Genomic DNA, 57671 nt, shown 5'->3' with positions numbered 1-57671 from the left:
TTTGCCTAAACTGTATGAAGGTTGATTTGGAATAAGGTCTTTAGAAAGCTCTACAGTGCACAAGGTTTTTCGTTTAAACTCAAAACCTAGTCTTCTAAATTCTGTACGTAAAATACGATAATCAAATTTGGCATTATGCGCAACAAGAATTGTGTCTTCTGTAATTTCTACTATGCGTTTTGCTACTTCATAAAATTTAGGAGCATTGCGTAGCATGTTGCTGTTTATTCCTGTAAGGTTAACTACAAATGGCTGTATTTCTCTTTCTGGATTTACAAGACTTATAAATTGGTCTACTATTTCATGACCATCATATTTATAAATAGCAATTTCTGTGATGCCTTCTTCATTATACTTTCCTCCAGTGGTTTCTATGTCTACTATTGTGTAAATAAGTTCTAATTTTTTATATACTTGTCATAACAATGCACGTTGTGACGTGGTAATCTTTTTCTATTAGTAAGATTGCTTCTTTTTGTTAGCAATGACAATTTAATTAATAATTTCTATTTCCAAATATACTACTTCCAACACGAACCATGGTACTACCACATTGTATTGCTAATTTAAAATCGCCACTCATTCCCATAGATATAGTAGTGAGTTTATTGTTTTCTTTTTTTAAGTTATTGAATATAGATTTTAATAGATTAAATTCATTTCGAATTTGTTCTTGGTCATCTGTAAAAGTAGCCATTCCCATAACACCTACAACATTTACATTTTTTAATTCTGAAAATGCTTCCGATTGTAAAATCTCGGAAGCTTCGTTTGCAGACATTCCAAATTTAGTGTCTTCTGAAGCTATTTTTATTTGTAACAAACAATCTATAATACGATTGTGTTTTGCTGCTTGTTTGTTTATTTCTTTTAGTGTTTTAAAGTTTTCAACACCATGAATTAAACTTACAAAAGACGCCATGTATTTTACCTTATTGCGTTGTACATGACCTATCATATGCCATTGAATGTCTTTTGGCATTTCTTCATACTTGTCTACCATGTCCTGAATTTTGTTTTCACCAAAAATGCGTTGTCCTGTTTGGTAGGCTTGCATAATATCGCTAACAGGTTTGGTTTTAGAAACAGCAACAAGGGTTACGTTTTCTGGGATTTGCGATTGTATGTCTTGTAAATTTTTTGTTATGCTCATTGCTAATGTTTCCTTTTTAATAGATTGCTAGACTGTGCTTGAAAAGACAACTAAAGTGTTATTTTTTTGCCTTTTACCTTAAAACTAAAACTCATAAATAGTTACACCACTTCGCAGTTTAGGTTCAATGTACGTACTTTTTGGAGGCATTTTTAATCCTTCGTCTGCAATTTTTTTCATCTCCTGTATAGTAACTGGTACCATCCCGAAACCTACAGCAAAGTCACCACTATCTATCATGCTTTTTAAATTTATAATATCTTTCTTTCCGTTAAGATATTTAATTCGGTTATCATTTCTTAAATCTTTAATTCCTAAAATAGGTTGTAAAATAGTAGTATACAATAACTGAGCATCTAGTGCATCTAATGCGTTTTTAAATGTATAATTGGTTTTTCGTAAATATAAGGAATAAAACTCGCCATCTAAATACATACTAAAATGATGTTTTTTGCTTGGCTTGTATGGTATTTCGCCTCTGTTTTCTATTCTAAAAACAGTGTCTAATTTAATTAAAAAAGCCTCTTTACTTAAACCATTTAAATCTTTAATTAAGCGATTAAATTCATGAATACGCAATTCGGATTCTGGAATTAAAAAACTCATAAAATAATTATAAGGTTCTGTACCTGTATGGTTGGGATTACTTTTTTTTAAGTCTTTATATAGTAAGTAGGAAGAAGAAGAACGATGATGCCCATCTGCTATATAAATGGTTTTCATTTTTTTAAATTCTTCGTCAATGGTTTTTATGGTTGCTAAGTCTTGTATTTGCCAAAGATAATGGGTGTCTCTATACGTTGTTGTGAATTCAAATTCTGCTCGTTCTTTTTCTGTATTCTTTAAAATAGAAGCAATAATTTTATTATCAGGATAGGTGAGTAGTACAGGTTCTGCATTAAAACCAACGGTTTTTAAGTACTCTTTAAAAACGGTTTCTCGAACTTCTAGAGTGTCTTCGTGTTTTTTTAGGATGTCTTTTTCATAATCTTCTGCACTGGCAGCAGCAACAATACCATGAAAAACTTGATTTTCTCTGTCTACAATTTTATAAATGTAATAACATGGTTTTTTGTCTTGAACAAAAATAGTGTCTTCTTTAAATTCTAAATACCTGTTTTTTACTAGAGTATAACGCTCTTCACCTGTAATTTCATGTGCATATTTATAACCAGGATTTACAATGTGTAAAAAAGAAAACGGGTTGTAATCTAATCTTGCTTCACGTTCTGCTTGTGTGTAGGTTTGGTAGGAGCGTGATGCTACCAAACTTACCTTGTCTCTTGTTGGACGAACTGCTTTAAACGGAATTATTTTAGCCATGTTTTTTGTTTTGTCATTGTGAAGACGAAAGATGTGGCAATCTTTTTAAAATCAAGTTACAAAGATAAAGATTGCCACGTCGCTCTTTTATTGCTTTTCGCAATGACATTTCCATTTTATTTCAAAAACTGCTTTGCTACATGCTCTGCTTTTCTGCTCTCTGAATAATCATAAAAACCTTCACCAGATTTTACACCTAGTTTGCCTGCTTGTACCATATTTACTAATAAAGGGCAAGGTGCGTATTTAGGGTTTTTAAATCCGTCATACATTACATGTAATATAGAAAGACAAATATCTAAGCCAATAAAATCTGCTAATTGTAATGGTCCCATTGGGTGTGCCATACCTAATTTCATAACCGTATCAATTTCTTCTACGCCAGCAACGCCATTGTATAAGGTTTCAATAGCCTCATTAAGCATTGGCATTAATATACGGTTGGCAACAAAACCAGGATAATCATTAACTTCTGTTGGTGTTTTTCCTAATTTTTTAGAAAGTTCCATGATGGTATTAGTAACGGCATCACTTGTATTGTAGCCTCTAATAATTTCTACCAATTTCATGATTGGCACAGGATTCATAAAATGCATACCAATTACCTTGTCTGGTCTATTGGTTGCAGCTGCAATTTGTGTAATAGATATAGAAGATGTATTAGATGCTAAAATAGTATCTGTAGCACAAGCTTTATCTAATTGCTTAAAAATATTAAGTTTTAAATCTACATTTTCTGTAGCAGCCTCAACAACTAGTGCTACATTTTTAACCCCTTGTTCTATATTAGTAAATGTGGTAATGTTTCCTAAAGTGTTTGCTTTATCTGCTTCTGTTATTTTTTCTTTAGCAACCATTCTATCTAAGTTTTTAGAAATGGTGGCTATTCCTTTTTCTAAAGAAGCTTCGCTAATATCTATTAGTTGTACATGAAATCCAGATTGCGCAAAGGTATGTGCAATACCATTTCCCATGGTTCCAGCTCCAATTACTGCTACGTTTTTCATAAAAAATATTTTTTCTTTTTCCGCGAAAGCGAAAACCTGTTATTTTGTTTAATCATTGCAAGACTTTTTTAAGTCGTGGCAATTGGTTTGTATAATAATTTAAAAGTAAAAATGGAATTTTAATTAGAAAGATTACTTGAATCGTTCCTGCTTTGTAATGGCATTTTACTTCTAAAATTGATCAATAATCATGTTTGCTACACGTAAGGCTTCGGTACCATCATGAAGGGTAACAATAGGTTTTGTATTGTTGTTAATGGCATCTGCAAAAGATTCTAACTCGTCAAGAATAGCATTGTTACCTGCTATTTCAGGATTATCAAAATAGATTTGTTTTTTAACGCCTTCTGCGTTTTGTAAAATCATATCAAAATCTCCTGGATTTTTAGGAGCGTCTTTCATTTTTACTACCTCACATTTCTTTTCTAAAAAATCTACAGATACATAAGCATCACGTTGAAAGAAACGCGTTTTTCGCATGTTTTTTAAAGAAATTCTACTTGCTGTTAAATTAGCCACACAACCGTTTACAAATTCTATTCTTGCATTGGCAATGTCTGGCGTATCACTAATTACAGAAACACCACTAGCACTAACATGTTTTACTTTAGATTGTACAACACTTAATATAATATCTATATCGTGAATCATTAAGTCTAAAACTACAGGAACATCTGTACCACGAGGGTTAAATTCAGCCAGTCTATGTGTTTCTATAAACATAGGCTTGTCTAACATATCTTTAACTGCTATAAAAGCAGGGTTAAAACGTTCTACATGACCAACTTGCCCTTTAACACCATATTCTGCAACTAAAGTTCTTATGGTTTCGGCTTCTTCAACAGTATTGGTTATTGGTTTTTCAATAAAAATATGTTTGCCTTTAGCTATGGCTTGTCTGGCACAGTCGTAGTGAGAAAGTGTAGGCGTTACAATGTCAACAACATCTACAGCTTCAATAAGTTTTTCAATAGAATTAAAATAAGTATAGCCAAATTCGGCAGCTACTTTTTTTGCGTTTTCTTCGTTAGCATCATAGAAACCAACGAGGTTATATTTTTCGGATTGATTAAGTAATCTTAAATGAATTTTTCCAAGATGACCAGCACCAAGAACACCAGCTTTTAGCATTGTTTTACGTTTTTAACAAAAATAAGATTTTTAATTTTTTTATTGTTATTTATTACAGAACTTTTTAAAGGAATTCCTTTTAAGATTCTCTTAACGCGGTTTTAACGCAAGTTTATGAATTGTACGAAATCTATTGTTAATGTGCACTGCGTAAATATAATGTACTACTTATAAGAGCACGTTATTGTTTCACTTTAATTCTATACTATCATGAAAAAATTAATTATAACATTAAGCGCAGTATTTTTTATTACAACTACTATTACTGCAAGTAACGGAAATCATAAAATAAAAGAAAAAGACTTACAAGAAAAGTTGCATTCTTATAAGAATAGCTATAAAAAAGATATGTATTTATGGGAAGTAGAAAGTAACTACGGAAAAGCTTCTGGTTACGCTGCATCTCTTGAAAAAGCAAAAGAAATGATTGTATTGGTTGGTACAAAAGATGTTACTACATTTAAAATAATTGTATCTAATTAAACCCTCATTTAATAAAATACAAAGCATCAAGTGGTTATCATTTGGTGCTTTTTTTTGATGTTTTTTCTCTTGTCTTAAAAATGTTTGTTTAATTTTAGCATTCTAAAACTAACTCATTTTTGAAAGATACTTTTAAACACCAAGGATTAAGACAAAAGCTAGTAGATGTTCTAGTGGTCAAGGGAATACAAGATAAACAAGTTCTAGCAGCGATTAGAAAAATACCAAGACATTTGTTCATGGATTCAAGCTTTTTAGACCATGCGTATCAAGATAAAGCATTTCCTATTGCTGCAGATCAAACTATTTCGCAACCTTATACTGTTGCTTTTCAATCTGAATTATTACAAGTAAAACCTTCAGATAAAGTTTTAGAAATTGGTACAGGAAGTGGCTACCAAACAGCTGTTTTATGTGAGTTAGGTGCAAAAGTATATAGTATTGAAAGACAACAAGAACTCTTTAAAAAGACAAGTAAGTTTTTACCTAAATTAGGATATAGACCTAAAAAACTCATTTTTGGCGATGGTTATAAAGGGTGGAAAGAAGAAGCGCCTTTTGCTAGTATTATTGTAACAGCTGGTGCTCCTTTTGTGCCAAAACCTTTATTAAGTCAGTTAGCAATAGGAGGACGTTTAGTGATTCCTGTTGGTGATGATGTACAAACAATGACTTTATTTATAAGAAAAGGAGAAAAAGAGTTTGAAAAATACGAGTTTGGCGAGTTTCGTTTTGTGCCTTTATTAGAGGATAAGAATTAACTTGTAGTAATCCGTTTTAGCAAGCTGGTAAAAACTGAAGTTTATTCGTGTTTTTAAGGTAAATAAAATAAAGGTATAAGAGGTTTTTTTCTGTAAAAAGCAGTTATAGATTAAAAATTCTTTTTAATTCTATCTAAATCACGCTTGTTATCTCTGTCTTTCATGGTTTCTCTTTTGTCGTAAAGTTTTTTCCCTTTAGCAAGAGCAATAACTAGCTTGGCTAATCCTCTCTCATTTATAAATAAACGTAACGGAACAATAGTTAAGCCTTTAGTATTAACATCTTTTGCTAGTTTTTTTAATTCTCGTTTGTTTAATAATAACTTGCGTTCTGCTTTTGGTCTGTGGTTGTAATAATTACCATAAACGTATTCTTGAATGGTCATGTTTATTACAAACAATTCGTTTTGCTCATTAAACTCACAAAAACTTTCAGCAATAGAAGCTTTACTATCTCTAATAGATTTTATTTCGGTTCCAGTTAAAACAATGCCAGCAGTATATTTATCCAGTATCTCATACTCGAATTTGGCTTTTTTGTTTTTTATGTTTACAGTCTTTTGCATGTGTGCCAAAATTACACAATTAAATTAAGTACTAAAATGTTATTAATTGATTAATTTTCCGACAACCTAAATAAAATTGTATTTCATGAAAAAGTTAATACCTCTACTTGTAATTAGTTTTCTGTTTATAGCTTGTAATTCAGAAAAAAAGGAAACAGCAGATACTATTATAAATAAGGCTATTGATGTTGCTGGCGGAAAAAAATATACAAATGCAGAAATACATTTTAATTTTAGAGGAACTAAATATACTTCTATTCGTAAAAACGAAACATATCAATACCAACGAGAGTTTAAAGACTCTATTCATGTTATTCATGATGTTTTAAATAATGATGGTTTTACTAGATTTATAGATGATAAAGCTGTTACTCTAGCAGATAGTATGGCTGTAAAGTATGAAGCATCTGTAAATTCGGTACATTATTTTGCTTTATTGCCTTACGGATTAAACGATAAAGCGGTTTTGAAATCAAAACTAGGAGCGGTTGTTATTAACGGAAAAAACTACCATAAAATTAAAGTGACTTTTCAAGAAGAAGGAGGAGGAGAAGATTTTGATGATGTCTTTGTGTATTGGGTAAATAAAGAAAGCTATACTGTAGATTTTTTAGCCTATTCTTACCAGGAAGACTCCGGTATAGGCATGCGTTTTCGCGAAGCTTATAATGCACGTATTGTAAACGGATTGCGTTTTGTAGATTATAATAATTTTAAACCAGCAGACAAAAACCTTAGCCTTTTAGAAATGGATAAGGCTTTTGAAAACGGTAAATTAAAACTACTCTCTACAATAGAATTAAAAGATATACGTGTAAAATAAAAGTAGTTGCGTTTTAAGAAAAAAGATTAAGCAAGTTCTAATGCAATCTCTATCATGTCTTTAAAAGTAGTTTCTCTTTCTTTGCTAGTTGTTTTTTCTCCTGTTACTAAGGAGTCTGAAATAGTAAGAATGGTAAGGGCGTTTACATTGTGTTTTGCAGCAACAGTATATAAACCTGCGGTTTCCATTTCTACACAAAGTACACCAAATTTACTCCACTTTTTATACGATTCAAAATCGTCTGCATAAAACTCATCACTGGTAAAAATATTTCCTGCTTTAATAGGAATGTTTTTTTCTTTTGCTGCTTCAATTGCTTTATTAAAAAGCTCATAATTTGCAGTAGGAGCATAATCCGCACCGCCAAAACGCAATTCGTTTAAACCAGAGTTAGAAGAGGCAGCCATTGCTAATACTACATCTCTAATTTTTACATGCTCTTGATAAGATCCTGCGCTACCAACCCGAATAAGGTTTTTTACATCAAATTGTGTAATTAATTCATGTGCATAAATAGAAATACTTGGTACTCCCATTCCTGTTCCCATTACAGAAATGCGTTTACCTTGATAGGTTCCTGTGTAGCCAAGCATGCCTCTAACTTCATTAAAGCAAACAGGGTTTTCAAAAAACGTTTCTGCAATCCATTTTGCGCGTAAAGGATCTCCTGGTAATAAAATAGTTTCTGCAATATCGCCTTTATTGGCTCCTATATGTGTGCTCATTTGTTTTGGTATAAGTACTTAATATTAAAATGTATATTTCTTGTGGTTAATAGTTGTCTCCTTCTGTGGTGTTTCCGGTAACAATTGCAATTCCGTTAGAGGTACCAATTCTAGCTACACCAAGATTAATGTATGCTAAAGCTGTTTTTGTATCTCTAATTCCTCCAGAAGCTTTTATTTTTGTTTTCCCGTTTGCTATAACAGATTTCATGAGTTGCACAGCTTCAATAGTTGCTCCTCCTGTACCAAAACCTGTTGAGGTTTTAATAAAATCTGCTCCAGCTTGTATGGCTAGCGTACTTGCTTTTTTAATTTCATCAGCATCTAAATAACAAGTTTCTAAGATTACTTTTAAAGTGTGATTAGGCATTGCTTTTTTTACTAATTCAATATCTTTAGAAACCAATGCAAAAGCATTACTTTTTAAATAACCAATATTTAAAACCATATCAATTTCATCAGCTCCATCTTGCAATGCTTGTTGGGTTTCTGCAACTTTAGCTTTGGTACTCATGGCTCCTAAAGGAAAACCAATAACGCTACATACTTTAACATCTGAATTTTTTAATTGTTCTTTTACTAATGCAACATGGCAGGAGTTTACACAAACCGAAAAGAAATCATGAGAGATGGCTTCTTTACATGTTTTAATGATATCTATATTGGTTGCAGTAGCTTTTAAAAGAGTGTGATCTATGTATTTGTTTAATTTCATTTTAATTCAAAAATTATCAATAAAATTACTTTATTTTTTTTAAACGAAGATGGGTTTTTAGGTATTATTCTAAAATAATATAAGCCTAAAAAATAAAATTTCAACCTATGATTTTTATCATCTTTTATGGCTTTTTTCACTGTTAATTTTGTTTAAAATTTAAACCCAATTAATTATGAAAAAATTATTTATAACAGCTTTATTAGCAAGTTTTGCTTTTAATGCTGCCAACGCACAAGAAAGTACCACTGTTGATGATACTAGTTTTACTAAATTTCAACTTAGGGTAAGAGCTTTAGCTGTAGTACCTAATGAGTCTGCAACTATAGACGCTATTGGTGGAGATGTAACTATTGCTAATGATTATGTGCCAGAATTAGATTTAACCTATTTTTTTACTAAAAACATAGCGGCAGAATTAATTTTAGCAACTACGCAACACGATGTAAAAGCAATATCTACTGCAGCAGGAGATATTCCGTTAGGAGATGTAAGATTATTGCCTCCAACTTTAACACTACAATATCACTTTAATAGCGAAATGGTGCATCCATATGTTGGAGCAGGTGTTAATTACACACTGTTTTATGATGCAAATTCTGGCCCTGTAGCAGATGAAGTAGAATATGATAACGCTTTTGGTTTAGCTTTTCAATTAGGATTTGATTTTGATATTACAGACAAGTGGTTTGTTAATATAGATGCCAAATATGTATTGTTAAACACAGATGTTACTGTTGACGCTACTACTGCATTGGGTGCTACTGTTGGTGCAGATGTAGATATTGATCCTTTTATTGCAGGTATTGGTATTGGTTATAGATTATTTTAGTAACAAATAAATTTAAACAAAAAAAAGGCCGCTTTAAGCGGCCTTTTTTTGTTTAAACGCGACTTCTTGTGTTAGAGATCTGTTAGTCAGATGGTTGTTTAAGGGGAGATATTGTGCTTTTAAACGATTCGCCTTTTGTTTTTTTGTTGCTTATGCCTTTTTGAGCTACATTGAAATTGCTAATCAATATATTTAAATTATGAAAAAACTAAAAAATTATTTAATTCCGCTATGCCTAGTACTTAGCGTAACAACTTTATTTGCACAACAAGATGTAGACACAGAAAGCAGCCAAAGAGATAATGTAGTTATTGATGATTCCATTATAATTGGAAGTCAATGTGTAGGTTTAGACTGTGTAGATGGTGAAAACTTTGGGTTTGACACGATTAGGTTAAAAGAGAATAACCTAATGATTCATTTTGATGATACTTCTAATAGTGGGAGTTTTCCTAGTAATGACTGGAGGATTGCTATTAATGATAGCTCTAATGGAGGTCTTAATTATTTTGGAATAGATGATGCTACTGCGGGAACAAATCCTTTTAGAATATTAGCAGGAGCAGGAAACAATGCATTTTACTTAAATGCTTCAGGGAATTTAGGGTTAGGTACAGCAACACCTGCGTTAGAGTTACAAATTACAGATGGAGATACACCAGCCATGCGTTTAGAACAAGATAATACTATTGGATGGGGTGCGCAAACGTGGGACGTAGCCGGTAATGAAGCTAATTTCTTTATTAGAGATGTTACCAATGGTAGTTTGTTACCTTTTAGAATTCAACCAGGTGCCGCAACAAGTTCTTTGTATATTGCAAGTACTGGTTATGTAAGTTTAGGAGATACCACTCCCTCAGAAAAACTAGAAGTAAATGGTAATGCTGCAATTACAGGAAACTCTTATATTGCTGGACAAGCAGGAATTGCTACCATAACTCCAGATGCAAACGCATCTTTAGATTTAGCAGCAACAGACAAGGCTTTGTTGTTAAACCGATTAACAACTGCTGGTCGTGCAGACTTAACAACAGCAGGAGCGGTTGCAGGTATGTTGGTGTATGATACCGATGATAATAAAACCTATTATTTTAATGGTACAGAATGGGTAGATCCTTCTAGTGATAATCAAAATTTAGCTTCTGCATCTTTAGCAGATACTACCTTAACTATAGCTATTGAAAATGGAACGTCTGTAGATGTAGATTTAGCGCCAATTTTAACGCCTTTACAGGAAGCAATTACAGATTTAGAAAATGAAAATGCAGCACAACAAGCGCAAATAGATGCTTTAATGGCTAGAATGGATGCGGTTGAGGCTTGTGCTTGTGGAGGTACTTTAAGTATTCATGATAATTCGGATTCTTTAAATGAAAGTGAGAGTATTAGATTAAATCAAAATACTCCTAATCCGTTTAACGCTGTTACAACTATAGATTATTTTATACCAGTTCAATATACTTCAGCAAATATTCAAGTGGTTTCTTCTTTAGGGCAGGTAGTTTATGATATTCCTATTACTCAGTTTGGTGAAGGTTCTGTTACATTAACAAAAAACAATTTACAGTCTGCCGTTTATTTTTATACACTTTATGTAGATGGTAAAAAAATTGCCTCTAAACGTTTGGTGGTAGATTAATTGTTTCCTTTAATTAAATACAATAAAAAAACAGCGTGCATCTTAAATTTTAAGACTTACGCTGTTTTTTAACTAACTAACCAACTTAATATAAAAACGTATAAACTTTTAAGTTATTTTACGTTAACAATACTTTATGATTTATGTTATATAGAAGTGGTTCTATGTAAACATATTTCATTTTATACTTCTTCGCTAACCAGACTATTTTGGTTTCTAAAAACTAATTCACCATCAAAAGCATCTAACAGAATAATGCTATCTGTAGTTACAGTTCCTGCAAGTATTTCTTTACTTAAAGCATTTAATACTTTTTTCTGTATAACACGCTTTACAGGTCTTGCTCCATATTCTGGATTGTAACCTTTGTCTGCTAAATATTGTACAGCTTCTGGTGTTGCATCAAAAGTAATGCCTTGTTGAGCAACCATTTTAGTAATAGATTTTAGCTGTAAACCAACAATGTCTACAATGTTTTCTTTACTTAAAGGTGTAAACATAATCGTGTCGTCTATTCGGTTTAAAAACTCTGGTCTCACGTTTTGTTTTAATAAGGCTAAAACATCTACTTTAGCTGCTTCAATTGCAGAATCTATGTCTTTTGTAGCTTCAAAACGTTGTTGTATAATATCGCTTCCCATGTTTGAGGTCATGATAATTATAGCGTTTTTAAAATCTGCAACACGACCTTTGTTGTCTGTTAACCTACCTTCATCTAGTACTTGTAATAAAATATTAAAGGTATCTGGATGCGCTTTTTCAATTTCATCTAAAAGTACAACAGAGTATGGTTTTCTACGTACAGCTTCTGTAAGTTGTCCTCCTTCGTCATACCCAACATATCCAGGAGGTGCACCTACTAGTCTGCTTACCGCATGACGCTCTTGGTACTCACTCATGTCTATTCTGGTCATGGCATTTTCATCATCAAAAAGATATTCTGCTAATGCTTTAGCAAGTTCTGTTTTACCAACTCCAGTAGTACCAAGAAACAAAAAGGTTCCTATTGGTTTTTGTGGGTTTTGTAAACCAGCTCTACTACGTCTAACCGCATCACTAACAGCAACAATAGCTTCTTCTTGACCAACCACGCGTTTGTGTAACTCGTCTTCTAGTTTTAAAAGTTTTTCTCTGTCGCTTTGTAGCATTTTTGAAACAGGAATTCCTGTCCATTTAGCTACAACATCTGCAATATCCTCATAAGTAACTTCTTCTTTTATTAAAGAGCTTTCGCTTTGGTTTTCTTGCAATTCTTTTTGCAGTTTTTCTAAGCGTTCTTGTGCATCTTTAATTTTTCCGTAGCGTATTTCTGCTACTTTACCATAATCGCCATCCCGTTCTGCACGTTCTGCTTCTAGTTTAAATTCTTCAATATTAGATTTTGCAGTTTGTATGTTGTCAACAACTTCTTTTTCACTTTTCCATTTGGCAAAAATTTCATTGCGTTCTTCTTTAAGGTTTGCTAAGTCTGCACGTAAAGATTTTAGTTTTACTTCGTCTTTTTCACGTTTTATCGCTTCAATTTCAATTTCTAACTGCATGATTTTTCTGTCTAAAACATCTAATTCTTCAGGTTTAGAATTGATTTCCATACGTAATTTAGATGCAGCCTCATCCATTAAATCTATGGCTTTGTCTGGTAAAAAACGATTGGTAATATATCTTTCAGAAAGCTCTACAGCACCAATAATTGCTTCGTCTTTAATACGCACTTTATGGTGTGTTTCGTATTTTTCTTTTATTCCTCTTAAAATAGAAATGGCACTTTCTGTATCTGGTTCGTTAACCATTACCTTTTGAAAACGACGCTCTAAAGCTTTGTCTTTTTCAAAGTATTTTTGGTACTCATCTAAAGTGGTTGCACCAATAGCGCGTAATTCACCACGAGCCAATGCTGGTTTTAAAATATTGGCAGCATCCATGGCTCCTTGACCTCCTCCAGCGCCTACAAGTGTGTGAATTTCGTCTATGAATAGTACAATATCTCCATCACTTTCAGTTACTTCTTTAATAACAGCTTTTAGTCTTTCTTCAAATTCTCCTTTAAATTTAGCTCCAGCAATTAAAGCTCCCATATCTAGGGCAAAAATTTGCTTATCGACTAAGTTTTCAGGTACATCTCCATCTACAATTCTGTGTGCTAAACCTTCGGCAATTGCTGTTTTACCAGTTCCTGGTTCACCAACTAAAATGGGATTGTTTTTGGTTCTACGAGATAAAATTTGAAGAATTCTACGTATTTCTTCATCACGACCAATAACAGGATCTAATTTTCCGTCTTTGGCTAGTTGATTTAAGTTTTTAGCGTATTTATTTAAAGAGTTATAGGTTTCTTCTTGACTCTGTGAAGTTACTCGGTCTCCTTTTCTTAGTTCCTCAATAGCTGCTTGTAACCCTTTTTCGGTTACACTTTGATCTTTTAAAATCTGAGCAATTTTGCTTTTCGATTTAAAAATAGCAAGTATTAAATGTTCTAAAGAAACATAATCATCATTCATTTTTTTTGCAATGATAGATGCGTCGTTTAGCATTTTTCCTGCTTCACGTGACGCTATAATATCACCACCAGACACTTTAGGAAAACTTTCTAGTTCTTTATCTAATATTTGTTGTAAAATACTAACGTTTACATTTAATTTTTTTAAAAGAAAAGGTAAAACGTTTTCATCTACTTCAAAAATAGCTTTAAAAATATGTTCGTTTTCAATTTGTTGGTGTCCATAACTTTGCGCAATTTGTTGCGCATGTTGTATGGCTTCTTGTGATTTAATTGTATAATTGTTAAAATTCATAGGTTTGTTGTGTTTTATAGTTTCTATAAACTCTGATATTTATCTTGAATTATATAGTTTTATTTTTGTTTTCTGAATAGCTTAAGACAACAATCTTACCAATAGTAATTAGAAGACAAAATGTCTGAAACAGCCTGTAAATGAATGACTTTTAGTCAGTATGTAAGTTTTAGTTATTACATCGACTTAATTAAAAAGATACAAAAAATGAGTTTATTAAACAAAATATTTGGAGGTTCAAAAGAGCCTAAAGAAGAAAAAGTTTTGCCTTGGATACCTTTAACAGATAGTAGCCAGTTAGAAACTATAGCACAAAAATCGAATACCAAAACACAGGTGATTTTTAAACATTCTACACGTTGTGGAATTAGTAGAATGGTAATGAATCAATTTGTTGCTATGTATGATTTAACCGAAGCAGACTTAGACTTATATTACCTTGATTTATTAAATTATAGATCTGTTTCTGATGCTGTAGGAGTTGCCTTTATGGTGATGCATGAGTCTCCACAATTACTGGTTATAAAAAATGGTAATGTAGTTACTCATGCTTCACATGGTAGTATTAATGAAATAGATTTACAGGATTTTGTAAATTAAAGCATTACCACATAGCCAAAACTACATAAAGTAATAGCTAGTATAGATAATGCTAATCTGCTTTTGTTTTGCAAGTCTTTAAAAGAAATAAGCAAGGCAATAGTTATAACTAATAAGCAGCCTACAAAATTTAGCCATAAAAACGGAAGGTTTATAAATTGATATTGATTTAATAAAAATAAGCCTATTACAAGTATTTGTGTAATTAAAGCAGCTACAAATACAGCATTTGCTTTCACTGTTTTAAAGAAAAACGCAAGGAGAAAAATACCTAAAACATTACCGTAAAAGATAGAGCCAATAATATTGACTAGCTGAATTAAGTTTTCGGCTAGGTTGGCTATGCATGCTACTGCAATGGCTATAATTCCCCAGGCAAGTGTAAACCATCTAGAGGTTTTTACCATTTCTTCATCGGTTTTTTCACTAGTGTTACGTTTGTATAAATCTATAGTTGTGGTACTTGCTAAAGCATTAAGCTCACTAGATGTGCTAGACATAGCAGCACTTAAAATTACAGCCAATAATAAACCAATTAAACCTCTTGGTAAGTTGTTTAATATAAAATGAATGAATACATAATCTTTATCATTACTTTCTACTTTTATTTGTTGTGCTTCACCTGCTTTTTCAATTAAAAGTTTAGCATCACTTCTAATGGCATCATTAGCTTGATTGGCTAAATGAATTTCGTTTTTTAACTGCTCTGTTTCAGAGGTCGTGTAATTATTGATTATACTTTGCTTGCTGTTAAATATTTTTTCTTGTTCTAGTTGAAGTGTTTGGTATTCTTCCGCATATTCAGAATTTAAAACCAAGGCAGTTGCTGTAGGATTAAAATTAATAGGAGCTGGATTAAATTGATAAAACACAAAAACCATAACACCTACAAGTAAAATAAAGAATTGCATAGGTACTTTTAATAAGCCATTAAAGATTAAACCTAATTGCATTTCTTTTAAAGATTTACCAGAAAGGTAACGTTGTACTTGACTTTGATCTGTCCCAAAATAAGAAAGCATTAAAAAAGTTCCGCCAATAATACCAGACCAGAAAGTGTATCTGTTATTTAGGTTAAAAGAAAAATCAAGTACTTCCATTTTTCCGCTAGCACCAGCAATATGTAAAGCTTTTGAAAACGTAATGTCTGCAGGGAGTTTATTTATTATTAAAATAAAAGCAATAACCATTCCTGTAAAAATTACTACCATTTGGTGTTTTTGTGTCACGTTTACAGCGCGTGTACCACCAGAAACAGTATAAATAATTACCAATACACCAATAATGATATTTAGTAATAATAAGTTCCACCCTAATACAGCCGAAAGTATAATGGCTGGAGCAAATATGGTAATTCCAGCAGCTAAACCACGTTGTATTAAAAATAAAATAGCAGTTAGTGTTCTTGTTTTTAAATCGAATCTGGTTTCTAAAAACTCATAAGCCGTGTAGACTTTTAATTTGTGATATAGCGGAATAAAAACCATACAAATTACTACCATAGCTATAGGTAGGCCAAAATAGAATTGCACAAAACCCATTCCGTCATTAAATGCTTGTCCTGGAGTAGAAAGAAAAGTAATGGCACTTGCTTGTGTTGCCATTACAGACAAACCAATAGTCCACCATTTAGAGGAGTTTCCTCCTTTTAAATAATCTTGTACATTTTTACTTCCGCGTGTTTGCCATGTTCCATAAACAACAATAAGTAATAAGGTGCTAATAAGTACAATCCAATCTAATGTTTGCATAGTTTAAAGCGCTTTGGTTATAAAGTAAAAAGCAATGATATAGACTGCGTTGGCAACAAGTACTAGAGTGTACATGTTATTCCATTTATATTTTGGTTGCTTCATTGGTTTTGGTTTTTATTAGAATGTTTACTGTTTTACGGTATTTTCTGTACTTATATTGTCTTTGCCAATACTTAACATATTCGCAAATAATCTATATGCTCCAGAAACACCTGCAGGAAACTCTCTAAAGAAACTTAATCCTGTGTATATATAATACCCTTTGCCATGTTTGGCAACAAGCAAACTTCCTTTTTTAGCAGATTCTCCTTTGTCATGCATGGATAGAATAGGAGTGAATTTTTTAGACCATTTATCAGGAAAATACAAACCGCGTTCTTGCGTCCAGCCTTCAAAATCTTTTTCGGTTATTTTATTTGGAAAATTAAGTAACTCATGATTTGGTTCTAGCAAGGTTACTTTTGCATTTTCATTGGTAACTCTATCTCTAGAAAGTTGTAAGGAATAAGGAGCAAGGTTCTCTGTTTTTAGTCTTCGGTTGGTGTTGTATTGCACAATCATGTTTCCGCCATTAGCTACAAAATCGAATAAAATTTGTTGTTTAAATTTTAATTCTTCAACCGTGTTATATGCACGAATACCAACAACTACAGCATCAAATTTGCTTAAGGCTTCTGCAGTAATATCTTCTGGTTTTATGGTAAGAACATGGTAGCCTATTTGTTGTAAGCTTTCTGGAACCACATCGCCTGCGCCTTCAATATAAGCAATGTTTTGTCCTCTTTTTTGAATGTCTAAACGAACCACTTTGCTTTCGCTTGGTAATAAAACCGTTTGAAACGGAATATGGTCATAGTCTATTTCAATAAGCTCTTTGGTGTAGGTTTTTTCTCCAACGTGCACCATAGGTGTTATTAATCCTTCGTTTTGATTTTTAGGCGGAATAATAGTGAATACTAGAGTTTGTTCTTGTCCTTTATTAGCGATTGAAAATTTCTGTTTTTCAGGAAAAACACTCCAGTCTTTTGGGTGTGCTAGTTGTACAAAACCTTCTAAGTTATCTCTTCCTGCTTTAACTATTACAGGAATTTCCTTTTGTTTATCGTTTTCAAAAATGATGACTTTTTCTGCAATTATACCAGATGCTTCAGGTATAATCTCAAAAGGTTTATATACTTCTCCTTTTACAGGATCATTGGTTTTGTAGACTATAGGTTTTGTATATTGAATAGGTATGTTGTTTATGTTTAAATTAAAGGTAACGTTAAAATAACGAGGTGTTTCTGGCTTACCAATTAAACTTTTGTCGTCTACTTGATACATACCAAGTGTACCTTTTTTTGTTAACCAATACGGAGTTGTTGGTTCTTGCTTAGCCGTTACTGTAAAAGTTTTTTTAAGTTCTGTTTTTACGTTTTTAGCTAATACTTTTTCTTCTGTAATAGCAGCTTCATTATTAATTTGTAAAGCTTTTAATTGTATGTTTTCTGCAGCTCTGTTAATAAGCTCAATATTTAAATGAACAGATTCATTTGCTGTCGCGTGATTGCTTTCTGCTACAGCTTCTAAATATAAACCTGCGCAATTATAGATGAGGTTTTTAATTTCTTCAGATTTAATTTTTCTCCAATGGAGGTCTTCTAATTTTTCAATACGTTGATATGCTTTCAATAGTTCAGGAATAGAAGCCGCAGGATTGGTAAAATCAAAGTCTTTTTCTACTTGGTATAAAATAGCTCCTATTTCTTTTCCGCCAACAACACGATTCCATGAAGTATCAATGCCTTCAAAAATATTCGTTTTGTCTGTAGGCATTTCTCCTTTTATCAATTCAATATATTCCATTTGGCTGCCACGAGTTCCTGTGTTACCAAAGCCTTGTGATTTGTGTTGGCTTCTGCTTAAGGAAGCAATTTCTGTATTACTCAATCCGTTAGAGGTATAATACTCGCCAATATCAAAACGTAGATGTTTGCTTTTGTCTGCTTTTTCAAATTTTTCCTGACTGCCATAAAACCACCAAGAAGCGTTAAAAAACGCACGTTTAGGCTGCCAAAGGCTAGTGGTTTTTAATTGGTTAGGATATGCTGTTTTGTTATTAGCAAGATCAAAAGCTTCTAAGCTTAACATAGCCGAACTGGTGTGGTGACCATGTGTAGTACCAGGACTTCTGTGGTCAAATCGATTGATGATTACGTCTGGTTTAAATTGTCTTATTGCTAAAACAACATCGCTTAATACTTCTTCTTTGTTCCATATAGCTAATGTTTCGTCAGGATGTTTCGAGTAGCCAAAATCATTAGCTCTGGTAAAGCGTTGTTCACCACCATCTATATTTCTTGCAGTAAGTAGTTCTTGTGTTCTTATCACACCAAGTAATTCTCTAATTTCTGGGCCAATTAGGTTTTGTCCTCCATCACCACGTGTAAGCGAAAGGTAGGCTGTACGTGCTTTTACCTTATTTGACATATAAGAAATTAGTCTGGTGTTTTCGTCATCTGGATGCGCAGCAACATATAATACAGAGCCTAGAAAGTTTAGTTTTTTTAAAGACTCAAAAATTTGAGATGCATTTGGCTTTTTTGGTTGCTGGGCTTGTAGGTTAGAAAAGGTGAAAAATAGAGTAAAAATAAAGGGTAGCAGCTTTCGCATAGTTTTGGATTGTTTAATAACCAAATATAAAAAAGAAAGTAGCCCTAGAGTTACTTTTAATTTTTATTTAACGAAATTTTAAAGGGTTTTAAACCAAGTCTGAGCCATGCTCAAAGTCTTCAATAGCATCTTTTTTTACAAGGGTAACTGCTTTTTGTAAAATAAGGTTGTTTGGGTAGGTTACTAAATCGCCATTGTTTTGCCTAAGGTGCAGTTGAAAAGCTCTAATGTCTTCAATTATGGCTTCAATAGGGAAGTCTTTATCGTGAATTTGTATTTTGTCTCCTACTTTATAAGGAAAAGAGAAAAACATGATGACTCCAGAAGTAATGTTGCTTAGTATAGACCAAATGGCAAAAAGAGCAATACCTATAACAGCAAAAACAGAAGAGAAAACTAGTGCAAGGTCTTTAAATTGTGCCCCAAAAATAAAAGCTAAAACCAAACTTAATATTAAGAATAAGGTAAACGATGAATATCTAATTATTAATTGAATTCTAGCATCGTTTATTCCAGATTTTCTTCCAATTTTTCTAATAGATACCTTTTGTAGTAACCATATAATAAAAAAGATAGTAATTACTATTAAGGAGTTAATAAATGCTTCATGATGTGTTTGTAGTAAATCTTTCATATTCTTTGATAAAAAGCAAAGATAAATGAGAAAAAGTTATTAAAAACAAAAAGAAGGAGTTAGTTCACTATTTCTAATAGTGTATCATATACTAAATGTACAGGTAAGCCTACAACATTGTAGTATGAGCCCTCAATTTTAGTTATAGCTATAAGTCCAATCCATTCTTGAATACCATATGCACCAGCTTTATCGTAAGGTTTAAAGGTGTCTAGGTAATAATTAATTTCTTCTTCAGTTAAGGCTTTAAAAGTTACTTTGGTTACTGCGCTAACTGTTTTTTCTGAAGTTTTTGTAGTAAAGCAAACCGAAGTTATAACTTCATGTGTTGTATTGCTTAGCGTTTGTAGTATTTGAAAAGCTTCGTTTTTATCTTTTGGTTTTCCTAATGCTTTTTCATTATGCCAAACAATAGTATCACTAGTTACTAAAATATCGTTGTCTTTTAAATGTGTTTTAAAAGGAAGTGATTTAAGCTGTGCTAAATAATCGGTAATTTCAAAATGACGTAAACGTTCTGGGTATTCTTCAACTACAGGTTTTAGCTGTATTTGAAAATCTAGGTTTAAATCTTTAAAAAACTGTTGTCTTCTTGGTGATGCAGAAGCTAAAATAAGATTGTGATTTTTTAGTTTTTCTTTCAGCATTATTTTAAAATTAAAGGATAAAGAGACATGGAAAGCATGCCAAATAGCATCACAAGTTTTAATAGAAAACTAATATGTGTGTAGTTTTTCTTTGTTTCTGCCGTAAATATTTTTATGCTAGTATAAATAAGTGGCGCTACAATTCCTATTAAAAAATAAGCAACAGCAACTTCTTGTTTATATAAATATGTAGTGATATAATAAACAACTGCTATAATTGGTAGTATAGAAATAATAAAAATAATATTTTTAGTTCTACTTCTGCCAATAGCAATGGGTAAGGTGTTTATTTGTGCTTTGTAGTCTCCTTCTATGTCTTCCATGTCTTTTATCATTTCGCGAACAAGGTTTATTATAAAAGCAAAACAGGCGTAGTCTACAACAATTTTAAAAAAGGTTAATTGCGTTTCTTTGTTTGTAGTGCTTATAGCAGGAAGAAGGTCAAATATACCAACAATAATCAGGCTTAACGCTACTAAACAAGATATTATAACATTGCCTATAAAGGGCAATTGTTTTAAATAGGAGGCGTAAATATATAGTAATGCCGAAATGATAACAAATAAGGTGAAAAACGGACTTTTACCTACAGCGTGAGATAAATAAAAACCCAGTGAAACACCTATTATATTAAAAATAAAAAAAAGCGTATATGCCTTTTTTTCAGAAATAGATGTACCTACAATTACGCGGTCAGGTTTGTTTACTGTATCTGTTTCTACATCATAAATATCATTTATAATATTTCCTGCAGCAGCCAAACATAGTGTGGCTAAAATTAAGATAGCAATACCATAACCGTTTAGTGTTAATGAAATACCAAAAGGTTCAAACAGTGCGTATTTAATTAACACTTGAACTAGTGCAATTAGTAAAAGATTTTTCCAACGAATTAGGTTTAGAATACTTTGCATTATTTTAAGTAAAAATTAAAAAAGAATAATTAAAAACGGATAATGATGGCTGTAATGTTTCATTTGAAATAGACAGAATATTACAGTCTAATCATACTTAGCGTCAAAGCTACCATTCCATTTTCCTTGTACTTTAAGTACTTGTTCTATAACATCACGAGCAGCACCTTTACCACCATTTTTATGCGATACATATTTAGAAATTCCTTTAATTTCTGGAACAGCATCCTGCGGACAGCAAGGTAAGCCAACCAGTTTCATAACCGGAAAATCAGGAATGTCATCTCCCATATATAGAGCGTTTTCAAGTTTTAAATCCTGCTTTTCAAGGTATTCGTTAAGTTGGTCTATTTTGTTGTGTGCACCAAGGTAAATGTCTGTAAGACCTAATCCTTCTAGGCGTTTTCTAACGCCTTCATTGCTTCCGCCAGAAATAATGCAAACGTGATATCCTTTGTCTATTGCTGTTTTTAAAGCATAACCATCTTTAATGCTCATGGTTCTTAGCATTTCGCCAGAAGTGGTAACGGTTACTGTTCCGTCTGTAAGTACGCCATCTACATCAAAAATAAATGTAGTGATTTGGTTTAAATATTCTTTATAGCTTTTTTCTTCCATGATAATTGTTATTTGTTGGGCTTTGTTTTTGAGCTAACATAAGGACTATGTGTTTTTTGTATAGATTGAGTTAGCAATTCATAAACTTCTTTGTGATGCACATCTGTTAAAGCGCTTAGATGTTTTTTTATGGTTTTCTTATCGTTTCTTTTGGCAGGACCAGTTTGTGCAAGAAAAGGAGAAAGATCATCTAGCTTTCTGGCAGTTTCTTGAATTAAAGGTTTTAAAATGTCAAATTCGGCACCTTGAGATTCTGTTATTTCATGAGCAATTCTGTAAATTTGATTGGTAAAATTATTAACAAAAACTGCAGCTAGATGTAGTGCTGCTCGCTGGTCACTATTTACTTTATGCGGTTGGCTGCCAATTGCTTTTGCTAATTTTTTTAAAATAGGAAAGTCCTCTTTTACTTTGTGAGCCTCAATACATAAAGGTACCTTAGAAAAATCTACAGAAGCACCTTTGCTAAACGTTTGTAAAGGGTAAAATACGCCGCGTTTGTGTTTTTTGTCTATGGCATACAAGCTTACACTTCCAGAAGTATGTACCACAAGTCTGTTGGTAAACGGAAGTTTTTGAGATAAATCTGCAATAGCGTCATCGCTTACAGCTAAAATATAAATATCTGCTTCTACTAAATCTTCTAAGTTATCTGTAATTGCAACCTTGTTTTTGTACTTTGTAATAGTTTTTAAACTTCTATTATACCATTGTTTTACAGTAACTTCTTCAGTATTTGTAAATGCTTTAAATAGGTGTGTGGCTACATTTCCTGCACCAAGTAATACTACATGAATCATTTTGCTAAAATAATAAGAATAATCAATTACTAATTAAGAATTTTTAATTCCTTTATTCAAAATAAAGACTTAATTTCGAATACATGAATAAATCGGATATAAATACTAGAGAAGATGTTTTTTTGTTAGTTACTACTTTTTATAAAAAAGTGCGAGCAAACGAAACTCTTGGTCCTTTTTTTAATGAAACCATTACCGATTGGAATGCACATTTAGAGCACTTAACAACGTTTTGGGAAACAAGCTTGTTTATGACAAGAAAATTAGAAAAAAAATATAAAGGAAATCCGTTAGAAGCACATATTAAAGTAGATAAAAAGTTTAACCATACTATAGATAATTTACACTTTGGTATATGGTTAAATTTATGGTATCAAACTTTAGATGAATTATTTGTGGGCGAAATTACAGAAAATGCCAAACGAAGAGCCAGAAAAATGGGCACCTTTATGTACTTGAACATATTTCAAGCACGTCAAAAAAGTTAATAACCTAAAAAGTAGTTTGTAATAAAAGGTTTTATAACTGTTTTTTTTTCTTACAAATTACATTTCCTGTTAATTGTTTTTTTTGAAGCACTTATGTTATACTATTTTTGGTAATCTGTTCTGCTTGATGAGGCAGGTTTCTCTATAAATTCATTAAACTCTTTTCGTATTTTAACAGTTATTAACAAACAAAAATCCTTAAATTTGCACGAGCTAAAAATAAGCTTGTTATTATGCTAAAGAAACTCTCCAATATTCTGTTTTCAACCAGACTAACCGCATTACTTTTTGTTTTATTTGCAACAGCGATGGCTGTTGGTACTTTTATGGATGCAGGTATGGATACCTCACCAACACCATATAGTAGAAATTTAATTTATAACACCTGGTGGTTTGAAGGAATCATGCTGTTTTTTGTTATTAATTTTGCAGGAAATATTTTTAGATTCCGATTATATAAAAAAGAAAAATGGGCAACATTAATTTTACACTTAGCTTTCCTTTTTATATTTATAGGAGCATTTATTACACGTTATGTAAGTTATGAAGGTATGATGCCAATTCGCGAAGGTGCTACCGAAAATCAATTCTTATCACAAAAAACTTATATAACGACTTATATTGATGGAGATTATGAAATTAATGGTGTGCCACAACGTTTACCTGTAGAGCGTGAGGTAGATTTTTCTCCTCGATTAGAAAATAGTTTTGAAGTACATACCAATTATAATAACCAGCCTGTTAGTCTTGAATTAGAAAAATTTATTGGTGGAGCAGAAGAAGATATTATTCCTAATGAAAATGGAGAAGAATACCTGAAAATTGTTGAAGCAGGAAGTGATGGGCCACACAATCATTTTTTAAAATCAGGAGAAGTACAAAGCATTCATAATGTTTTAATAGCATTAAATAAGCCAACCAAAGGAGCTATAAATATTACACAAGATGGTGATCAATTAAATATTCATTCTCCATTTGATGGAGAATACCTAACCATGGCAACCATGGCATCAGGAAAGTTAGTAAAAGATAGCTTGCAGCCATTAATTTTACGTTCGCGTTATGTTATTGGTAATATGCAAATGGTTTTTCCTAAGCCAGTCATTAAGGGAGAATTTGATATTGTGAAAAAGTCAGAAATGTTTAAAGGAGATGAAGATGGTATCGTTTTAAAGGTAACTGCAAATGGAGAAACGAAAAGAGTAGGTTTGCTTGGTGGACCCTACAAAAACAATGCCTTTAAACAAGTTAAAATTGGTGGTTTAGACTTTGCTTTTCGTTATGGAGCAAAAGTATTAGAGCTTCCTTTTAATATTAAACTTAACGATTTTATTGCAGAACGATATCCTGGTACCGAAAGAAGCTATTCTTCCTACGCAAGTGAAGTAACTGTTTTTGATGAAGAAGAAGGAGATTTTGATTACCGAATTTATATGAATAATATTTTAAATCATAGAGGTTATAAGTTTTTTCAATCTAATTTTGATCCAGATGAAAAAGGTACCATACTTTCTGTAAATCATGATTTTTGGGGAACATGGATTACTTATTTTGGGTATTTCATGCTTTTCTTTGGTATGATTGCAATTATGTTAGCAAAAGGAACAAGATTTTCAGATTTACGAAGACATTTAGAAAAAATTAAAGCAAAGAAATCTAAAATGCTTTCTTTAATTTTAGTGTGTTTAACGATGCAAACTTTTGCACAAGAAGAACAACACCAACAACCAACACCAGCGCAAATAGATTCTATTTTAATAGCTAATGCTACGCCAAAAGAACATGCCGATAAATTTGGTAGATTGGTAATTCAAGATTTAAGTGGTCGTATGATGCCAATGAATACCTATGCATCAGAACTTGTTAGAAAAATACACCATAAAGAAACCTACGCAGGATTAACTCCTAATCAAATATTACTGTCTATTAGTGAAAGCCCGTTGCTTTGGTATAATGTGCCAATCATATACCTAAAGCCAATGCAAACAGATTCGCTTAAAACTATTTTGGGTATTCCTAAAGACAAAAAATATGCAACTATAGTAGATTTCTTTGATGAAAACTTGAGCTATAAGCTAAATCCATATTTAGAAGATGCCTATAAAACCAAATCGCCAAATGGGTACCAAAAAGAACTAAAACTTGCAGATCAACGTGCAACTATATTATCAAATGCTATTGAAGGATTAACCCTTAAAATATTTCCTATACCAGAAGATGATAATAACAAATGGATTTCTCCTTTTGAATATAGAAAAGAAGGCTACAAAGAAAAAATTACAGATTCGCTTTACGGAAACTTTATTAACTCAGGGTTTTCAGCATATTTATTTACTTTAAATAAAGCGAAGCAAACAGGCGATTTTTCAGAAGCCGAAAAACTACTAGAATCTTTTAATAAAACACAGCATAAATATGGAGGAGATATTATGCTTAGTGAAAACAAAATAAGCGCAGAGATTAATTATAACAAATACAATATTTTTAAAAATCTGTATAGATATTACCTCTTAGCTGGTTTTTTAATGTTTGTGTTTTTAATTACACAAATATTAAACAGTAATAAAAAAGGGATTGATATTGCTGTAAAAATTAGTAAATGGCTAATTATAGCTTTATTTATTGCACATACCATAGGTTTAATTACGCGTTGGTATATTTCTGGCCATGCACCATGGAGTGATACTTATGAAACCATGTTGTATGTAGCTTGGTCTGCAATGTTGTTTGGTTTATACTTTGGTAGAAAAAGTGATTTAACTATAGCGTCTACTGCATTTGTAGCATCTATTATTTTATTCTTTGCACATCAAAACTGGTTAGATCCAGCAATAGCTAATTTGCAACCTGTTTTAAATAGTTATTGGTTAATGATTCATGTATCTATTATTGTTGCTAGTTATGGACCTTTTGTTTTAGGAATGATCTTAGGAATAGTTTCGCTAATACTAATGATTGCAACTACAGATAAGAATAAAGATAAAATGTTATTAAACATAAAAGAGTTAACCATTATTAATGAAATGGCTTTAACCGTAGGTTTAATTATGCTTACTATTGGAAACTTTCTTGGAGGTATGTGGGCCAATGAAAGCTGGGGAAGATATTGGGGTTGGGACCCTAAAGAAACTTGGGCTTTAATTAGTATAATGGTATATGCGTTTGTAATACATATGCGTTTGGTTCCTGGATTACGTGGTAGATTTGGTTTTAACTTAATGTCTATAATTGCTTTTGCAAGTATTATGATGACTTATTTTGGAGTGAATTTCTATCTCGCAGGTTTACACTCTTATGCTAGCGGAGATCAGGTAATGAGTGTTAAAATTATTGGTATCTCTTGTGCCTTTGTAACTATATTAGCATTCTTTGCTTATAGAAAATATGCTAAGTTTTATAAGAAGTAAATTATATTTTTAAAGATGAAATTTTTAAAAGAGTTTAAAGAGTTTGCCGTTAAAGGGAATATGATGGATATGGCAATAGGTATCATTATTGGTGCATCTTTTAATAAAGTAATAGATGTATTGGTAAAAAAAATAATGATGCCTCCTTTGTCTTTAATGACAGATGGTTTAAACTTTCAAGATAAAAAGCTGGTACTTCGTGATGCTATTACTAATAATGAAGGTGTAATAACAACTAAAGAAGTGGTGTTAGAATATGGTTCTTTTTTTGAAGCTTCACTTGATTTTTTAATAGTAGGAATAACCGTGTTTTTGGTGGTAAAAGCAATGAATCGTTTACGTAAAAAATCACATGACGAAAAAGACGTAACTGTAGCTACTCCAAAAGATATTGAGCTGTTAGTAAAGCTTACCGATTTAATGGAGGAACAAAACGCATTGTTAAAAAGTACTAAAAATTAAGAAAGTTTAATAGGGTCTTTGTCTAAATTAAGATCATCAAGCATATCTTGTGTAAACTTGTAGTGACCACGACGCGTAATCACTTTAAATCTATGGTCTTTCATTCTTGTTAAAACATCTAAAAAACGCCATTTAGATTTTAAAAGTGTAGGTTCTTCACTTTTTAAGCCAATTTCAAAATAGTGTTTTCTCCCTGCTTTTTCAGCTACTATATCTGGAGTGATTGACGTTTCTGCTCCTTTTCCTTTTTTTAAGTAAGATTTTGGTATTTCATATCCTTCTAAATTTGCTTTAATATTAGCAAAACCTTTGTTTTCTAAATAAGAAATACTTTCTTTTAAAAATTCTAAATTATTTTGTTTATCTGCTGCTGTCATAGCAAGTAAGATATTGAAAATAATGTAGTTAAACAAGTTTTTTTTGAGATAAAATAATTAGAGCAGAAAATAACTATATGACATAAAAAAAACTGCCATAGTATAAATACTAATGACAGTTTATTATTTTACTTGATTAATAGCTACATATATAACATTTTCCCTAATATAACATAATTAAACTCTAAAAAAATAGAAGTTAAACTATTAGCAAGTGAAGCAAAAATACATGTAAATATTTTAAAATAAAATACCCTATTGTGAGTATATTTAAATAACACTAAAAGCTTTAGCATACATAAACCAATCATAAAACGAGTTTAGATGTAGTTTTTTTATAATATGTTTTCGGTGAGTAGCAACTGTTGTGCTTGAAATAAAAAGAACGCTTGCTGTTTCTTTATTAGATTTGCCAAGAACAATTTGTTTAAAAACATCAAGTTCTCGTTGGGTTAGACTGTTAAATTTTTCTTTATTAATTTTAGCAAATAGTAATTCTTCTTTTAAATTTTCAATGGCGCCTTTTGTAAGTTGTAAATCGCTAAAAGCAATATCTAAAGAAATAAAAGGGTTGTTTGTAGACTCCTTCATTAAGTTACCATTTGTTTTATTCTTTAAATCTGATAAAAGATATTTCTCTGCCTCTTCCTCAAATAAAAAATATTTAGGCGTAATTCCTTCACGTGGATGTTTTTCAATAGAGTCTGTTACCGACATGTGGGATATTACATCTTTAGATACGGTAAAGGCTATATTTACTAATCCGTAAGGTATTTGTTTTTGTGAAATATTGGTGTCAATCCAACTGTAAAGTTCTTTGGGAACGGTATAATCAAAGTTTTCATGATTCCATAATAAACATTTGGGTTGTACTATTTCAAATATTTTTTGAAATTCTAACATTTCACGTTTAAAAATGGTGGCATTAAGTTTCTCTCCTGTCCATTTTTGGGCAAGAATAGGATCTCGTTTGTGTATGGTTAAATATTTAGATGTGTACAGATTCATAATAGCTTATAATAGTAAAAGTACTAAATTTCCTACCTTTTATCGGCTTTTAATTAAAAAAACTATCTACTTTCTTTGTGTTTCCTGTTTTTAGGCTTAATAAAACGCTTCCTATTCGCACGCGAACTAGTCTTAAAGTAGGAAAACCTACAGCTGCAGTCATTTTTCTAACTTGCCTAAACTTTCCTTCAGTTAAGGTTATAGAAACCCAGGAAGTTGGTCCGTGACGTGCATCGCGAACTTTTCGGTTTTCAAAAGGAAAAACACTTACATTTTCTATGTTTTTAGCTGAACAAGATTTAGTTACATATTTTGTTCCGTTAACACTAATTTCTACACCTTTTTGTAGCTTATTTATAGCTTCAGTTGTAATTAATCCATCTACTTGAGCATAATATTCTTTCTCTACTTTGGCGCTGCGTATGGTTTCGCTAACTTTTCCGTCTGTGGTTAAAAACAATAATCCCTCAGAGTTTTCATCTAACCTACCAATGGCCATTGTGCCTTCCGGAAAATCAAATAATTCACCTAATAATCGTTTGTTTTTACGTTTATTTTGGTTGTTTATTAACTGGCTTAAATAGCCATAAGGTTTATGTAATATAAAATGTTGCTGCATACATGCAAAATATAAATAATTAGAGAGCAAACTAGTGTACTCTCTAATTATTTTAGCTATTAATAGTATGCTTATGTATTTGATTTAAGCATATAAAAATGTAAATTTTGTATTTCAATTTTAAAAAAGCTCCAAATTAAAATCAAATATAAAAAAATATTCGCAATTCCCTGCATGTAAAATGTTGTAAAACAGTCCGTTGCGCGTTTTTGTGTTTACAGGTAGTATGCTGTTCTTTTTTTAGATTACTTTTGTATAGTGACTAAAACTTTTATGCAATATGGTTTTAATTTAAATTATAACCTATATTTTAAAGTAAGCATTTAACATTATTTACATTATTTATGCCAAAGCCTAAGGGACAAAAAAACACAAAAAACAAAGCAAAACACTCTAAGCTAATAGCAAGAAAAGTGAACAAACAAAAAGCAGAAAAAGCCTTGCGTAAAGAGCGTTTAAAAGAAATTATACAGCGTGCTAAAAATGCAGGAGCAGATTAATGTTACGTTACAGTAATTTTTATGTGATGTGTACTATATCTTTAGTTCTACACTATTATTTTTTCATAACTTTATAGCATTAAAATATACTGTTATTATGAAAAATAAAAAACTAGGTATTAATACTATTTGTACTCATGTTGGCGAAACTCCAGACTTACAGTTTAAAGGAGCAGTTTCCCCTATGTATATGTCGTCGTCTTATGCTTTTATGGATGTAGATGTTAAGCGCTATCCAAGATATTTTAATACGCCAAATCAAGAATATTTAGCAAAAAAAATAGCTGCTCTTGAGCACGCTGAAGCTGCTATGATTTTTGGTTCTGGTATGGCTGCGATTAGTACTGTTTTATTCGCTTTTTTAAAAGCAGGAGATCATGTAGTGGTGCAAAATGATATTTATGGAGGTACACGTAATCTTATAGAAAAACATTTTGAAGATTATAATATAGCATTTACGTTTACTAAAGATTTAGAAATTTCTTCATTCAAATCATGTATACAGTCAAATACCAAACTTATATATATTGAAACACCTTCTAATCCATTACTAAAATTAGTAGACATAGAAGCTGTTGCTACACTTGCAAAATCAGAAAATATAATTTCTGTTATTGATAATACTTTTGCAAGTCCTATTGTACAAAATCCAGTAGATTTTGGTATCGATATTGTTTTACATAGTGCTACTAAATATTTTGGTGGTCATAGTGATATTTGTGCAGGAGCCGTTGCTACAACTCAAGAGTATATAGATACTATCTGGAAAACAGGAATTGCTTTTGGAGGTAGTTTAAGTGATTATACTGTTTGGTTGCTAGAACGAAGTATGAAAACTTTGGCAATTAGAGTAAAAGCACAACAGCGTAATGCAAAAAAAATAGCCAAGTTTTTAAATACACATTCAGCAGTAGAAAAAGTATATTATCCTGGTTTAAAAAGTCATGAAAACCATGAATTAGCAAAAAAACAAATGAAAGGCTATGGTGCTATGTTGTCTTTTGAATTAAAAGAAAATATAGATGCCGCTTTATTTTTAAAAACATTACAACTTATAAAACCTTCTATGAGTTTAGCAGGAATTGAAAGTACCATGTTATTGCCTTCTAAAACATCACATTCTTTATTAACTGCCGAAGCAAGAGAAGAGCAAGGAATAAAAGATGGTTTGATTCGTTTTTCGGTAGGTATAGAATCTAAAACAGATTTGATAGAAGATATTGAGCAAGCTTTAAAAAAGGTTCTTCATGCATAAAAAGAACAAGCATGTAAAAGGTTATGATTTTGAAATTTTACTAAAAGAATTACCAGAATTAGCTCCTTTTGTTTTTACAAATGCATATCAAACACAGACCATCGATTTTGCTAATCCGCAAGCGGTAAAAATGCTAAATAAGGCATTACTAAAAACATATTATGCTATCGATTACTGGGAGTTTGATGATGCGCATTTATGTCCTCCAATTCCTGGTCGCGTAGATTATATACATCATATAGCAGAGCTGTTAAAGCCGGATACCTTTAAAAATAAAATTCAAGTTTTAGACATTGGTACAGGTGCAACTTGTATTTATCCTTTACTTGGTGTTTCACAATATCATTGGCATTTTGTAGCAACAGATGTAGAAGAAAAAGCGTTGCAAAATGCTCAGAAAATTATTAATAACAATGCCTTGCATGATGCTATTTCTTTACGATTGCAAAAAGATAAATCTAAAATTTTAGATGGTATCATACAGCATTCAGATACATTTGCAGTAAGTATTTGTAATCCGCCGTTTTATAAAAATCAACAAGATGCGCTTGCGGCAACACAACGTAAGTTAAAAGGTTTAGGAAAGGAAACAGGAGAAGCGGTTAGAAATTTTAGTGGTACAGCAAGTGAACTTTGGTTTCCTGGTGGCGAAAAGGCATTTTTACACAGTTATTTGTATGAGAGTTCTTTGTATAAAAAGAATTGCTTTTGGTTTACAAGTTTAGTGTCTAATAAAGACCTTGTAAAATCCATGCAAAAATCACTTAAAAAACTAGGTGCTACGCAAATAAAAGTCATCAATATGCAACAAGGAAATAAGATTAGTAGAGTAGTGGCTTGGACGTTTTTAACAGATATAGAACAGAAAGATTGGAAGGCTTAATTTATTTTATAAATAAAAACAAGAATTAGCCTTTAGGTTTTGCTGTGTTTGTTTTTCTAAAGTCTGTTTGCATGCTAATACCTATCTGGATTCTATTTAAACTCTTTTTATTAATATGGTGTTTAAAATAATCTATGTTTAATTGTGCGTTTTTAAATGCTTGGTAACCAATACCAATAAAGAAACGATTTTCATGAAAAACTTGATCTTGAAAATTGATAAAAGGTTCTTCTTTTATATGTAAAGACATTTTTTTAGTTAGATTGTATTGTAAACTAAACAGATAGCGCAACCTATTTTGCATGGTATTGCTGTGAGCAAATTGTAGAAAGCGCTGCTCTAATCTAAACCTATGCTGTGCGCTAAAGGCACCAAGTTTATGTTTGTAATTATATTGCTCATAAATCCTGTTTTCTTTTGTGTTGTACAAATTATCGTCACCAAAAACGCTATCAATATCTAAAAAGGCATAAGCAATACTTAGGGTTTGTTTGGGTTTAAAATGATAATTGAAGTTTATACTGGCAAAAATTAAATGGTAATTAGAGGTTGTTTCATAGGTGTGTAATTCAGCATAAGGGGTTATACTAAATTGTTCTGTAAACCTATGGTTAATTGCAAGAGTATACCATGAACCTAAATAGTCTTCTGCAGTCTTTTGTGCAAAGAGAGGGCTTTGAATTAATAAAATAATAAGGAGTAGGTGCTGCGTAACTTTCATGATTATTTAATTAAGTAAAAAAAAAGCCCATGTCTGGGCTTTTTATCTTTATAAATATTAAACATGGTCTGTTAATTTGTGATGTTCATCAATTAACGGTCCTCCTTCTATTATTTGTTCTGATGCTTCGTTAGCGAATTTTTCAAAATTTAAATGAAAAGAATGTGCTAATTGAATGGATTTACTGATGTAAGCACCTTTGTTTTCCCAGGTATTTATAGGGTCTAATAGTGCAACAGGAACATCAGGGCAGGATTTAGGCATAAACAAACCAAATATAGGATGTTGCTCATAGTCTACGTCATTTAATTCTCCGTTTAAAATAGCAGTAATCATTGCTCTGGTATATTTTAATTTAATTCTTGAACCTATACCATAAGGACCACCACTCCAGCCAGTGTTTATTAGCCAAACATTAACGCCAGCATCCTGCATTTTTTTACTAAGCATTTCGGCATATACCGTTGGGTGTAAAGGCATAAATGGCTCGCCAAAACAAGCAGAAAAAGAAGGTACAGGTTCTGTAATTCCAGCTTCTGTTCCAGCAACTTTTGCTGTATAACCAGAAATAAAATGGTAAGCGGCTTGTCCTGGTGTTAATTTAGAAACAGGAGGCAATACACCAAAAGCATCTGCTGTTAAAAAAAATATATTGGTAGGGTTTTTAGCGTAAGATGGTTCTTGAATATTGTCAATATGATAAATAGGGTAGCTTACACGTGTGTTTTGTGTAATACTACTATCCATATAATCTACCTCTCCATTTTCTTTAAAAACCACATTTTCAAGAATAGCACCAGGTCTTATGGCTTTAAAAATGTCTGGTTCTTTTTCTTCAGAAAGATCTATCACTTTTGCATAGCAACCTCCTTCAAAATTAAAAATATTATTACTGGCTGTCCATCCGTGTTCATCATCACCAATAAGCTTACGTTTAGGATCTGCAGATAAAGTGGTTTTTCCTGTGCCTGATAATCCAAAGAAAATAGCAGTATCACCTTTTTCACCAACATTAGCAGAGCAGTGCATAGGTAAAACATTTTTTTCCACTGGTAGAATAAAGTTTAACGAAGAGAAAATACCTTTCTTTATTTCTCCTGTATACCCAGAACCACCAATTAAAGCTATTTTTTTAGAAAAGTTAAGAACAGAAAAGTTGCCTTGTCTTAGTCCAACAGCCTTAGGGGCTTTTGCTTCGTAACCAGGAGCACAAAGTACTAGCCAATCTTCTTTAAAGTTTTCTAATTCTGATGCTTCAGAGCGTAAAAACATATTAAATGTAAACATGTTTGACCAAGGGTATTCTGTTACTGTTCTTACATTGGTTTTATAATCAGGGTCTGCACATACATAGGCATCTCTTACATAAATTTCTTTACCACTCAGGTATTTTGTAATTTCTGCTTGTAAGACATCAAAATTTTCAGGGGTTATCGCTTTATTGGTTTTTCCCCACCATACAAGGTTTTTGGTGTACGCATCTTTAACAATAAAACGATCTTGAGGAGAGCGTCCTGTATATTTTCCTGTATTTACGGCTAAAGTACCGTTAAGGGTTTCTTTTCCCATTCCTTTTTCAATAGTAATCGCTTGCAATTTTTCTGGAGTAAGATTCCAATGTGCATTTGCATCTTGTATTCCGTATTTGGTAAGGTCTCTTGTTTTCATAAATGCTTGTTTTTTTAAGTTTAAAAGAAATTAAAAAGGCCAAAATAATGGCACTAGTATTAAAGAGGTTATTAAAAATAGCAGTAGCAGTGGTGCGCCTACTTTTATGTAGTCTGTAAATTTGTATCCGCCAGCAGCCATAACCATAGCGTTTGTTGTGGTGCCAACTGGTGTTAAAAATGCTGTTGAAGCACTAATAGCAACAACAATCATAAAAGGTGCTGCAGAGATGCTTAACGTATTCGCAGCAATTATTACTATTGGTGCCATGAGTACTGCTGTAGCCGAATTGTTAATGACCTGACTAAAGGCTGTAGTTAATAAAAAGATACCAGCCAATAATACTATAGGGTGTAAGTTACCCAAAGTAGTAACAAGACCGTTTGCTATTAGGCTTGCTGCTCCTGTTTTTTGTAAAGCAATTCCCATGGGTATCATTGCTGCAATCATGACAACGCTAACCCAACTAATACCTTTGTATGCTTTTGCCATAGGTACGCATCCTGTAATTAAAACAATACCAGCAGAAATTAATGCTGCAATAGCTCCTGGTACTATTTTAAATACTAATAAAAAAATCATTAATACTAAGGAAAACAGCGCAATATAAGACTTGGTTGTAATGTTGGTTACCGTTTTAGCCATACCTTCTGGGCTTCCGCATATTACAATATGTTCATGATGCTTTTTTAAATCGTCTATAGCACTCCATTCTCCTCGAATTAAAAAAGAATCTCCTGCTTTAATGGTAATTTCTCTTGTGATTAAAGGTTTTGAGTTACGTGAGGCAGCCATTAATTGCACATTATATCTATTAAAAAACGGAATAGATTTTATTTGTTTCCCTACTAGAGTAGATTGTGGTGTTACTAATATTTCTGTCATTCCAACCTCTCTGTTAATTAGGTTGTTTCTTAATTCATTTGCAATTGGTTCTAAAGGTAAAAGCCCTAACCGTAGCTTAATCATTAATTCATTAATTGCTTGGGTTTCTCCTTTAACCGTAATAATATCATGGTATAAAAATTCTGTGTCTTCTGTAGGTAACTCAATAAATGGGTCTTTTCCTTTTAAACGATTTGGGTGCCTTCTTTTTATGCGTAGTATAGATACGCCATGTAAGTTTTCAAAATTCCAGTCTCCTAATTTTGTGTTTAATAGCGGAGACACAGATCGTACTCTTAATCTATAGTAATCACCATCTACTTTATAGGCTTCAATCCAAGCATGCAAGGTTTTGCTTATGTCTATAGGTTTGTTGTTTGTTTTGTTTTCGGGTAAAAGTTTATAACCAATAAATTTAAAGTATAGCAGTGTTAAAAGTAATAAAGGCAAACCAATGAGGCCAAATTCAAAAAAAGAAAACTCTTTAAGACCACTCTCTAACATCGTGTTATTTACTATAATATTTGGTGGTGTTCCTGTTAGAGTTAATAAACCACCAGTATTAGACCCAAAGGCAACAGGCATTAATAATTTTGATGGTAATGTGTTAATGCTCCAGGCAGAAGCTATAGTTACAGGCATTAATGTAGCTACAGTACCAGTATTGCTTACAAACCCAGAAAGTAAGCCAGAGCCAAAAGTGGTTAATACTAAAAGTTTTGTTTTACTTTTACCAGCCATTTTTATAAGCTTTTCACCTGCTAAAGCTGTCCAGCCTGTTTGTGATAACCCTTCGCCTATAATAAATAATGCAGCAATCATGATAACGGTTGGGTTGCTAAAACCGCTTAATGTTTCTGTTACGTTTAAAATACCAAAAAGGAATAAACTTAACATAGACATTAAGGCTATAATATCTGGTGTAAATTTTCCCCATATAAATAAAATAATGGTAATGCTTAAAATTGCTAGCATGATATACATAGGCCTAATGGGTTGATTGTGTTTTTGTTATATAATAAAGGTAAGAGCATTTAAGAAGTATATTTATGATTAATGTCATACTTTTCACGTTTTATATATTTTAAAATTTCAGGTGCATGTTTTTAGTAATATCTTTATTTTTTTACCGTCTTAATGATGGATAGTTAAAAAGAAAGGGATTATCTGTTATCTTTTTAATATTTTTGAAGATTAGAAAAGGAATTAAAGGATATGAAACTAGATATATTAGCTTTTGGAGCACATCCAGATGATGTAGAATTAGGTTGTGGCGGAACAATAGCAAAAGAGATTAAAAACGGAAAAACAGTTGGAATTATAGATTTAACACGAGGTGAATTAGGAACTCGTGGTACTGCAGCTACCAGAAAACAAGAAGCAAGTAATGCAGCTAAAATTTTAGGAGTGAGCGTACGTGAAAATCTTGGTTTTGCAGATGGTTTTTTTATAAACAACAGACAGCACCAACTAGAGATAATTAAAATGATACGTAAGTATCAACCAGAAATTGTGCTTTGTAATGCTATTGATGATAGACATATAGATCATGGTAAAGGGAGTAAATTGGTTAGTGATGCTTGTTTTTTAAGCGGATTGATTAAAATTGAAACCGAAGTAGAGGGGAAACTTCAAAAGCAATGGAGACCAAAGCAGGTGTACCATTATATACAATGGAAAAACATAGAACCTGATTTTGTAGTAGACATTTCAGGATTTATAGATACTAAAATGGAATCTGTCTTAGCCTATAGTACACAGTTTTTTGATGCTAATAGTAAGGAGCCTGAAACCCCTATTTCTAGTAAAAACTTTACAGATAGTGTAGATTATAGAGCTAGAGACCTAGGAAGGTTAATTGGAGTAGAACATGCAGAAGGTTATACTACAGAGCGTTACGTAGCAGTTTCTAGTTTGTTTGATTTAAAGTAAAAATTTTTGCAAAAAAATCTTTGCAGTAATTACTAAAAGATTTACATTTGCACTCGCATTCTTAAGGAATGTATTACAGAGCTTCTAGAGTATTGATTTAGAATCTCTTTTTTAAGAAACTTTTTAAGTGGATTAAAATTAGTAATATGGTGGTTGTAGCTCAGCTGGTTAGAGCATCGGTTTGTGGTACCGAGGGTCGCGGGTTCGAATCCCGTCTTCCACCCAAAAAGCAAAAGCTTCTCTTTTTAAGAGGAGCTTTTTTTGTTGCACTAACTCTTGTATAAACCTTTAAAATTCATATATAATGAAGAAAATAATAGTATGCTTACTTGTAACTCTTTTTACCGTTTCTTTTTGTAATGCACAAGAAATGACCTTTAAAAAACATTCATTTACTGGCTATACGTTTTATGAAGATGGAAATAAAATTCCGCTTAATGCGTTGATTGAAAAAGTGTCACCTCATGCCGAAGTTTTACATTTGGTAAAAATGTCTAAAACAAAAGGTGTTTTTGCTACAGTTATTAGTTTTTCTGGTGGAGCTTTAATAGGATGGCCAATAGGAGCTGCTATTAGTGGAGGGGATCCTAATTGGGTACTTGCAGGAATAGGAGCAGGATTGGCTATTGTTGCAATTCCTGTTGGAGCAAGTGCTAAAAAGGATGCAGAAAAAGCGGTAGGTTTGTATAATGCAACTTTACATGCAACATCTTTTCAAGAGTGTAAACCGCAATATAAAATTATAGCTAATGGCAATGGTATTGGATTGGCTATGTATTTTTAGTTTTAAGAAGAATAAAATAGAAGATAAAAAAAGAGTTATAAAATAATATTTTATAACTCTTTTTTTTTGCGTGCAAGAAATTTTCAAAGGAAAATCAGATCTAACAAAATTGCAATGCCTTTTGTTTAAGGACTAATACAGTAATTATTTTTATACTGTTTTGTGTGCAGGCTTTTTCCAGTATTTATGTCTTAAATATAATCCAATTCCGAAAACTCCTAGCGAAAAGTTAAGTAGAAAACCGAATCTTGAAAGAGATTTTGATTCATTAAAATCATAAAGTACATTTCCATTTTTGTCAGCTATTTGAAAAATGGTTGGCTTATGTTCTTCTTTTTGATTTTCTTTTATCCATACAGTCGCTATTTCTGATTTTTTTAATTGTTTTTCTTACTTTTCAAATCTTTCGTTATAACTACTGTGTCCTATGTTTTTCATAAGAACATAATAGTTATGAGTTGAATTCAGAGAGAATTTCAGTTCAGATTTAATACTTTTTGAGCCTCGTGAACTTTCAACCTCAGTATAATGAGTATTTAAGTTTTCAATTTTCCCACTTTGTTCAATTAGAGAACTTTTAAAGGTGAAAAGGGTTGGTGCAAAAAAGTAAAAAGCACAGATAATAGAAGTAATTCCGACAAATAATCCTTTTTCAGCGTAATAGGCTTTATCCATTTATTTTCTCAGTGTAATGTTTTGTTCAGCTTGCACACAACGTTTAAGTATAATTAAAATGAACGAACTCTTGATTAAGTACTAAGCTAGGCATTATTTTTATACAATGTAAGCAACAATTTTTTAGTTACAATGTATATTCAGATTTTGAATTACGTTATGGTTTATTATAGAATTAGAATATTATTTTCTATTATGTAATCCAATTCCAATTTTATTTACGCTTTGGTTTTACATCACCTTGCTTTTATAAATAAGCTGTTTTTAATTTAGTTAATATTAATTGCGTGCAGTTTTGAAACTACCAAAAATTAAGGATGTAAGTAATAATCCAATTCCAATTCCTACAAAAGAACCTTTTGCTAAATCAGGTAACTCAAAGTAATAAGAAAAAACTTGTGAAGTAGCAATTGTAAACATTCCGATAGATAATAAAGTTAGAGCTTTTCTTTTATTTATTCTTTTCATTTCATTTGTGTTTTAATGATTTGTATTTCAATTCTAGTATTTGTTACAGCTTTTCCTCAAATTATTGCCAACGCTCTAATGCTAGTTTGCTTTATCTACTGTTATTCTGTTTTCACGATTAGCAAGCTCCCAGGCTGTGTAAAAAATTAAACGCGTTCTGTTTTCTAATAAATCATATTGTATCTTGTCTGGTGTATCACTTGGCTTGTGGTAATCTGCATGTGTACCATTAAAGTAAAAGATTACTGGTATGTTGTTTTTTGCAAAGTTGTAATGGTCACTTCTGTAGTAAAAACGATTTGGGTCGTTGTCTGCATTAAAAGTATAGTCTAAATCTATATTACAGTATTTGTTATTCATTTCTTCTGAAATGTTGTGTAGTTCTGTACTCAATTTATCGCTACCAATTAAATATAGGTAGTTTCTGTTGGTTTTTTCACGTTTTGGGTCTGTACGTCCAATCATATCTATATTAAGGTCTGCAACGGTATTTGCTAACGGAAAAATAGGGGAAACGTCTGTGTAGTATCTAGAACCTAATAGGCCTTTTTCTTCTCCTGTTACGTGTAAAAATACGATAGAGCGTTTTGGGCCTTGACCGTTTTTTGCTGCTTCTTGAAAAGCTTCAGCTATTTCTAGCATAGCTACAGTACCAGAACCGTCATCATCGGCACCATTGTATATTTCGCCTTCTTTAATTCCTTCGTGGTCTAAATGTGCAGATACTACTATGTATTCTTCTGGTTTTTCACTTCCTTTAATTATTGCTACTACGTTTTCTGATGTAAAGGTGTTAGAAGCATTTTGGTAATTAAATTCAATAGTGCTATTTAGGGGTTCTGTTTTATCTGAAGTTGCTATAGTGCTATGAATTGTTTTTGCTAATTCTGTGTTAATTAAGAAGTAATATAGGTCTTTTGGGTCTTCAACTAAAGACATTCTACCATGACTTCCTCCAAATCTTTTTGCAACATAATTGTAAGTATCTGCATTATAAAATAAGATTGCTTTTGCACCTTTCTTTTCTGCCACTTCTCGTTTGGCAACAAACTCTTGTCTTGGGTTGGACCATTTTGAAGTTTCATTGGTTCCTGAAACAGTATAGTTTCCATCGCTGTTTTTTGGCTCTCCAGCTTTAAAAAGAACAACTTTACCCTTTACATCGATATTGGCATAGCTTGAGAATTTTTCATCATCAATACCATAACCGACATAAATAATTTCTTTTGCATCAAAAGTACCATCTGGACTAGAAATTACAGATACATAGTCTTCAATATTTGTAAATGATTTTCCGTTTACCAATAAATCTATGCTTGGAGTTTTAAGGGTTTGTAATGGTACTTCTTGAAAGTAATTGTTGTTTGGTAATGCCGAAGGAATACCTAAACTTACATAGTGGTTTTTTAAATATTCCACAGCTTTCTTTTGTCCTGGAGCTCCTGTGTTTCTACCTTCAAATTCATCAGAAGCATAGGTGTAAAGTGCTTCTTTTAGTTCTGCAGAGGTAATACTGTTTGCGTAGGTTGTTACTGTTGCATTTTTAGTGTTTTTTGTAGCTGTTTGGTTTTGTGATGTGCCACAAGAAAAAAGCATTGCAGATACACTAGAAAGTAAAAACAATTTTTTCATAAGATTTCGTTTTTATTAAAATAAGTTGGTTTTGTTGTTTGTAAATGAAATAAGTAATCTATAATATTACAAAAAAGCTAAATAATAGTTAATATAAAGCAAGGGTTTATATAAATTTTAACAACTAAAATTTAGTTGTCTTTATTTAGGATGAGTCTGTTTTCTTGATTAGCAAGTTGCCATGCAGTACCAAAAATAAGTTGGGTTCTTTTTTTTAAAAGTGTATAATTTATTTTGTCTGGAGTATCTGTTGGTTTATGGTAGTCTTCATGCTCTCCGTTAAAATAGAAGATTACAGGTATATTTTGTTTTGCAAAATTGTAATGGTCGCTTCTGTAGTAGTACCTGTTGCTGTCTTCTTTTTCATTGTATTTATATTCTAGAAGTAAATTGGTGCTGTTTTTGTTTACTTTTTCGTTGATATAATGTAATTCTTTACTTAGTCGGTCTGCACCAATGATGTAGATATAGTTAGGGTTTTCTTTATGAAGGGGATCTACGCGTCCTATCATATCAATATTGAGGTTAGCAATGGTGTTTTCTAGTTTAAATATTGGATTTTTTGTGTAGTACAAAGAGCCTTGAAGTCCTATTTCTTCTGCAGTAAGGTGTAAGAATAAAATGCTTCTTTTGGGAGAAATACCTTGGTCTTGGGCTGCTTTAAATGCTTTAGCTATTTCTAATATAGCTACAGTACCAGAACCATTATCATCTGCGCCAAAAAAAATGTCTTTTTCATTAAGGCCTAAATGATCTAAATGCCCTGAAATAATGAGTACTTCTTCGGGTTTTTCGCTTCCTTTAATATAGGCTAACACGTTTTCAGAAGCCTGTATGTTTTCTGGTAAAAACGTTTTAGGTATGTGTTGAAAATAGGAAGTGTCTGCTATGGGAGAAGCTATGCCTTGTGACTTGTAAAAATTGGCTAAAAAGCGGACTGCTTTTTTTTGACCTTCTTCTCCTGTTGCTCTACCTGCAAAAGCAGGAGAAGCAAATAGGTAAAGGTTTTCTTTTAATGAACTGGCAGTAATACTTGCGCTATATTTTGCAACCAAACTACTGTCTACAAGATGTATTTGTTCTTGTTGGTTGGTAGTAATATTTTTAATCTTTTTGCAAGAACCAAATGTAATTAAAGCCAATAATAGCAAATAGATTTTCATTAAAGCAGTATTTTTTAACCGTTGCATATACTTAAAATGGACTTAGTTTTACTCTGATAAATCTAAGCCTTCTAATTCTTCAATAGCATTGTCTTCTGCTTCTTGTACGCGTAATTCTAATGCTTCAGTATCACCTACTTCGGTTTTGTTAAAAATAGATTTATAGGTGGTTAAACATAAAGAAACAATAGTTAATAAAAATATTAATTGTACCGCTTTTTTAGATTGTTTTTCTTTTTTAGATAAGTAAAAAGCAATAAAGCCAAATACTAAGGCTGCAATAGCAGGAATAATGGCTACGTTAAAAAGTGGTAATGCAGATAAAATTACTGCAATTACTGCTGTGATAATACCAAGTGTTATAAATAATTTTCTCATAATAGTGTTAGTTTTTTAAGCCTGTAGCAGATTTTATTTTAAGTTCTCCGTTACCAACTGCAACTCTAAATTTTGCATAAACAGGTATTTTGTTTTCGTCTGCAGTTAACCAAAGAATATTGTCGTTGTTTCCTTTTAAAATATCAGTACCATTAATGCTAATTGCTAGTTTGTAGCATTCTTTACTACCAATATTTGTGCTAATGGTTTCTTTTCCTAAAAGGGTAAAAGAGACTTTTTGTTCTTTATTATCAAATAGTACAGTAAAAGAATCTGTAGCTCCTACAGGAGCTTTATGTATATCTAAATTTCTAATATGGTAAATGGTAGTTACTAAATCTTTTGTTCCGTAGTTAATGCTAACTACATCATTTCTATCCCAAAAACCAGATTCAAAATTTTTACTTTTTTGTCTTCTTAAACTTTTAACAGTGTTTGTTTTATGGTTAAAAGTGTATTTAACAAATTTATAATGTCCGCCTTCATCAATATCTCTTTGGTATAAGTAAGGAGTAAGTGTGTTTGGGTTTACATAACTCTCATAAATATCGCGAATTTTAAAAAAATTATCCCATTTACTGTATGTTGTAGCAGTACATTTAAGACGTAGTAAGGTAGACTTAGAGGTTCTTACCTCACTAGTTTCCATGCGTACCTCAGCAAGGTCTGTTAGTAAACCAGACATGTTGTATGATGCTGTAAAACTTAGTTTCTCACCAGCTTGAAACGCATTGTTTTGCCCAAATGATGTTGCACTTATGGTAAGCAAAAGGAGTAGGAGTATTCTTTTCATAAATTATAAATTTTTTCAAATATACAAGATTGTATCATTAATTATGCCGAAGCTAATACCTTAACAGCTTTTTGTGAATTTTATTTTAAATGAAGGATGTAAATTTTCTAGTTAATTTTGTTTTTTCATCATTATGAAACTGGATGATTCTAGTAACACAGCGTCTTTTATTAGTTAATATGCTTTGCATACTTTTTAGAAAGTAATGTTAATTTAGGATGAATATACTTTTTACAAAAAGGCTTTTCTGGGTTTTTTATATAGTAATTCTGAATAGCTTCACGCGAAGCTTTAAAGGCGCTAAAAGGCAATACTTGTGTGATGATTTTGTGGTTAAACGCTGTCTGAAAATCAGCAATTAAGCCTAAAACTTTTTCTTGTTGTATTTTAGAAAACGTGTAGATTGCTGAACGGTATTTTTCACGCATAGAATGATTACTTGTGCTTTTATGTGTTAGCAAGTGAATTTCTGTTAGGATTTTTAAACTTATTTCTTCCGGATTAAAATGTACCATAACGGCTTCAGAAAAACTAGCGTTTTTATCTGTAGAAGCCACAAAACCTTGTGCTACTTTTTTTACACCTTTTAGGGATTGAAATACAGCTTCGGTACACCAATGACATCCTCCTCCAAATGCTATTTTAATCATAAAAAAAGGTGTTATGTGTTTAATTCCACGCTAATTCTTTTCTTTCTTGCCAGTAAAAATTAGGACTTGTTTTAAAGCTTTTAAGCAGGTTTATTTCTTCTTCAGATAAGGTGATTTTAGCTGCTTGAAGATTAGATTGTAACTGCTCTATAGTAGATGCGCCACTTAAAACCATGCTGTTTTTAATGTTTTGCTGACAAAACTTTAAGGCTATTGCGTCTAATCCAACCTGGTGTTTTGCAGCTAAGGTTTCTAGCGTATGGTATAATTTAGAGTAATGGTTATAGTTGTTGTTTCTAAACATTCTGCCATTGGCTACAGCTTCTTTAATAATAACTTTCTTGTCTTGTCTTATTAGTGTATTAGCCATAGTTTCTAGGCTTTGATCTAAAATATTATAAGTAATCTGAAAGCTATTAAACAGCTGTTCACCAGCAACCGAAACGTCTACTGCTTTTTTTAGTACTTCTAATTGGTTGCTTCCTGTGGTGGTAATTCCAATTTGTAAGCCGTGTTCCTTTTTTAAAAAGGCTAATTGCTGTAAAACCTTAGTGTTATTTAAAACACCTGTTTCTAAGGTTGCCGAATGTATTTGATATATTTTTAAATGCGGAAGAAATGCTTGAGATACTTGCCATTGTTCTTTTAGTTTTTCAATACTGTGTTCTTTTACTTCATGCACTTTTGCATTGGCATCAAAATTAGCTACATAGGTATAACCCCATTTTGTAGCTATTTGAAGGCTTGGATCGTTTTTAGTTTGTAACCATTGTAATAATAAATCTTCTGCTAAACCATAACCAGGAGCAGTATCAAAATACCGAACGCCTAATTGATACGCTTTTTCTAATACCTTAAAGCTTTCTTGTTTAAATTTTTCTAAAGTAGGATGTGAGGTTTTATCCTTTCGTATATTAATGTATTGTGGTCTTCCTAATGCTGCGGTTCCAAGTCCTAACATATTATTTTTTTTAGTGTTTTAATTGCTTAATTGTAAATTACAGGCAATTGATGTATTTATATTATTAAAGTATTATGAACTACAAGATAACATAGAACAGCCTGCTTTATGTCTTGCCCATTCGGGACGTTTCGCAAACCATTTTTCATTTTCTGGCTGCTCGTCATAAGGTTTTTTTAGAAGTTTGAATAGCACATCTATTTGTTTATAATCTCCTTTGTTGGCATCGTCTATGGCTAATTGTGCCATATAATTTCTGAGCACATATTTAGGATTCACCAGATTCATTTTTTGTTTTCTTTCTTGGTCACTAATACTTTCTTGTTGTAAACGAGCAGCATAGTCTGTAAACCAGGTGTTCCATTTTTCTTTTATTACTTCAGAAATTTCCGTAGGAACATAAAAAGCTTCTTCTATAATTTGTAATCCTTCCGAAGGGTTTTCGGCAGAAAAATTACTTAAATTTCTAAAAAAGATGGTCATATCGGTTTCCGATAGCTTTAAAATTTCTTCTAGTGTAAAAATTAGCGCTACATCTTTTTCATCTTCTAAAAGCAATCCTAATTTGCTTCGCATCATGGTTATGTATTGCTCTGCAGCTTTTTCGTTATAAGTATTTAAAATATTTTCTAATCCTTCGGCTTCTTCAATTAAAGGGTATAATGCATTTGCAAGTTGCAATAAATTCCACAAACCAATTTCTAATTGTGCGCCAAAAGCATAGCGTTTATACTGTCTGTCTGTAGTGTTTGGTGTCCAGTTTGGATCATAACCTTCTAGCCAGCCATAAGGACCATAATCTATGGTAAGCCCAAGAATAGACATGTTGTCTGTATTCATTACGCCATGCACAAAGCCAACGCGCTGCCAATGAATAAGCATCTCTAAAGTGTTATTAAGTACGCTTTCAAAAAACTTTAAATAGGTTTCTTTAGAAGGGTTTCCTAAGTGCGAAAAATGGTGTTTAATAGTATAATCTACTAGTGTTTTTAAGGTTTTACTGTCTTGTCTAGCAGCCAGTATTTGATAGTTACCAAAGCGTAAAAAACTAGGAGCTACACGAGAAACAATAGCACCTTTTTCATAAGCAGGATTGCCGTCATACAGCATATCTCTCCATACCTCATCACCAGATAAAGCTAAAGATAAAGCTCTGGTTGTAGGTACACCTAGATGATACATAGCTTCGCTACATAAATACTCACGAACAGAAGAACGCAAAACAGCCAAACCATCTGCAGTACGAGAATACGGTGTTTCGCCAGCACCTTTTAATTGTATGGACCAGTGTTTGTTGCGGTGTTCTATTTCGGCTAAATTAATAGCGCGACCATCTCCTAATTGTCCTGCCCAATTACCAAATTGATGACCACCATAACACATGGCGTATGGTTTGGTATCTGGTAAAATGGCATTGCCAGTAAATACCTGTAAAAACGTTTTGCTTTTAGCATCTTCTGCCGTTAGGCCAAGTGCATCTAGCATTTCTGGAGACACGTGTAATAGTTTTGGTTTTGCTGTTTTTTTTGGTGTAGCATAAGAAAAACATGCCTTTTCTACCTGTCTTCTGCTGTGTACAAGAATAGGGTCTGCAGGTAACTCTTTATTAAACCGGTCTTTTATATTTAGTTTCATTATTTTCTGTCATTAAAGCTATGAATACCTGCTATGCTTATTTTAATTTGTCTGCATGCAGTTTTCTTAATGTAGCTAATTTAGGATGAATAACAAAACTGCAATAACCTTGCTCTGGGTTGTTTTTGTAATAATCCTGATGTGTGGCATCTGCTTCATAAAAAATAGGCGCCTCACTAATTTGGGTTACAATAGGGTTATTATAATAAACAGCAATTTCTTTAACAACCGTTTCTGCAATTTCCTTTTGTGTTTGGTTGTGGTAAAAAATTACCGAACGATATTGCGTGCCTCTATCTGCACCTTGACGATTTAAAGTAGTAGGATCATGCGTAGTCATAAAAATAACTAAAATGTCCTGGTAAGAAATTACATTGGCATCAAAAGTAACTTGAACAACTTCGGCATGCCCTGTTAACCCAGAACATATTTCTCTATAGGTTGGGTGTCCAGGAACTGTTCCGCCAGCATAGCCAGAAATTACTTTTTCTACGCCTTTTACTTCTTGAAATACCGCTTCGGTACACCAAAAGCAACCACCGCCAACTGTGGCTAATTGTACGTTTTTATTCATTATTAGTATCGGTATTCAATTGCATTGAAGCAGAGTTTATACAATAACGTAATCCACTAGGTTCTGGACCATCGGGAAAAATATGTCCTAAATGCGCATCGCAGGTATTGCAAAGTACTTCTACACGAATCATTCCATGCGTAGTGTCTTTTATATACTTAATAGCATTTTCTTTAATGGGTTGCGTAAAACTAGGCCAACCAGTTCCAGAGCTAAATTTTATGCTAGAGTCAAACAAAGGCGTATTGCAACAAATACAATTATATTGACCTTCATCATAAATAGTACAAAGTGCACCACTATGAGGAGCTTCGGTTCCTTTAAGTCTGGTCACTCTAAACTGTTCTGGAGTGAGTAGTGCTTGCCATTCTTTTTCGGTTTTTTCTACTCTTTTATCTGGAGTAGGGTTGCCATTAACCGTGTAATCTATTACATTTTTCCAAGTAAGCATCATATAGTTCCTTTCTTTGTTAAATTGTTAAATATGCTTTTAAAGATAAAGGTTTAGACGCCTTTAGCTAAAAAAACTTACCAAAAATAATGAAAACACAAAACGTTTTGAACCATGCTTTCCAGAAAAGAAGCTGTACAATTAAAAAAAGCTGCTGTTTAGGTTTTCCGTAAGGCACTATTACCTAAGTATTATACTTTTATAAGACTATATATTTTTGATATAATAACTACCTAGTTTTTAAAAAGTTTATATGTTTAGCTTCTCCCTTTTTAAAACTAATTAGTAGTACTTAAACAAACAATACTAAGAATTACATGGCTATGATTATAAAAGGAACTTTTCATCAGAAACCAATATAAAACTACAAATACTACTATCTGCACAGAATTTTATATTCTAAAGTGAAGATTTAAAAAATAGATTTTTAAAAGAAGTTACCCTTTTACCTAAGCTGTTTACCATGTCTATTCCTAGTCCACAAGCAGATAACATAAAAGATCAGGTTGCCTTTTTTCAAGCAGTAAAAGCACGCATTAATAAGTTTATAGGAACAAGCACAAAATCTGACTTTGAAGTAGAAACCGCCATTAAGCAAATTGAAGATGATGCCTTATCAGGTGAAGGCGTAAAAGATGTTTTTGAAGCAGCTTTTTTACTTATCAAACAAGCATAGAATATAAGTTATAAATAAAATAATAGGGCAGGAATAGAACTTTAATGAAATCAAGCTTTAGTTCTACTAGAGATAATATGGGGTTTTTAGAAAATGAAGATTATAACTCATATAATGTATTGTTTCAGCAAGGACTTCGATATGGATTTTATAGAAGTAGAATTGGGAGAAGACTTTGAAATTAATGAAGATTTAAAAACAATAACTTTGTAGTAAATTAGTAGACCATCATATTGTATTTATAGGATAGGAAAGGAGCTATATAAAGAAAGATATACTATGATTGAACCTTTTTATAATGGATTTGCTGTAGTATATACTTTCGAAGGCACAAAACAAATCATTAATGAAAAAGGAATAATTATATTAGAAATGTAAATTACTTCCAAACGAAACAAATCAACCCAATGTAACCAACTCCGACATTTTTGTGCAAGCTAGATATGTAAATCAACACATAAGGATGTGTATTATAATTTACATAGTTGAAGTTTGTTTTTAGTAAGCGTTGAGGTTTAATGATTTACATTATGAGAAAAGGTGAAATTTGCTTTTTTATAATGTAATACGGCATGGATATTTTAAATCCTCCTTAATTTTTACATAACATTAGATTTTAAAATGGTAGGTGTTGGTAATAGTGTGGTAATGTCATTAACGTTAAGTTAGCGGTAACTTAATCAAACTATCTTTATTAATTAACAAGTTTATAAGAGGCTAAAAGTAGTTTTGTGTTCACATTATAACCACTTAAAACCTTAAATTATGAACAAAATTTTTAAACTATTTTTATTAGCATTTGTTATCACAGCATCAGGTGCACTTGTTGTGAGTTGTGACATTGAAGATGGAAAGGACGGAATCGACGGTGTAGACGGAGAAGATGGAGACGATATTTCAGATTACTTAACAGCATCACAAACACCTACCTTATTAAAGGTTACAGATCAGTTTATCAACCTTAGAATTTCTACGCTTTTAACTTCAGAAGATATTATTCCAAATACACCAAATTTTATTTATGGGTCTATGGCAGATGGCGCTGGATTAATTAATAATGGCGATAATACTTTTACTTTAATTAATAATATTGAAGCAGATTATTCTATAGCTAGAATTTTGTTAAACGAAAACTTAAGACCATATCATGGTGAATATATATTAAATGCTACAGCAACTGCAGAAACAGCAATGTGTTCAGGTACTTTAGTAACACCAGAAGAGCATGGGTTTGGACCATTATACCTTTCAGGAGGAGAATGGGGAGGAGCTTCAAAAGGAGTATTTGCAGTAGATCCTAATAAAAGTGTAGAGGATGCTAGTGTAGGAGAGACTTTAGCAGCTTTAGGGCAATGGTCTACAGAAAATGCGGTTCCAATAGGAAAAGATGCTTATGCAGATAAAACGGTTGTTTTTATTGGAGATGATCATGCAGACAACTCTGTTCCTTCTGGTCAATTAGGAATGTATGTTGGTAATCGTGGAGATTTATATGGAGGTCAATTATACGGATTAAAAGTGACAGCTGATGGTATCGATTTTGAAATGGATATGGTAGAAGGAACATCGTATAGTGCTGAATTTGTTCCATTAGATGAAACAGAAATAGATGCTTTAGATGCTGAGGCAAAAACCAAAGGGGTTATGGGATTCTCTAGACTAGAAGATATTGATTGGAGAAGAGGTTCTGCAGCAAACCAAAGAGAAATTTATTTTTGTGTTACAGGGCGTGTTTCTGCTAGTTTAACAGGAAAAGGATCTGCTTTAGGTCGTGTGTACAAAGTAACATTAAATGAAACCGATCCAACAGGTCCTGCAACAATTACTTGTGTTTTAGATGGTGATATTGTTGGTGGTGTGGCAGAAGGATTTCATTCACCAGATAATATTTTAGTGACTGAAAACTATGCGTACATTCAAGAAGATCCTAATGGATATTTAGATACTTCAGTAAATGGTTATGCTAAGCTTTACCAATACAACTTAAATACAGGGGAATTGAAAACAGTTTTAGAAGCAGACCAAAGCAGAGCAGAGAGTTTAGGGTATGGTACAACTTCAAGTACTTGGGAAATTACAGGTATGATTGATGTTACTGAGGTTGTAAACAATGGAGAGAATACCTTTTTAGTGATGACACAAAATCATGGTTGGAATCCTGCTGACGGAACATCTTTTACAGATCCATTAGCTAATCCTAACTTGTCTAATGCTAAAGAAGGTTCAATGCTTTACGTTATTAAAGGTTTAGATAGATAATAAAATATAAGCATGAATAATAAAATATTTATGAAAGCTAAGACATATACGTTTTGTATATGTCTTTTGCTTTTCATTACAGTGTCGTGTAAAAAGCAGACGGAATTCGTAAATATGGATGCTACCAAAAATATGGGTGCTACCAATAAAAAAATAGCTTCATTTTATAATTCAGAATTAAAACGTTGTATTACTTTTTTAGATTCCATCTCTATATCCAAAAATCCAGAGCAGCGTATTGCTTATTATAAAAAAGCACGTAAGCATTTTAAGGCAATGGAGCCTGTGTTGGCTGCTATAGATAAAAATAATTTTAAATCTTTAAATGCTCCAAATATCTTACAGGTGCAGGAAGAGGATTTAACAGATATAAAAATTAGAAATCCATTTGGTTTTCAAGTGATAGAAGAGTTATTGCACGAGGAAGAAGGAGAGGAAGCTTCATTACATAATGCATTAACAATTACCTCTGATCGATTGAAGTTGTTGCAGCGTAATACACATATTAAATTAAAAGATTACCATCTTATTTGGTTGTTTAGAGATCAAATTATGCGAACTGCAGCCACTGGTATCACAGGATTTGATTCGCCTGTTTTAGGGCAAGCATTAACCGAAAGTCAATATACCACCCAGACGCTTATAGCATTGATAGATATTTGTAAAGATAAGTTTAGTACTATAGAAATTTATAAAGACTTGAGAGCTTCTTTTAAAGAAGGTATTGCGGCTTTGGATTCGGATTTTGATACTTTTGATCGCTTTAATTTTATAAAAAATTACACCGATGCTCAATTAAAGTTATTACTAAAAACTCAGGAAGATTGGAAGGTAAACTTTCCTTTTGAAATGGCTATATCTAATAACGCTTCCTCCTTTTTTGGTGCTAATACGGTAAATGTATTGTATTTTTCAGACTATAAGAGTGATACGCTTCATTTAAAACAGAAGGAAGCCTTTGGAAAGGCACTTTTTAATGACCAGGCTCTATCTAGAAGTAAAGATATGGCTTGCGCAAGTTGTCATATTGAAGAAAAAGCTTTTACCGATGGTAGAAAAACTTTTGATGCACGACAAGTTCGAAATTCACCAACGCTTACTTATAGTGCGTATCAACAATCTTTTTTTATGGATGGACGCGCAGCAAGTTTAGAAGGGCAAATTGTTGGTGTAGCTGAAAATCATGATGAATTTAATTTACCAATGGATTCTATAGTACGTCGTGTACTAAAAAATCCAGCATACAAAGTTGCTATAGATAGTTTATATGGCAACAAGCGTATTGATTTTAATATCAGACATGCTATTGCTAGTTATGTTCGAAGTCTAAATGATTTTAATTCTAAATTTGATAAAAATATAGAAGGAGTCGAGTCTTCTTTAACAGCAGAAGAAAAACAAGGGTTTAATCTGTTTATGGGTAAGGCTGCTTGTGCCACTTGTCATTTTCCACCTTTATTTAATGGTACGGTTCCTCCTAATTATAAGGATACAGAAGTAGAACTGCTTGGTGTACCAGAAACAAATGATACTATTAACGCGGTTATTAGTGATGATTTAGGACGTTATAATGTGTTTGGTACCGATCAAAGAAAACATTTTTTTAAAACCCCTACAGTTAGAAATACTAATGTAACAGGACCTTACATGCATAATGGTGTTTATAAGACTTTAGAAGAGGTGGTTGATTTCTATAATCGTGGTGGAGGAAAAGGAATAGGTATTCATGAAGAATTTCAAACCCTGCCTTTTGATGCGTTAAATCTTACTAAGGCTGAACAAGAGAGTATAGTGGCATTTATGAAAACCTTAACCGATGCTGATTTTATAGAAAAATAAATTGTAATTATTAATGTTTACTAAGAATACGTTATCGCTTCATGTTACTTTATATAAATGGTGTGAAGCGATTTAATTTTAAGACTGTAGTGGTTTTGGAGTTGGTAATTTTTACAGATTAATTACTTTTGCTAGTGATATAGAAAGGCTAACTCATAAAGGAATACATACTAAAGATTATATGACTATAAACGAATTGCCAGGAACCTACAATATCACAGGTAGCAACCAAGACGAAGCAGCTGTAACCTACAAAGGTACAATGGATTTAACCTTAGATGAAAACAACCGAATCCTTGCCAAATGGACAATCAACAATAACCAAGAGCAATTAGGTGCTGGCTTTTTCAAAAATAATATATTGGTGATTAATTTTAATTATCAAGGAGAGGATGGCAAAATATATAAAGGCGTTGTGGTGTATAAATGCATTACAAAAGATATTTTAGAAGGCTTTTGGTCAGAAAAACATGGTAACCCATTATATCTGGGTGAAGAGCGTTGTTTTAGAGTAGGAACACAAAGAGAGGTGGTTAATTAAGTCTTAAGCTTTTTATTAAAAGTAACGAAAAAAAAATATGAAACCCCAAATCACCATAGCACTTGCTATTCCGACACATTCATAATCCTTTCACGAGCAGCCAAACCCATTAATAACATAAAAATTAACCTTACCTAAAGTATCTGTAACTTTAAATAAACTTTGCTGTCGTGCCATGATAGCGTTAAGGTGTGTATAATTAGTTGTTATCCAATAGATGTAGCGTTTATTGTCCATAGATACTCCATAGATACTTCATGTCTAATAGATGCGGAATTTAGTTAAGTTCGTGTGTATGTAAATAGAAAAGTAGCGTTTCCTTTTTTATATAAAAAATAAACCCTTACAATCAAAAGATTATAAGGGTTTTGCGGAGAAAGAGGGATTCGAACCCCCGGAGGTGTGACCCTCAACAGTTTTCAAGACTGCCGCATTCGACCACTCTGCCATTTCTCCTGGAGTGTCTCATTGGGTATTCCCCAAATGCGAGTGCAAATATATAAACTATTCTTTAAAAAAAAATGATTTTTGAAAAAAAATATGAGAATATTTTTGTTTTATTTTTAAAGCCTTGATTAACACGTTTTTATTTTTTTGTTTAAATAGGGTTATTAGCAAATGTTTCCATTTTCATTGTTCCGTGTGTTTTAAATTGCGTGTGCCAACTAAAAGCATTTTTAAGAATATGTGGTGTATGTCCTCCTAATTGGTATGCTTCTTCAAAATATTGAAGTAGTTGCTCTCTATATTCAGGATGTACACAGTTTTTAATTATCACTCTGGCTCTTTCTACTGGAGCTAAGCCTCTAATATCAGCTAAGCCTTGTTCGGTAACTAAAACGTCAACATCGTGTTCGGTATGGTCTGTATGTGATACCATAGGAACAATATGCGAAATACAACCTTCTTTAGACATAGAAGGGCAAGCAAAAATACTCAGGTAGCCGTTTCTTGCAAAATCACCAGAACCTCCAATACCATTCATCATTTTTGTACCTGTAATATGTGTAGAGTTTACATTGCCGTAAATATCAAACTCAATAGCAGTATTGATACCAATAACTCCTAAACGACTAATAACTTCTGCTGCATTACTAATATTTTGTGGCCTTAATACTAATTTATTCTTGTATTTATCAAAATTATTAAAAATCTTGTCAGAACAGGATTGGGTAACTGTTATAGAAGAGGCAGAAGCAAATAATAGTTTTCCAGAGTCAATAAGATCAAAAGTACTATCTTGAAGCACTTCAGAATACATCGTTAGGTTTTTAAATCTACTATTGGTAAAACCAGATAAAATAGCATTGGCCGTTTTTCCTATTCCTGCTTGCAAAGGTAAAAGTGATTCTGTTAGCCTTCCTTCATCAACTTCTTTTTCTAAAAAGTTAAGAATGTGTTTAGAAATCGCTTCGGTTTTTTCATCAGGAGCAGAAATAACAGCAGGACTATCTGGTATTTCTGTATATACAATAGCTGCTACTTTTTCAGGATTCACTTTTATGTAAGAATCTCCTATTCTTGTATCAGAATTTACAACAGGAATGATTTCTCTATGTGGTTGCTTTTTTAAAAGCTTAATGTCATGAATACCAGCAAGACTCTCAGGAAAACTGGTGTTCACTTCAATGATTATTTTATCTGCTTTTTCAACAAATATTGGAGAGTTTCCAACAGAGGTAGTAGGTACAATATAACCTTCTTCGGTAATTGATACCGCTTCAATAATAGCAACATCAATTTTAAAGCTATCTATTTTTTGAAGCATATCTGCCGTTTGCCCTAAATGTTGATCTACATATAATACCTCATGGTTATTAATACATTTTCTTAAAGTTGCATCTGCTTGAAACGGCATTCTTTTTTGTAAAGCACCGTTTTTGGCTAAATTAGCATCTGTATCATACCCTAAAGACGCACCACTCAATACCGTTACTTTTAATTCTTCATGTAGTGCTCTTTCTGCAACTTTAGGTAATACCGCTTTACTGTCTCCTGCTTTGGTAAAACCGCTAACACCTAAAATATGATGATTTTTAATTAGTAAAGAGGCTTTTTCTGCAGACTGTACTCTGTCTATATAAGGAGCGTATTTAATTCTATGCATTTTAATATCTATTTTGTAATATTAGGGTTAAAAAATTTTCTATTTCATTAATATTTGTAGTCTAATTGTGTTATTGATAAAATAGATTGGCAATTTATGCAAGATATTTAATGTCTATTTATTAAAGTAAGACAATATTTTATTAATTTAGTGCATTAGGCCTTATCCTAGTAAATATAATGAATAGTAAGTATTATTTAACCGAAGTAGATAAAAACCCGCAAAGTATTTTTTGTTACCATAATTTAATGGGAGAAACCTTTATTGAACCTCATAGTCATAACAAAGGACAATTTTTATATACCGAAGGTGGCGTGGTACATGTTAAAACAGATAGCAGGATGTATTATTTGCCAGCAAGACATTATATGTGGATTCCGCCAGGAGTAAGGCATGCTATTTACCCAAGTTCTCCAAAAGTGATTATGAAAAATTTATATTTCCCAATGGCTGTAAATCCTTCAGGGTTTTATAAAAAAGAAGGTATATATCCTATTAATAATTTATTAATGGAACTGTTATTATATACTAAAAACTGGAATGGAGATTTAATAAAGTCTCAAAAAAACAAATATGCTATTGTGTATGCTTTTAAAGCACTTATAGAGCAAACGGTTTCAAAATCTTTACATTTAGAACTGCCACATCCTACAGATGGTAGATTAATAAATATAATTAAATACCTTACAGATAATATTCAACAAGAGCATTTGCTACCTAAGCTGGCTTCTAATTTTAGTATGACAGATAAATCATTATACCGATTATTTAAAAAAGATTTAGGCATGTCATTCATTAAATATTATACGCAATTGCGCGTCTTTAAATCTTTAGAATATTTAATGAATTCAGACTACAATATTTCAGAAATTGCAAATATGGTTGGCTATAGTAGCTTGCCTACATTTAGTAATACCTTTACTAAGGTTATGGGAAAAAGACCTTCAGAATATAGAAAAACAAATGAAATTTACTTAGAAGCTTAAAAGAGAGTTCTCTTAAAACTGTATCTTTGCAGATATAAATAAATGAAGTTGAAAATAATAGAAAAATTGAATTGGCGTTATGCTACCAAATTGTTTGATAGTACAACTATTCTTTCCGAAGATAAAATAAATATCTTAATACATGCATTTAATTTAACAGCCACTTCTTATGGGTTGCAGCCCATTAAATTAATGGTTATTGAAGATAAAGAATTGCAACAAGAGTTAACCGTTCATGCTATGAACCAAAAACAAGTAGGGCAAGCATCACACCTCTTGGTATTTTGTATTCAAACAGAAATTAATAAACATTTTGTAAAAGCATATTTTGATCGCGTTTATGCTATTAGAAAAACACCAAAAGATATTCTAAAACCATTTGAGAGTTTTTTAATTGATGATTTTGAAAATAAATCTCAAAAAGACATTGAAGCTTGGGCTACTAATCAAGCGTATTTAGCACTAGGAAACTTAATGACGGTTTGCGCTATTGAAGGCATTGACGCTTGCCCTATGGAAGGTTTTGATGCTGCAAAATATGATGAGATTTTACATTTAAAAGAGAAAGGATTAAAATCGGTATTAATTATGCCTATAGGTTACAGAGATAAAGACGATATGTTTGCAGATTTAAAAAAAGTAAGAAAAGAAGTAGCAGATTCTGTAATCATGCATAAGTAATAAATTGGCAAGATTCTTGTTCCATAAATAAACAGATACATTTGTATCATTCACAATACCATATTAAAATAATGAAAAATCTAATTTTTATATTTGCTTTTGCATTAATAAGTAACGTTTTTGCACAAGAAGAAGCCGTTTCTAACCTTAATTGGTTAACAGATATAGAGCAAGCAAAATCTATTTCATCAAAAGAAAAAAAACCTATTTTGGTATATTTTACGGGTAGTGATTGGTGTTCGCCTTGTAAAATGTTAAAAGAAGATTTTTTTAATACTTCAAAGTTTGAAGAAAAAGCAAAAAGTATGGTGCTTTTAATGGTAGATATACCAAGACGAATAGATATTATTTCGGCAGAACAAAAGGTGAAAAATGAAGCATTAGTAAAAAAGTATAATAAAAAAGGAGGTTACCCTAATTTAGTAGCGCTTAACGAAAAAGGAAAAATCATAGGAGAACTTTCGGGTTATACCTTTTTACGTGAAACCGATAGACATTATGCTTTTATAGATTCTGTATTAGAGAATTATTAATAAAATAAATAGAATATAAAAGCGTCAAAACTATCGATTTTGACGCTTTTTTTATTCGTAAGATTAATTGTAAATTTGAAAACTAACCTTATTAAAATATGCCAGGATTTGAACTCTTTGGAGATAAAGAACGTAAAGAAGTAAACGATGTATTAGAAAGCGGCGTGCTTATGCGCTATGGTTTTGATGCCATGCGAAATGGCCACTGGAAAGCAAAAGAGCTGGAAAAAGCATTAGAAGAAAAGCTTCAAGTACAACACGCACAATTAGTATCAAGTGGTACAGCTGCTGTTTCTATTGCATTAGCAGCTGCAGGAATTGGAGCAGGAGATGAGGTAATCATGCCTACATTTACATTTGTTGCTAGTTTTGAAGCAATCATGATGCTTGGTGCTGTTCCGGTTTTGGTAGATATAGATGATACACTTACCCTTAACCCAGAAGCGGTAAAAAAAGCAATTTCACCTAAAACAAAAGCAATTATGCCTGTACACATGTGTGGTAGTATGGCTAATTTAGATGCATTAAAAAGCATTTGTATTGCTAATGATTTAATTTTAATTGAAGATTCTTCACAAGCAACAGGTGCAACCTATAAAGGAAAACCTCTTGGTAGTATTGGTGATTTTGGCTGTCTGTCTTTAGATTTTGTAAAAATAATTACAGCAGGTGAAGGTGGTGCTGTACTTACCAATAACCCTAAATATGCAATGCATGCAGATCATTATAGTGATCATGGTCATGACCATAAAGGAAATGATAGAGGTGCAGAAACACACCCTTTTTTAGGGTATAACTTTAGAATTTCAGAACTACATGCTGCTGTTGGTTTGGCACAAATCAATAGGTTAGATGAGTTTGTAGCTATTCAGAAAAAAAACTATACCATACTTCGTGAAGCTTTAGCAAAAATACCAGCACTTACTTTTAGAACAGTTCCTGATGGTGGTGTAGAAAGTTATTCGTTTTTAAGTTTCTTTTTACCTGATTTAGAAACTACCAGAAAGGCTGCTACTGCATGTAAAGAAAATGGTATAGATGCTTGTTTTCATTACTATGATAACCAATGGCATTACATAAGAAAATGGCAACACCTTAAAGAGTTAAAAAC

The 57671-nt window shown here is 32.1% G+C and carries 55 protein-coding genes, 2 tRNA genes and 1 pseudogene (2 of these 58 only partly in view); 23 read left to right on the top strand and 35 right to left on the bottom strand.

Annotated elements, in window-relative coordinates; genetic code table 11:
- From KO494_RS13740 to KO494_RS13720, 5 genes are all read right to left on the bottom strand, one after another.
- Window positions 1–393, bottom strand: partial view of an exonuclease domain-containing protein gene (locus KO494_RS13740; RefSeq protein ID WP_215968252.1) — the 5' end (the start) only. It extends 972 nt beyond the left edge of the window; the window shows 393 of its 1365 coding nt (coding positions 1–393); it begins with the start codon at window positions 391–393; the stop codon falls past the left edge of the window.
- Window positions 394–496: 103 nt separating this feature from the next.
- Window positions 497–1153, bottom strand: coding sequence for a YggS family pyridoxal phosphate-dependent enzyme (locus KO494_RS13735; RefSeq protein WP_215968184.1), 657 nt, complete (start codon window positions 1151–1153; stop codon window positions 497–499).
- Between the two features lie 84 nt (window positions 1154–1237).
- Window positions 1238–2476: a DUF1015 domain-containing protein gene (locus tag KO494_RS13730; RefSeq protein ID WP_215968183.1), complete on the bottom strand. Its 1239-nt coding sequence runs from the start codon at window positions 2474–2476 to the stop codon at window positions 1238–1240.
- A 116-nt stretch (window positions 2477–2592) separates the two neighbouring features.
- Complete coding sequence (locus KO494_RS13725) at window positions 2593–3483, bottom strand: 3-hydroxybutyryl-CoA dehydrogenase (RefSeq protein ID WP_215968182.1); 891 nt, start codon at window positions 3481–3483, stop codon at window positions 2593–2595.
- A 171-nt stretch (window positions 3484–3654) separates the two neighbouring features.
- Window positions 3655–4614 carry a Gfo/Idh/MocA family protein gene (locus tag KO494_RS13720; protein ID WP_215968181.1) on the bottom strand — a complete coding sequence of 320 codons (960 nt, stop codon included), beginning with the start codon at window positions 4612–4614 and terminating at the stop codon, window positions 3655–3657.
- Window positions 4615–4824: 210 nt separating this feature from the next.
- On the opposite strand from KO494_RS13720, the gene KO494_RS13715 reads away from it, so the two are divergent.
- Entirely contained in the window at window positions 4825–5097 is a 273-nt protein-coding gene (locus KO494_RS13715) for a hypothetical protein (RefSeq protein ID WP_215968180.1), read from the top strand.
- Between the two features lie 119 nt (window positions 5098–5216).
- Window positions 5217–5858, top strand: a complete 642-nt coding sequence (locus KO494_RS13710) for a protein-L-isoaspartate(D-aspartate) O-methyltransferase (protein WP_215968179.1) — start codon at window positions 5217–5219, stop codon at window positions 5856–5858.
- A gap of 110 nt (window positions 5859–5968) precedes the next feature.
- Here the strand turns inward: KO494_RS13710 and smpB are convergent, their stop codons facing one another.
- Window positions 5969–6424: an SsrA-binding protein SmpB gene (gene smpB, locus KO494_RS13705; RefSeq protein ID WP_215968178.1), complete on the bottom strand. Its 456-nt coding sequence runs from the start codon at window positions 6422–6424 to the stop codon at window positions 5969–5971.
- An 85-nt stretch (window positions 6425–6509) separates the two neighbouring features.
- Here smpB and KO494_RS13700 point away from each other — a divergent pair, with 85 nt between their 5' ends.
- The gene (locus tag KO494_RS13700; RefSeq protein ID WP_215968177.1) at window positions 6510–7247 is read left to right on the top strand and encodes a DUF6503 family protein; all 738 of its coding nucleotides are present in this window, start codon (window positions 6510–6512) and stop codon (window positions 7245–7247) included.
- Window positions 7248–7273: 26 nt separating this feature from the next.
- Here KO494_RS13700 and deoD read toward each other — a convergent pair whose 3' ends face one another.
- Both deoD and deoC read right to left on the bottom strand, forming a co-directional pair.
- Complete coding sequence (gene deoD / locus KO494_RS13695) at window positions 7274–7972, bottom strand: purine-nucleoside phosphorylase (RefSeq protein ID WP_215968176.1); 699 nt, start codon at window positions 7970–7972, stop codon at window positions 7274–7276.
- Window positions 7973–8018: 46 nt separating this feature from the next.
- Window positions 8019–8687, bottom strand: coding sequence for a deoxyribose-phosphate aldolase (gene deoC / locus KO494_RS13690; protein ID WP_215968175.1), 669 nt, complete (start codon window positions 8685–8687; stop codon window positions 8019–8021).
- Between the two features lie 175 nt (window positions 8688–8862).
- Here deoC and KO494_RS13685 point away from each other — a divergent pair, with 175 nt between their 5' ends.
- Together KO494_RS13685 and KO494_RS13680 are read left to right on the top strand one after the other, a co-directional pair.
- Window positions 8863–9519 (top strand): OmpW family protein, encoded by a 657-nt coding sequence (locus KO494_RS13685; RefSeq protein ID WP_215968174.1) that lies wholly within the window; start codon window positions 8863–8865, stop codon window positions 9517–9519.
- 199 nt (window positions 9520–9718) lie between these two features.
- Window positions 9719–11158 (top strand): T9SS type A sorting domain-containing protein, encoded by a 1440-nt coding sequence (locus KO494_RS13680; RefSeq protein ID WP_215968173.1) that lies wholly within the window; start codon window positions 9719–9721, stop codon window positions 11156–11158.
- A gap of 182 nt (window positions 11159–11340) precedes the next feature.
- Here the strand turns inward: KO494_RS13680 and clpB are convergent, their stop codons facing one another.
- Window positions 11341–13950, bottom strand: coding sequence for an ATP-dependent chaperone ClpB (clpB, locus tag KO494_RS13675; protein ID WP_215968172.1), 2610 nt, complete (start codon window positions 13948–13950; stop codon window positions 11341–11343).
- 207 nt (window positions 13951–14157) lie between these two features.
- Between clpB and ytxJ the strand changes: the two genes are divergently transcribed.
- The gene (ytxJ, locus tag KO494_RS13670; RefSeq protein ID WP_215968171.1) at window positions 14158–14550 is read left to right on the top strand and encodes a bacillithiol system redox-active protein YtxJ; all 393 of its coding nucleotides are present in this window, start codon (window positions 14158–14160) and stop codon (window positions 14548–14550) included.
- Here the strand turns inward: ytxJ and KO494_RS13665 are convergent.
- From KO494_RS13665 to KO494_RS13635, 7 genes are all read right to left on the bottom strand, one after another.
- Entirely contained in the window at window positions 14547–16301 is a 1755-nt protein-coding gene (locus KO494_RS13665; protein ID WP_215968170.1) for a sodium:solute symporter, read from the bottom strand. The genes ytxJ and KO494_RS13665 overlap by 4 nt on opposite strands.
- 129 nt (window positions 16302–16430) lie before the next feature.
- Window positions 16431–18956: a PIG-L family deacetylase gene (locus KO494_RS13660; RefSeq protein ID WP_215968169.1), complete on the bottom strand. Its 2526-nt coding sequence runs from the start codon at window positions 18954–18956 to the stop codon at window positions 16431–16433.
- Between the two features lie 88 nt (window positions 18957–19044).
- Entirely contained in the window at window positions 19045–19590 is a 546-nt protein-coding gene (locus KO494_RS13655; protein ID WP_215968168.1) for a mechanosensitive ion channel domain-containing protein, read from the bottom strand.
- Between the two features lie 59 nt (window positions 19591–19649).
- On the bottom strand, window positions 19650–20237 hold the full coding sequence (locus KO494_RS13650; protein WP_215968167.1) for a Maf-like protein: 588 nt from the start codon (window positions 20235–20237) through the stop codon (window positions 19650–19652).
- Window positions 20237–21151, bottom strand: a complete 915-nt coding sequence (locus KO494_RS13645; RefSeq protein ID WP_215968166.1) for a geranylgeranylglycerol-phosphate geranylgeranyltransferase — start codon at window positions 21149–21151, stop codon at window positions 20237–20239. The genes KO494_RS13650 and KO494_RS13645 overlap by 1 nt, the downstream gene beginning before the upstream one ends.
- Before the next feature lie 87 nt (window positions 21152–21238).
- Window positions 21239–21769: an HAD family hydrolase gene (locus tag KO494_RS13640; protein WP_215968165.1), complete on the bottom strand. Its 531-nt coding sequence runs from the start codon at window positions 21767–21769 to the stop codon at window positions 21239–21241.
- Between the two features lie 8 nt (window positions 21770–21777).
- A complete protein-coding gene (locus tag KO494_RS13635) occupies window positions 21778–22569 on the bottom strand; it encodes a Rossmann-like and DUF2520 domain-containing protein (RefSeq protein ID WP_215968164.1) in 792 nt (263 codons plus the stop codon).
- A gap of 83 nt (window positions 22570–22652) precedes the next feature.
- On the opposite strand from KO494_RS13635, the gene KO494_RS13630 reads away from it, so the two are divergent.
- The 3 genes from KO494_RS13630 (at window position 22653) to mscL (ending at window position 26926) form a co-directional block, all read left to right on the top strand.
- Window positions 22653–23057, top strand: a complete 405-nt coding sequence (locus KO494_RS13630; RefSeq protein ID WP_215968163.1) for a group III truncated hemoglobin — start codon at window positions 22653–22655, stop codon at window positions 23055–23057.
- Window positions 23058–23290: 233 nt separating this feature from the next.
- Window positions 23291–26464: a cytochrome c biogenesis protein gene (gene ccsA, locus KO494_RS13625; protein WP_215968162.1), complete on the top strand. Its 3174-nt coding sequence runs from the start codon at window positions 23291–23293 to the stop codon at window positions 26462–26464.
- A gap of 15 nt (window positions 26465–26479) precedes the next feature.
- Entirely contained in the window at window positions 26480–26926 is a 447-nt protein-coding gene (gene mscL / locus KO494_RS13620) for a large conductance mechanosensitive channel protein MscL (RefSeq protein ID WP_215968161.1), read from the top strand.
- On the opposite strand, the gene KO494_RS13615 is transcribed toward mscL, so the two are convergent.
- The 3 genes from KO494_RS13615 to KO494_RS13605 all read right to left on the bottom strand — a co-directional run bounded on the left by KO494_RS13615 (window position 26923) and on the right by KO494_RS13605 (window position 28930).
- On the bottom strand, window positions 26923–27303 hold the full coding sequence (locus tag KO494_RS13615) for a hypothetical protein (protein ID WP_215968160.1): 381 nt from the start codon (window positions 27301–27303) through the stop codon (window positions 26923–26925). The two genes, mscL and KO494_RS13615, sit on opposite strands and share 4 nt — an antisense overlap.
- Window positions 27304–27573: 270 nt before the next feature.
- Window positions 27574–28311: a LuxR C-terminal-related transcriptional regulator gene (locus KO494_RS13610; protein ID WP_215968159.1), complete on the bottom strand. Its 738-nt coding sequence runs from the start codon at window positions 28309–28311 to the stop codon at window positions 27574–27576.
- Window positions 28312–28360: 49 nt separating this feature from the next.
- Window positions 28361–28930 carry a pseudouridine synthase gene (locus KO494_RS13605; protein WP_215968158.1) on the bottom strand — a complete coding sequence of 190 codons (570 nt, stop codon included), beginning with the start codon at window positions 28928–28930 and terminating at the stop codon, window positions 28361–28363.
- A 344-nt stretch (window positions 28931–29274) separates the two neighbouring features.
- Here KO494_RS13605 and KO494_RS13600 point away from each other — a divergent pair, with 344 nt between their 5' ends.
- The 3 genes from KO494_RS13600 to rlmF all read left to right on the top strand — a co-directional run bounded on the left by KO494_RS13600 (window position 29275) and on the right by rlmF (window position 31568).
- Window positions 29275–29430 carry a hypothetical protein gene (locus tag KO494_RS13600; RefSeq protein WP_215968157.1) on the top strand — a complete coding sequence of 52 codons (156 nt, stop codon included), beginning with the start codon at window positions 29275–29277 and terminating at the stop codon, window positions 29428–29430.
- Between the two features lie 97 nt (window positions 29431–29527).
- A complete protein-coding gene (locus tag KO494_RS13595; protein ID WP_215968156.1) occupies window positions 29528–30685 on the top strand; it encodes a PLP-dependent aspartate aminotransferase family protein in 1158 nt (385 codons plus the stop codon).
- Entirely contained in the window at window positions 30678–31568 is an 891-nt protein-coding gene (gene rlmF / locus KO494_RS13590; protein WP_215968155.1) for a 23S rRNA (adenine(1618)-N(6))-methyltransferase RlmF, read from the top strand. The genes KO494_RS13595 and rlmF overlap by 8 nt, the downstream gene beginning before the upstream one ends.
- A 25-nt stretch (window positions 31569–31593) precedes the next feature.
- On the opposite strand, the gene KO494_RS13585 is transcribed toward rlmF, so the two are convergent.
- The 3 genes from KO494_RS13585 to KO494_RS13575 are packed head-to-tail and all read right to left on the bottom strand — an operon-like array spanning window position 31594 to window position 35817.
- On the bottom strand, window positions 31594–32289 hold the full coding sequence (locus KO494_RS13585; protein WP_215968154.1) for a DUF2490 domain-containing protein: 696 nt from the start codon (window positions 32287–32289) through the stop codon (window positions 31594–31596).
- Between the two features lie 57 nt (window positions 32290–32346).
- Window positions 32347–33957 (bottom strand): phosphoenolpyruvate carboxykinase (ATP), encoded by a 1611-nt coding sequence (pckA, locus tag KO494_RS13580; protein ID WP_215968153.1) that lies wholly within the window; start codon window positions 33955–33957, stop codon window positions 32347–32349.
- 30 nt (window positions 33958–33987) lie between these two features.
- Window positions 33988–35817 (bottom strand): SLC13 family permease, encoded by a 1830-nt coding sequence (locus KO494_RS13575; protein ID WP_252730401.1) that lies wholly within the window; start codon window positions 35815–35817, stop codon window positions 33988–33990.
- Window positions 35818–36057: 240 nt separating this feature from the next.
- Here KO494_RS13575 and bshB1 point away from each other — a divergent pair, with 240 nt between their 5' ends.
- The 3 genes from bshB1 (at window position 36058) to KO494_RS13560 (ending at window position 37558) form a co-directional block, all read left to right on the top strand.
- Window positions 36058–36774 carry a bacillithiol biosynthesis deacetylase BshB1 gene (gene bshB1, locus KO494_RS13570; RefSeq protein ID WP_215968151.1) on the top strand — a complete coding sequence of 239 codons (717 nt, stop codon included), beginning with the start codon at window positions 36058–36060 and terminating at the stop codon, window positions 36772–36774.
- A gap of 148 nt (window positions 36775–36922) precedes the next feature.
- Window positions 36923–36998, top strand: a tRNA-His gene (locus tag KO494_RS13565).
- An 80-nt stretch (window positions 36999–37078) separates the two neighbouring features.
- Window positions 37079–37558: a hypothetical protein gene (locus KO494_RS13560; RefSeq protein ID WP_215968150.1), complete on the top strand. Its 480-nt coding sequence runs from the start codon at window positions 37079–37081 to the stop codon at window positions 37556–37558.
- Window positions 37559–37948: 390 nt separating this feature from the next.
- Here the strand turns inward: KO494_RS13560 and KO494_RS13555 are convergent, their stop codons facing one another.
- The 11 genes from KO494_RS13555 to msrB all read right to left on the bottom strand — a co-directional run bounded on the left by KO494_RS13555 (window position 37949) and on the right by msrB (window position 46938).
- The gene (locus KO494_RS13555; RefSeq protein ID WP_215968149.1) at window positions 37949–38233 is read right to left on the bottom strand and encodes a hypothetical protein; all 285 of its coding nucleotides are present in this window, start codon (window positions 38231–38233) and stop codon (window positions 37949–37951) included.
- Window positions 38234–38512: 279 nt separating this feature from the next.
- On the bottom strand, window positions 38513–38701 hold the full coding sequence (locus KO494_RS13550; RefSeq protein ID WP_215968148.1) for a hypothetical protein: 189 nt from the start codon (window positions 38699–38701) through the stop codon (window positions 38513–38515).
- 81 nt (window positions 38702–38782) lie between these two features.
- Window positions 38783–40333 (bottom strand): M28 family peptidase, encoded by a 1551-nt coding sequence (locus tag KO494_RS13545; protein WP_215968147.1) that lies wholly within the window; start codon window positions 40331–40333, stop codon window positions 38783–38785.
- Between the two features lie 131 nt (window positions 40334–40464).
- On the bottom strand, window positions 40465–41496 hold the full coding sequence (locus KO494_RS13540) for a M28 family metallopeptidase (RefSeq protein ID WP_215968146.1): 1032 nt from the start codon (window positions 41494–41496) through the stop codon (window positions 40465–40467).
- Between the two features lie 48 nt (window positions 41497–41544).
- Entirely contained in the window at window positions 41545–41874 is a 330-nt protein-coding gene (locus KO494_RS13535) for an FUSC family protein (protein WP_215968145.1), read from the bottom strand.
- Between the two features lie 7 nt (window positions 41875–41881).
- Window positions 41882–42667: a DUF3108 domain-containing protein gene (locus tag KO494_RS13530; RefSeq protein ID WP_215968144.1), complete on the bottom strand. Its 786-nt coding sequence runs from the start codon at window positions 42665–42667 to the stop codon at window positions 41882–41884.
- 170 nt (window positions 42668–42837) lie between these two features.
- On the bottom strand, window positions 42838–43317 hold the full coding sequence (locus KO494_RS13525) for a peptide-methionine (S)-S-oxide reductase (protein WP_215968143.1): 480 nt from the start codon (window positions 43315–43317) through the stop codon (window positions 42838–42840).
- 19 nt (window positions 43318–43336) lie between these two features.
- Window positions 43337–44278 carry an aldo/keto reductase gene (locus KO494_RS13520; protein WP_215968142.1) on the bottom strand — a complete coding sequence of 314 codons (942 nt, stop codon included), beginning with the start codon at window positions 44276–44278 and terminating at the stop codon, window positions 43337–43339.
- A gap of 72 nt (window positions 44279–44350) precedes the next feature.
- Window positions 44351–45913, bottom strand: a complete 1563-nt coding sequence (locus tag KO494_RS13515; protein WP_215968141.1) for a YdiU family protein — start codon at window positions 45911–45913, stop codon at window positions 44351–44353.
- Window positions 45914–45950: 37 nt separating this feature from the next.
- Window positions 45951–46487: a peptide-methionine (S)-S-oxide reductase MsrA gene (gene msrA / locus KO494_RS13510; RefSeq protein WP_215968140.1), complete on the bottom strand. Its 537-nt coding sequence runs from the start codon at window positions 46485–46487 to the stop codon at window positions 45951–45953.
- Window positions 46480–46938 carry a peptide-methionine (R)-S-oxide reductase MsrB gene (msrB, locus tag KO494_RS13505; RefSeq protein WP_215968251.1) on the bottom strand — a complete coding sequence of 153 codons (459 nt, stop codon included), beginning with the start codon at window positions 46936–46938 and terminating at the stop codon, window positions 46480–46482. Before msrB ends, msrA begins: the two co-directional genes overlap by 8 nt.
- 418 nt (window positions 46939–47356) lie before the next feature.
- Here msrB and KO494_RS13500 point away from each other — a divergent pair.
- The 4 genes and pseudogenes from KO494_RS13500 to KO494_RS13485 form a co-directional block, all read left to right on the top strand.
- Window positions 47357–47614, top strand: a pseudogene (locus KO494_RS13500) (type I restriction enzyme endonuclease domain-containing protein); the annotation flags it as partial.
- A gap of 765 nt (window positions 47615–48379) precedes the next feature.
- Window positions 48380–49873, top strand: coding sequence for a PhoX family protein (locus tag KO494_RS13495; RefSeq protein ID WP_215968139.1), 1494 nt, complete (start codon window positions 48380–48382; stop codon window positions 49871–49873).
- 114 nt (window positions 49874–49987) lie between these two features.
- Window positions 49988–51712: a cytochrome-c peroxidase gene (locus KO494_RS13490; protein WP_252730399.1), complete on the top strand. Its 1725-nt coding sequence runs from the start codon at window positions 49988–49990 to the stop codon at window positions 51710–51712.
- A 181-nt stretch (window positions 51713–51893) separates the two neighbouring features.
- Entirely contained in the window at window positions 51894–52253 is a 360-nt protein-coding gene (locus KO494_RS13485) for a hypothetical protein (RefSeq protein ID WP_215968138.1), read from the top strand.
- A gap of 371 nt (window positions 52254–52624) precedes the next feature.
- Here KO494_RS13485 and KO494_RS13480 read toward each other — a convergent pair.
- Together KO494_RS13480 and KO494_RS13475 are read right to left on the bottom strand one after the other, a co-directional pair.
- Window positions 52625–52709 (bottom strand) — tRNA-Ser (locus KO494_RS13480).
- Window positions 52710–52851: 142 nt separating this feature from the next.
- Complete coding sequence (locus KO494_RS13475) at window positions 52852–54360, bottom strand: succinate CoA transferase (protein WP_215968137.1); 1509 nt, start codon at window positions 54358–54360, stop codon at window positions 52852–52854.
- Window positions 54361–54539: 179 nt separating this feature from the next.
- Between KO494_RS13475 and KO494_RS13470 the strand changes: the two genes are divergently transcribed.
- From KO494_RS13470 to KO494_RS13455, 4 genes are all read left to right on the top strand, one after another.
- Window positions 54540–55346, top strand: coding sequence for an AraC family transcriptional regulator (locus KO494_RS13470; RefSeq protein ID WP_215968136.1), 807 nt, complete (start codon window positions 54540–54542; stop codon window positions 55344–55346).
- Window positions 55347–55394: 48 nt separating this feature from the next.
- On the top strand, window positions 55395–56027 hold the full coding sequence (locus KO494_RS13465) for an NAD(P)H-dependent oxidoreductase (RefSeq protein ID WP_215968248.1): 633 nt from the start codon (window positions 55395–55397) through the stop codon (window positions 56025–56027).
- Between the two features lie 71 nt (window positions 56028–56098).
- Window positions 56099–56560: a thioredoxin family protein gene (locus tag KO494_RS13460; protein WP_215968135.1), complete on the top strand. Its 462-nt coding sequence runs from the start codon at window positions 56099–56101 to the stop codon at window positions 56558–56560.
- 98 nt (window positions 56561–56658) lie between these two features.
- Window positions 56659–57671, top strand: partial view of a DegT/DnrJ/EryC1/StrS aminotransferase family protein gene (locus tag KO494_RS13455; RefSeq protein WP_215968134.1) — the 5' portion only. Its footprint extends 181 nt past the window's final position; 1013 of the gene's 1194 nt are visible here — the first part of the coding sequence; its start codon is at window positions 56659–56661; its stop codon lies off the right edge, out of view.

This window comes from Lacinutrix sp. C3R15, from assembly GCF_018860825.1.
Taxonomy (GTDB): Bacteria; Bacteroidota; Bacteroidia; order Flavobacteriales; family Flavobacteriaceae; genus Oceanihabitans.
This window is presented reverse-complemented; position numbering and strand designations above follow the sequence as displayed.

Bases quoted from the DNA above. Each gene is read 5' to 3' on its own strand.
- KO494_RS13560 (WP_215968150.1), top strand. From the start codon at position 37,079: ATGAAGAAAATAATAGTATGCTTACTTGTAACTCTTTTTACCGTTTCT.
- KO494_RS13460 (WP_215968135.1), top strand. From the start codon at position 56,099: ATGAAAAATCTAATTTTTATATTTGCTTTTGCATTAATAAGTAACGTT.
- KO494_RS13535 (WP_215968145.1), bottom strand. From the start codon at position 41,874: ATGAGAAAATTATTTATAACACTTGGTATTATCACAGCAGTAATTGCA.
- KO494_RS13585 (WP_215968154.1), bottom strand. From the start codon at position 32,289: ATGAAAGTTACGCAGCACCTACTCCTTATTATTTTATTAATTCAAAGC.
- KO494_RS13555 (WP_215968149.1), bottom strand. From the start codon at position 38,233: ATGGATAAAGCCTATTACGCTGAAAAAGGATTATTTGTCGGAATTACT.
- ccsA (WP_215968162.1), top strand. From the start codon at position 23,291: ATGCTAAAGAAACTCTCCAATATTCTGTTTTCAACCAGACTAACCGCA.
- KO494_RS13645 (WP_215968166.1), bottom strand. From the start codon at position 21,151: ATGCAAAGTATTCTAAACCTAATTCGTTGGAAAAATCTTTTACTAATT.
- KO494_RS13650 (WP_215968167.1), bottom strand. From the start codon at position 20,237: ATGCTGAAAGAAAAACTAAAAAATCACAATCTTATTTTAGCTTCTGCA.
- KO494_RS13515 (WP_215968141.1), bottom strand. From the start codon at position 45,913: ATGAAACTAAATATAAAAGACCGGTTTAATAAAGAGTTACCTGCAGAC.
- deoC (WP_215968175.1), bottom strand. From the start codon at position 8,687: ATGAAATTAAACAAATACATAGATCACACTCTTTTAAAAGCTACTGCA.
- KO494_RS13470 (WP_215968136.1), top strand. From the start codon at position 54,540: ATGAATAGTAAGTATTATTTAACCGAAGTAGATAAAAACCCGCAAAGT.
- ytxJ (WP_215968171.1), top strand. From the start codon at position 14,158: ATGAGTTTATTAAACAAAATATTTGGAGGTTCAAAAGAGCCTAAAGAA.
- pckA (WP_215968153.1), bottom strand. From the start codon at position 33,957: ATGAAAACAAGAGACCTTACCAAATACGGAATACAAGATGCAAATGCA.
- KO494_RS13575 (WP_252730401.1), bottom strand. From the start codon at position 35,817: ATGCTAGCAATTTTAAGCATTACCATTATTTTATTTATATGGGGAAAA.
- KO494_RS13720 (WP_215968181.1), bottom strand. From the start codon at position 4,614: ATGCTAAAAGCTGGTGTTCTTGGTGCTGGTCATCTTGGAAAAATTCAT.
- KO494_RS13550 (WP_215968148.1), bottom strand. From the start codon at position 38,701: ATGAAAAGAATAAATAAAAGAAAAGCTCTAACTTTATTATCTATCGGA.
- KO494_RS13610 (WP_215968159.1), bottom strand. From the start codon at position 28,311: ATGAATCTGTACACATCTAAATATTTAACCATACACAAACGAGATCCT.
- KO494_RS13655 (WP_215968168.1), bottom strand. From the start codon at position 19,590: ATGAAAGATTTACTACAAACACATCATGAAGCATTTATTAACTCCTTA.
- smpB (WP_215968178.1), bottom strand. From the start codon at position 6,424: ATGCAAAAGACTGTAAACATAAAAAACAAAAAAGCCAAATTCGAGTAT.
- rlmF (WP_215968155.1), top strand. From the start codon at position 30,678: ATGCATAAAAAGAACAAGCATGTAAAAGGTTATGATTTTGAAATTTTA.
- KO494_RS13700 (WP_215968177.1), top strand. From the start codon at position 6,510: ATGAAAAAGTTAATACCTCTACTTGTAATTAGTTTTCTGTTTATAGCT.
- KO494_RS13685 (WP_215968174.1), top strand. From the start codon at position 8,863: ATGAAAAAATTATTTATAACAGCTTTATTAGCAAGTTTTGCTTTTAAT.
- KO494_RS13530 (WP_215968144.1), bottom strand. From the start codon at position 42,667: ATGAAAAGAATACTCCTACTCCTTTTGCTTACCATAAGTGCAACATCA.
- KO494_RS13665 (WP_215968170.1), bottom strand. From the start codon at position 16,301: ATGCAAACATTAGATTGGATTGTACTTATTAGCACCTTATTACTTATT.
- clpB (WP_215968172.1), bottom strand. From the start codon at position 13,950: ATGAATTTTAACAATTATACAATTAAATCACAAGAAGCCATACAACAT.
- KO494_RS13640 (WP_215968165.1), bottom strand. From the start codon at position 21,769: ATGGAAGAAAAAAGCTATAAAGAATATTTAAACCAAATCACTACATTT.
- KO494_RS13735 (WP_215968184.1), bottom strand. From the start codon at position 1,153: ATGAGCATAACAAAAAATTTACAAGACATACAATCGCAAATCCCAGAA.
- KO494_RS13475 (WP_215968137.1), bottom strand. From the start codon at position 54,360: ATGCATAGAATTAAATACGCTCCTTATATAGACAGAGTACAGTCTGCA.
- KO494_RS13495 (WP_215968139.1), top strand. From the start codon at position 48,380: ATGAACAAAATTTTTAAACTATTTTTATTAGCATTTGTTATCACAGCA.
- mscL (WP_215968161.1), top strand. From the start codon at position 26,480: ATGAAATTTTTAAAAGAGTTTAAAGAGTTTGCCGTTAAAGGGAATATG.
- KO494_RS13730 (WP_215968183.1), bottom strand. From the start codon at position 2,476: ATGGCTAAAATAATTCCGTTTAAAGCAGTTCGTCCAACAAGAGACAAG.
- deoD (WP_215968176.1), bottom strand. From the start codon at position 7,972: ATGAGCACACATATAGGAGCCAATAAAGGCGATATTGCAGAAACTATT.
- msrA (WP_215968140.1), bottom strand. From the start codon at position 46,487: ATGAATAAAAACGTACAATTAGCCACAGTTGGCGGTGGTTGCTTTTGG.
- KO494_RS13680 (WP_215968173.1), top strand. From the start codon at position 9,719: ATGAAAAAACTAAAAAATTATTTAATTCCGCTATGCCTAGTACTTAGC.
- KO494_RS13520 (WP_215968142.1), bottom strand. From the start codon at position 44,278: ATGTTAGGACTTGGAACCGCAGCATTAGGAAGACCACAATACATTAAT.
- KO494_RS13660 (WP_215968169.1), bottom strand. From the start codon at position 18,956: ATGCGAAAGCTGCTACCCTTTATTTTTACTCTATTTTTCACCTTTTCT.
- KO494_RS13600 (WP_215968157.1), top strand. From the start codon at position 29,275: ATGCCAAAGCCTAAGGGACAAAAAAACACAAAAAACAAAGCAAAACAC.
- bshB1 (WP_215968151.1), top strand. From the start codon at position 36,058: ATGAAACTAGATATATTAGCTTTTGGAGCACATCCAGATGATGTAGAA.
- KO494_RS13615 (WP_215968160.1), bottom strand. From the start codon at position 27,303: ATGACAGCAGCAGATAAACAAAATAATTTAGAATTTTTAAAAGAAAGT.
- KO494_RS13540 (WP_215968146.1), bottom strand. From the start codon at position 41,496: ATGAAAATCTATTTGCTATTATTGGCTTTAATTACATTTGGTTCTTGC.
- KO494_RS13605 (WP_215968158.1), bottom strand. From the start codon at position 28,930: ATGCAGCAACATTTTATATTACATAAACCTTATGGCTATTTAAGCCAG.
- KO494_RS13485 (WP_215968138.1), top strand. From the start codon at position 51,894: ATGACTATAAACGAATTGCCAGGAACCTACAATATCACAGGTAGCAAC.
- KO494_RS13545 (WP_215968147.1), bottom strand. From the start codon at position 40,333: ATGAAAAAATTGTTTTTACTTTCTAGTGTATCTGCAATGCTTTTTTCT.
- KO494_RS13490 (WP_252730399.1), top strand. From the start codon at position 49,988: ATGGATGCTACCAAAAATATGGGTGCTACCAATAAAAAAATAGCTTCA.
- KO494_RS13630 (WP_215968163.1), top strand. From the start codon at position 22,653: ATGAATAAATCGGATATAAATACTAGAGAAGATGTTTTTTTGTTAGTT.
- KO494_RS13525 (WP_215968143.1), bottom strand. From the start codon at position 43,317: ATGATTAAAATAGCATTTGGAGGAGGATGTCATTGGTGTACCGAAGCT.
- KO494_RS13635 (WP_215968164.1), bottom strand. From the start codon at position 22,569: ATGATTCATGTAGTATTACTTGGTGCAGGAAATGTAGCCACACACCTA.
- KO494_RS13715 (WP_215968180.1), top strand. From the start codon at position 4,825: ATGAAAAAATTAATTATAACATTAAGCGCAGTATTTTTTATTACAACT.
- KO494_RS13595 (WP_215968156.1), top strand. From the start codon at position 29,528: ATGAAAAATAAAAAACTAGGTATTAATACTATTTGTACTCATGTTGGC.
- msrB (WP_215968251.1), bottom strand. From the start codon at position 46,938: ATGCTTACTTGGAAAAATGTAATAGATTACACGGTTAATGGCAACCCT.
- KO494_RS13725 (WP_215968182.1), bottom strand. From the start codon at position 3,483: ATGAAAAACGTAGCAGTAATTGGAGCTGGAACCATGGGAAATGGTATT.